Origin of the sequence: Streptomyces tyrfis (assembly GCF_037034285.1) — a bacterium.
Classification (GTDB): Bacteria; Actinomycetota; Actinomycetes; order Streptomycetales; family Streptomycetaceae; genus Streptomyces.
The window spans coordinates 1-57,214 of the sequence record NZ_JBAGJZ010000052.1; the positions used below are offsets into that span (position 1 = coordinate 1).

Annotated in this window: 46 protein-coding genes and 8 pseudogenes (1 of these 54 cut by a window edge); 36 read left to right on the forward strand and 18 right to left on the reverse strand. The window is 71.7% G+C overall.

Annotated features, from left to right (window positions below; translation table 11 throughout):
• Both WA762_RS29690 and WA762_RS29695 read right to left on the reverse strand, forming a co-directional pair.
• The coding region (locus WA762_RS29690) for a hypothetical protein (protein ID WP_335939747.1) at window positions 1–411 on the reverse strand (411 nt) is incomplete at its 3' end.
• A 565-nt stretch (window positions 412–976) separates the two neighbouring features.
• Entirely contained in the window at window positions 977–1,927 is a 951-nt protein-coding gene (locus WA762_RS29695) for an SDR family NAD(P)-dependent oxidoreductase (RefSeq protein ID WP_335939748.1), read from the reverse strand.
• Between the two features lie 295 nt (window positions 1,928–2,222).
• Between WA762_RS29695 and WA762_RS35790 the strand changes: the two are divergent.
• Window positions 2,223–2,912 (forward strand): annotated as a pseudogene (locus WA762_RS35790) (transposase); the annotation flags it as partial.
• Between the two features lie 256 nt (window positions 2,913–3,168).
• Here WA762_RS35790 and WA762_RS29700 read toward each other — a convergent pair.
• Window positions 3,169–5,163 (reverse strand): heavy metal translocating P-type ATPase, encoded by a 1,995-nt coding sequence (locus WA762_RS29700; protein WP_335939749.1) that lies wholly within the window; start codon window positions 5,161–5,163, stop codon window positions 3,169–3,171.
• Window positions 5,164–5,260: 97 nt separating this feature from the next.
• Here WA762_RS29700 and WA762_RS29705 point away from each other — a divergent pair, with 97 nt between their 5' ends.
• Complete coding sequence (locus tag WA762_RS29705) at window positions 5,261–5,644, forward strand: ArsR/SmtB family transcription factor (protein WP_335939751.1); 384 nt, start codon at window positions 5,261–5,263, stop codon at window positions 5,642–5,644.
• 382 nt (window positions 5,645–6,026) lie between these two features.
• Here the strand turns inward: WA762_RS29705 and WA762_RS29710 are convergent, their stop codons facing one another.
• Window positions 6,027–6,980 (reverse strand): cation diffusion facilitator family transporter, encoded by a 954-nt coding sequence (locus WA762_RS29710; protein ID WP_443080714.1) that lies wholly within the window; start codon window positions 6,978–6,980, stop codon window positions 6,027–6,029.
• 208 nt (window positions 6,981–7,188) lie between these two features.
• On the opposite strand from WA762_RS29710, the gene WA762_RS29715 reads away from it, so the two are divergent.
• Together WA762_RS29715 and WA762_RS29720 are read left to right on the forward strand one after the other, a co-directional pair.
• Window positions 7,189–7,545, forward strand: a complete 357-nt coding sequence (locus WA762_RS29715; protein ID WP_335939755.1) for a metalloregulator ArsR/SmtB family transcription factor — start codon at window positions 7,189–7,191, stop codon at window positions 7,543–7,545.
• 253 nt (window positions 7,546–7,798) lie between these two features.
• Window positions 7,799–8,311, forward strand: a pseudogene (locus WA762_RS29720) (GNAT family N-acetyltransferase); the annotation flags it as partial.
• A gap of 291 nt (window positions 8,312–8,602) precedes the next feature.
• Here WA762_RS29720 and WA762_RS29725 read toward each other — a convergent pair.
• A complete protein-coding gene (locus WA762_RS29725; RefSeq protein WP_335939757.1) occupies window positions 8,603–10,300 on the reverse strand; it encodes a hypothetical protein in 1,698 nt (565 codons plus the stop codon).
• A gap of 161 nt (window positions 10,301–10,461) precedes the next feature.
• Between WA762_RS29725 and WA762_RS29730 the strand changes: the two are divergent.
• The 7 genes and pseudogenes from WA762_RS29730 to WA762_RS29760 all read left to right on the forward strand — a co-directional run.
• Window positions 10,462–10,545 (forward strand): annotated as a pseudogene (locus WA762_RS29730) (AraC family transcriptional regulator); the annotation flags it as partial.
• A gap of 169 nt (window positions 10,546–10,714) precedes the next feature.
• On the forward strand, window positions 10,715–11,200 hold the full coding sequence (locus WA762_RS29735) for an iron chaperone (RefSeq protein WP_335939759.1): 486 nt from the start codon (window positions 10,715–10,717) through the stop codon (window positions 11,198–11,200).
• 674 nt (window positions 11,201–11,874) lie between these two features.
• Window positions 11,875–12,981 (forward strand): NAD(P)-dependent alcohol dehydrogenase, encoded by a 1,107-nt coding sequence (locus WA762_RS29740; RefSeq protein ID WP_335939761.1) that lies wholly within the window; start codon window positions 11,875–11,877, stop codon window positions 12,979–12,981.
• Window positions 12,982–13,169: 188 nt separating this feature from the next.
• Complete coding sequence (locus tag WA762_RS29745; RefSeq protein WP_335939762.1) at window positions 13,170–14,174, forward strand: MBL fold metallo-hydrolase; 1,005 nt, start codon at window positions 13,170–13,172, stop codon at window positions 14,172–14,174.
• Between the two features lie 120 nt (window positions 14,175–14,294).
• Window positions 14,295–15,236 carry a quinone oxidoreductase family protein gene (locus WA762_RS29750; protein ID WP_335939764.1) on the forward strand — a complete coding sequence of 314 codons (942 nt, stop codon included), beginning with the start codon at window positions 14,295–14,297 and terminating at the stop codon, window positions 15,234–15,236.
• Window positions 15,237–15,673: 437 nt separating this feature from the next.
• On the forward strand, window positions 15,674–16,318 hold the full coding sequence (locus WA762_RS29755) for a hydrolase (protein WP_335939766.1): 645 nt from the start codon (window positions 15,674–15,676) through the stop codon (window positions 16,316–16,318).
• A 125-nt stretch (window positions 16,319–16,443) separates the two neighbouring features.
• Window positions 16,444–16,944, forward strand: a complete 501-nt coding sequence (locus WA762_RS29760; RefSeq protein ID WP_335939768.1) for a MarR family winged helix-turn-helix transcriptional regulator — start codon at window positions 16,444–16,446, stop codon at window positions 16,942–16,944.
• A 112-nt stretch (window positions 16,945–17,056) separates the two neighbouring features.
• Here the strand turns inward: WA762_RS29760 and WA762_RS29765 are convergent, their stop codons facing one another.
• On the reverse strand, window positions 17,057–17,407 hold the full coding sequence (locus WA762_RS29765; protein ID WP_335939770.1) for a DoxX family protein: 351 nt from the start codon (window positions 17,405–17,407) through the stop codon (window positions 17,057–17,059).
• Between the two features lie 282 nt (window positions 17,408–17,689).
• Between WA762_RS29765 and WA762_RS29770 the strand changes: the two genes are divergently transcribed.
• Window positions 17,690–18,766 (forward strand): alkene reductase, encoded by a 1,077-nt coding sequence (locus WA762_RS29770; RefSeq protein ID WP_335939772.1) that lies wholly within the window; start codon window positions 17,690–17,692, stop codon window positions 18,764–18,766.
• Between the two features lie 108 nt (window positions 18,767–18,874).
• Entirely contained in the window at window positions 18,875–20,389 is a 1,515-nt protein-coding gene (locus tag WA762_RS29775; RefSeq protein ID WP_335939774.1) for an MFS transporter, read from the forward strand.
• A 331-nt stretch (window positions 20,390–20,720) separates the two neighbouring features.
• Here WA762_RS29775 and WA762_RS29780 read toward each other — a convergent pair whose 3' ends face one another.
• Window positions 20,721–23,411: a M4 family metallopeptidase gene (locus WA762_RS29780; protein ID WP_335939775.1), complete on the reverse strand. Its 2,691-nt coding sequence runs from the start codon at window positions 23,409–23,411 to the stop codon at window positions 20,721–20,723.
• A 133-nt stretch (window positions 23,412–23,544) separates the two neighbouring features.
• On the reverse strand, window positions 23,545–24,234 hold the full coding sequence (locus WA762_RS29785) for a helix-turn-helix transcriptional regulator (RefSeq protein WP_335939776.1): 690 nt from the start codon (window positions 24,232–24,234) through the stop codon (window positions 23,545–23,547).
• Between the two features lie 131 nt (window positions 24,235–24,365).
• Between WA762_RS29785 and WA762_RS29790 the strand changes: the two are divergent.
• A pseudogene (locus WA762_RS29790) lies at window positions 24,366–24,530 on the forward strand (transposase); the annotation flags it as partial.
• Here WA762_RS29790 and WA762_RS29795 read toward each other — a convergent pair.
• Entirely contained in the window at window positions 24,524–25,324 is an 801-nt protein-coding gene (locus WA762_RS29795) for an alpha/beta fold hydrolase (protein ID WP_335939777.1), read from the reverse strand. The pseudogene WA762_RS29790 and the gene WA762_RS29795 sit on opposite strands and share 7 nt — an antisense overlap.
• Before the next feature lie 71 nt (window positions 25,325–25,395).
• Window positions 25,396–25,758: a MerR family transcriptional regulator gene (locus tag WA762_RS29800; RefSeq protein ID WP_335939779.1), complete on the reverse strand. Its 363-nt coding sequence runs from the start codon at window positions 25,756–25,758 to the stop codon at window positions 25,396–25,398.
• A 75-nt stretch (window positions 25,759–25,833) separates the two neighbouring features.
• Here WA762_RS29800 and WA762_RS29805 point away from each other — a divergent pair, with 75 nt between their 5' ends.
• Window positions 25,834–27,048, forward strand: coding sequence for an MFS transporter (locus WA762_RS29805; RefSeq protein WP_335939782.1), 1,215 nt, complete (start codon window positions 25,834–25,836; stop codon window positions 27,046–27,048).
• A gap of 128 nt (window positions 27,049–27,176) precedes the next feature.
• Here WA762_RS29805 and WA762_RS29810 read toward each other — a convergent pair.
• Together WA762_RS29810 and WA762_RS29815 are read right to left on the reverse strand one after the other, a co-directional pair.
• A pseudogene (locus WA762_RS29810) lies at window positions 27,177–27,477 on the reverse strand (NAD(P)/FAD-dependent oxidoreductase); the annotation flags it as partial.
• Window positions 27,478–27,493: 16 nt separating this feature from the next.
• On the reverse strand, window positions 27,494–27,916 hold the full coding sequence (locus WA762_RS29815; protein WP_335939784.1) for an arsenate reductase ArsC: 423 nt from the start codon (window positions 27,914–27,916) through the stop codon (window positions 27,494–27,496).
• Window positions 27,917–28,011: 95 nt separating this feature from the next.
• On the opposite strand from WA762_RS29815, the gene WA762_RS29820 reads away from it, so the two are divergent.
• A complete protein-coding gene (locus tag WA762_RS29820) occupies window positions 28,012–28,320 on the forward strand; it encodes an ArsR/SmtB family transcription factor (RefSeq protein ID WP_335939786.1) in 309 nt (102 codons plus the stop codon).
• The gene (gene arsB / locus WA762_RS29825) at window positions 28,317–29,441 is read left to right on the forward strand and encodes an ACR3 family arsenite efflux transporter (RefSeq protein ID WP_335939787.1); all 1,125 of its coding nucleotides are present in this window, start codon (window positions 28,317–28,319) and stop codon (window positions 29,439–29,441) included. The genes WA762_RS29820 and arsB overlap by 4 nt, the downstream gene beginning before the upstream one ends.
• A gap of 611 nt (window positions 29,442–30,052) precedes the next feature.
• Here arsB and WA762_RS29830 read toward each other — a convergent pair.
• Window positions 30,053–30,187, reverse strand: a pseudogene (locus tag WA762_RS29830) (ArsR/SmtB family transcription factor); the annotation flags it as partial.
• 93 nt (window positions 30,188–30,280) lie between these two features.
• Between WA762_RS29830 and WA762_RS29835 the strand changes: the two are divergent.
• The 3 genes and pseudogenes from WA762_RS29835 to WA762_RS29845 all read left to right on the forward strand — a co-directional run bounded on the left by WA762_RS29835 (window position 30,281) and on the right by WA762_RS29845 (window position 33,529).
• Window positions 30,281–31,673, forward strand: a pseudogene (locus tag WA762_RS29835) (FAD-dependent oxidoreductase).
• A gap of 66 nt (window positions 31,674–31,739) precedes the next feature.
• Window positions 31,740–32,021, forward strand: a pseudogene (locus WA762_RS29840) (glyoxalase/bleomycin resistance/dioxygenase family protein); the annotation flags it as partial.
• A 500-nt stretch (window positions 32,022–32,521) separates the two neighbouring features.
• Window positions 32,522–33,529 carry a methyltransferase gene (locus WA762_RS29845; protein WP_335939788.1) on the forward strand — a complete coding sequence of 336 codons (1,008 nt, stop codon included), beginning with the start codon at window positions 32,522–32,524 and terminating at the stop codon, window positions 33,527–33,529.
• A 206-nt stretch (window positions 33,530–33,735) separates the two neighbouring features.
• On the opposite strand, the gene WA762_RS29850 is transcribed toward WA762_RS29845, so the two are convergent.
• Window positions 33,736–34,404, reverse strand: coding sequence for a TetR/AcrR family transcriptional regulator (locus WA762_RS29850; protein ID WP_335939790.1), 669 nt, complete (start codon window positions 34,402–34,404; stop codon window positions 33,736–33,738).
• Between the two features lie 89 nt (window positions 34,405–34,493).
• Between WA762_RS29850 and WA762_RS29855 the strand changes: the two genes are divergently transcribed.
• From WA762_RS29855 to WA762_RS29875, 5 genes are all read left to right on the forward strand, one after another.
• Window positions 34,494–36,119 (forward strand): amidohydrolase, encoded by a 1,626-nt coding sequence (locus tag WA762_RS29855; RefSeq protein ID WP_335939792.1) that lies wholly within the window; start codon window positions 34,494–34,496, stop codon window positions 36,117–36,119.
• A gap of 68 nt (window positions 36,120–36,187) precedes the next feature.
• Window positions 36,188–37,612: an APC family permease gene (locus WA762_RS29860; protein ID WP_335939794.1), complete on the forward strand. Its 1,425-nt coding sequence runs from the start codon at window positions 36,188–36,190 to the stop codon at window positions 37,610–37,612.
• A gap of 171 nt (window positions 37,613–37,783) precedes the next feature.
• Window positions 37,784–38,224 carry an Lrp/AsnC family transcriptional regulator gene (locus tag WA762_RS29865; RefSeq protein ID WP_335939796.1) on the forward strand — a complete coding sequence of 147 codons (441 nt, stop codon included), beginning with the start codon at window positions 37,784–37,786 and terminating at the stop codon, window positions 38,222–38,224.
• A 57-nt stretch (window positions 38,225–38,281) separates the two neighbouring features.
• Complete coding sequence (locus WA762_RS29870; RefSeq protein WP_335939798.1) at window positions 38,282–41,239, forward strand: aminotransferase; 2,958 nt, start codon at window positions 38,282–38,284, stop codon at window positions 41,237–41,239.
• A 472-nt stretch (window positions 41,240–41,711) separates the two neighbouring features.
• Window positions 41,712–42,158, forward strand: coding sequence for a hypothetical protein (locus WA762_RS29875; RefSeq protein ID WP_335939800.1), 447 nt, complete (start codon window positions 41,712–41,714; stop codon window positions 42,156–42,158).
• Between the two features lie 175 nt (window positions 42,159–42,333).
• Here WA762_RS29875 and WA762_RS29880 read toward each other — a convergent pair whose 3' ends face one another.
• Window positions 42,334–43,800: an ATP-binding SpoIIE family protein phosphatase gene (locus WA762_RS29880; RefSeq protein WP_335939802.1), complete on the reverse strand. Its 1,467-nt coding sequence runs from the start codon at window positions 43,798–43,800 to the stop codon at window positions 42,334–42,336.
• 325 nt (window positions 43,801–44,125) lie between these two features.
• On the opposite strand from WA762_RS29880, the gene WA762_RS29885 reads away from it, so the two are divergent.
• From WA762_RS29885 to WA762_RS29910, 6 genes are all read left to right on the forward strand, one after another.
• Complete coding sequence (locus WA762_RS29885) at window positions 44,126–44,716, forward strand: MarR family winged helix-turn-helix transcriptional regulator (protein WP_335939804.1); 591 nt, start codon at window positions 44,126–44,128, stop codon at window positions 44,714–44,716.
• Between the two features lie 623 nt (window positions 44,717–45,339).
• Entirely contained in the window at window positions 45,340–45,744 is a 405-nt protein-coding gene (locus tag WA762_RS29890) for a hypothetical protein (RefSeq protein ID WP_335939805.1), read from the forward strand.
• Between the two features lie 219 nt (window positions 45,745–45,963).
• On the forward strand, window positions 45,964–46,710 hold the full coding sequence (locus WA762_RS29895) for a phosphotransferase family protein (protein WP_335939807.1): 747 nt from the start codon (window positions 45,964–45,966) through the stop codon (window positions 46,708–46,710).
• A gap of 164 nt (window positions 46,711–46,874) precedes the next feature.
• Window positions 46,875–47,132 (forward strand): hypothetical protein, encoded by a 258-nt coding sequence (locus WA762_RS29900; RefSeq protein ID WP_335939809.1) that lies wholly within the window; start codon window positions 46,875–46,877, stop codon window positions 47,130–47,132.
• Window positions 47,129–47,509, forward strand: coding sequence for a PIN domain-containing protein (locus WA762_RS29905; protein ID WP_335939810.1), 381 nt, complete (start codon window positions 47,129–47,131; stop codon window positions 47,507–47,509). Before WA762_RS29900 ends, WA762_RS29905 begins: the two co-directional genes overlap by 4 nt.
• Window positions 47,510–47,791: 282 nt before the next feature.
• Window positions 47,792–48,883: a GMC family oxidoreductase gene (locus WA762_RS29910; RefSeq protein ID WP_335939812.1), complete on the forward strand. Its 1,092-nt coding sequence runs from the start codon at window positions 47,792–47,794 to the stop codon at window positions 48,881–48,883.
• 23 nt (window positions 48,884–48,906) lie between these two features.
• Here the strand turns inward: WA762_RS29910 and WA762_RS29915 are convergent, their stop codons facing one another.
• Window positions 48,907–49,227, reverse strand: coding sequence for a hypothetical protein (locus WA762_RS29915; RefSeq protein WP_335939814.1), 321 nt, complete (start codon window positions 49,225–49,227; stop codon window positions 48,907–48,909).
• Between the two features lie 260 nt (window positions 49,228–49,487).
• Between WA762_RS29915 and WA762_RS29920 the strand changes: the two genes are divergently transcribed.
• Complete coding sequence (locus WA762_RS29920) at window positions 49,488–49,724, forward strand: hypothetical protein (protein WP_335939815.1); 237 nt, start codon at window positions 49,488–49,490, stop codon at window positions 49,722–49,724.
• 352 nt (window positions 49,725–50,076) lie between these two features.
• A complete protein-coding gene (locus tag WA762_RS29925; protein ID WP_335939817.1) occupies window positions 50,077–50,787 on the forward strand; it encodes a DUF4232 domain-containing protein in 711 nt (236 codons plus the stop codon).
• 89 nt (window positions 50,788–50,876) lie between these two features.
• Here the strand turns inward: WA762_RS29925 and WA762_RS29930 are convergent, their stop codons facing one another.
• Both WA762_RS29930 and WA762_RS29935 read right to left on the reverse strand, forming a co-directional pair.
• Window positions 50,877–51,323: a tetratricopeptide repeat protein gene (locus WA762_RS29930; RefSeq protein ID WP_335939819.1), complete on the reverse strand. Its 447-nt coding sequence runs from the start codon at window positions 51,321–51,323 to the stop codon at window positions 50,877–50,879.
• 165 nt (window positions 51,324–51,488) lie between these two features.
• Entirely contained in the window at window positions 51,489–51,821 is a 333-nt protein-coding gene (locus tag WA762_RS29935) for a hypothetical protein (protein WP_443080715.1), read from the reverse strand.
• A gap of 473 nt (window positions 51,822–52,294) precedes the next feature.
• Here WA762_RS29935 and WA762_RS29940 point away from each other — a divergent pair, with 473 nt between their 5' ends.
• From WA762_RS29940 to WA762_RS29950, 3 genes are all read left to right on the forward strand, one after another.
• Window positions 52,295–55,588, forward strand: coding sequence for an amino acid adenylation domain-containing protein (locus WA762_RS29940; protein WP_335939821.1), 3,294 nt, complete (start codon window positions 52,295–52,297; stop codon window positions 55,586–55,588).
• 158 nt (window positions 55,589–55,746) lie between these two features.
• Window positions 55,747–57,060 (forward strand): diaminobutyrate--2-oxoglutarate transaminase, encoded by a 1,314-nt coding sequence (locus WA762_RS29945; protein WP_335939823.1) that lies wholly within the window; start codon window positions 55,747–55,749, stop codon window positions 57,058–57,060.
• A gap of 59 nt (window positions 57,061–57,119) precedes the next feature.
• Window positions 57,120–57,214: the 5' end (the start) of an ornithine carbamoyltransferase gene (locus WA762_RS29950; RefSeq protein WP_335939825.1), read on the forward strand. Its footprint extends 850 nt past the window's final position; 95 of the gene's 945 nt are visible here — the first part of the coding sequence; it begins with the start codon at window positions 57,120–57,122; its stop codon lies off the right edge, out of view.

The following is a 57,214-nucleotide window of genomic DNA, read 5'->3' on the forward strand; positions in this document are numbered from 1 at the left end:
CATCGATCCGTCGTGGTGGACGCTCGTGGAACGGCATGCGAAGTCGGAACCGCCGGCCCCATCGCGTAGGCAGACCTTCAGCGTGTAGGTACCGTCCGGCGGTTGAGGCAGCCATCCGTACTCCACATTGCATTTACCGGATCCGCTGGCTGCGTGCGAGGTGACGTGGTAGCTGCCCCGGATCAGGTGGGCGACAGCACGGTATCCGTCCGGTGGGCCGTAGTCGCAGGCGCGCAGCGAGAAACCATCTGTTGACAGCAGTGTCGATGCCGCGCCCCAGCCACCTTTGGCTGAGGTGTTGGAGGTGATGCTGCCCTCTGAGTAGGCATGCGCCGTTCCGGTGCTGAGTACGGCCATTGCTGCGGCTGCCGCCGTGGTGCCGGTCGCGCAGATCAGCGTTCTGAGCCTCATGGGCTGTGTCCCTCTCTGTTGAGCGGAAGGTGGGGCAGTCGGCCAGGGAGCTTCCTGGCCGAAATAGTTCTTGTTCGGCGTGCCCTGGATTTGTGTGCGCCGAATTGATGCAGCTATCCCCTTTTGGCCGGTAGGGGCGATTACGGAGAGGTGCGGAGCCCGTGCGGGAGCTGCCTGGGCGGGCACCGTCATGAGGCCCAGTCCGACGGCGGTTCCGAGAGCGGGTCCTGCGATGATCTCGGCGCGTATCAGCAACTCTTCTTCCAGCAATGGTCGTGTTCAGAAGGCCTGGTTCTCCGTACCTGTTCGACAGGCGCCACCTTGCTCGCGCGACCTTCGCGAAACCTTGGAGGAAGCTTGAATGGGCTGATCAGAGCCCTTGGCCTATTTGAGTCGGAGCACAGGATCAGACGGAGGCCATGCTCACGTCCCCGCAATCCTCGTCCCGCAATCCTCGTACGGGCGGTCACGTTCGGGGCGTCGCTTTCGAGGCCAGGGGTGTACTCGAGCGCCACAGGCGGGCCAACCCGAGCACGCTTGTTCGCAAGCGCGTGTGCGCCTGGGGCTATCGGGGGATGGCACCGGGGTCGACGCCGGTCAGGTCACAGCTCGCGTCCCACAACCGCGCCGCGGCGGAGGTGTCGGCGAGGTGGTTCCACATCGGTTCACGTCGGGGCTTGCCGCGCAGGCCGAAGACGCGTGGTCCCCACAGTTGGCCTCCATGCACGGTCGGATCGAGCACCGCCCGGACCGCGGACCATGCGCCGGCATGCTTGCCCTGGACGAGGAGAGCCGCAGGCGCCGCGATCAGCCGTGCGCCGGTGGTTCTCACATGAACCGGAGGTCGCGACGGGGTGAGGGAGTCCAGCGCGCCGCCGGGATGGACCACCGCGCTCGTCACCCTGCTGCCGCCGGCGCGCAGTCGGCGGTCGAGTTCGAGGCCAAAATACATCTGCGCCAACTTGGAACGTCCGTAGGTGCGCTTGGGCTGGAAGTCGTTCCGGGACTGCAGGTCGTCCAGATCGAGCCGCTCCGACTTCGCCGCGAAACTGCCCATGGTCACGACGCGAGCTGCCGGCGCAGCCGACAGCAGCGGCATCAGCCACTGGGTCAACGCGAAGTGCCCGAGGTGGTTCGTGCCGAACATGAGCTCGTGACCGTCCTCGGTCTCCCTGCGCGGCGGGTCGTCAAGCGCGACGCCGGCGTTGTGGACCACCGCGTCGAGACGTTCAACCTCCAGTGAAATCACCGCCGTTTGCAGCGAACCGAGGTTGGCGAGGTCCAGCCGTACGGACCGCACCCGCGCACCAGCAACGCGCGAACGGATCGAGGCCGCGGCGGCCTCGGCCTTCGTAGCGTTCCGGCTGCCGAGTACGACGGTCGCTCCGGCTCCCGACAACTGCTCCGCGACGAAGTACCCGATGCCGGCGTTGCCGCCGGTGACCAGGAAGATGCTGCCGTCGGCACGCGGCAGCCGTTGGACATTCCAGGGCGGGGTGGAGGATGCGGACCACATGGCGACGGGACTCCCTTGCTGGTGAAGGCGGCTGCGGCTGCTCTGCCGGCGACGCGGCACCCACGGTTTCAGCGGCCACCGACACATCGCCTATGGATCAACGACAGTGCCGCCAGGCGGCCGATATTCCACCGACACATGTGCCGGCACGCACCGTGCCGGTGAACGTCACGCTCGCCGATCGGAGCGCTCGAAGGCCCACCGGGGGTGCTCAGCCACCAGAGTTGAAAGACTCGCTGTGCCTGCTTCTGAACCCGTGTCGTCTTGAAAAGGAGCCCGGGCGGCCTGCGGAGGCTACTTTCACCTGGCCGACGGCGAGGTGGCTCGCCGGGCCCGAAAGACCGTCCGCCGGGCGCCACACGCCTGACCACCCCGTATGATCCCGAGGCCCGCAACGGCGGGAAGAAGGACGTGTCCCGGGACGGCTGCAAGGTCCACCCGACCGAGACCTGCGAGCCGGATACCGTCCACTTGATCACCAACGTCGCCACCACGACCCGCGAGGTCGGCGATGACCACATGACAGCTGTCGTCCACCCCGCCCTCGCCGGACGGAACCTGTTACCCGGCGAACACCGGGCGGACACCCGTCATCCGTGTTCGGTTCTCCCCACGTGACTGCGCTCCCCGGCAACGGCCCGACCGCATCGAATCGAAGCCTGGCAGCCGAAGACTCATCCGGCGCGAACTCACTCTGCGACCCCGCGGCGAGTACGACACCATCCACCAGGCCAGGGCTCTCCGGCAGACCGAAGACTGGAAGGCCCGCTACAAGATCCGCGCTGGGGTCGAGGGCACCACCTCCCAAGGAGTCCTCGCCCACGGCCGGCGCAGATCCCGCTACCAGGGCCTGAGCAAGGCCGGCCTTCAACACCAGCTCACCGGAGCAGCGATCAACCTCGCCCGTATCGAAGCCCCTCTCACCGGGACACCACACGCCCGCACGCGCACCAGCCACCTGGCAGCACTTCGCCCCACCGAATGACATCGATGGGGCGAAGGTCATGCGCCTTTGCGCCCACAGCGTCCCACCCCGGCTCGGGGCCGCCGCCGTCAGCGCCGGGCAGCGCCCGGGCCGGGAACGGCGCAATCACCGCGCGGACGACCTGGGCCAGGGGTGGGGGTGAGTGAAGGCGGAACGGAGAACCGGACTCGGGGGCGCCGCAGTGGCAGCCGCGGCAGTCCGTGACGGTGCGGCGGGCCCGCCCCCGAGGAGGGGGGCGGCCCGGCGGGGCGCCGGCTCAGTTGCCGCCCCCGGCGCCGGCGCGCTTCCAGGCGGCCTCGCGCAGCAGGCGCAGGCCGTTGAGACCGACGATGACCGTGGAGCCCTCGTGCCCGAGGACGCCGAGCGGCAGCGGAAGGGTCCACGCGAGGTCCCAGATGACCAGCCCGGTGATGAAGACCGAGGCGATGACCAGGTTCTGGACGACGAAGCGGCGGGCGCGGCGGGAGAGGGCGACGACGGTGGGGACGGTGGCGAGTTCGTCGCGCACGATCACCGCGTCCGCGGTCTCCAGTGCGAGGTCGGAGCCGGCCCGGCCCATGGCGATGCCGGTGTGGGCGGCGGCCAGGGCGGGGGCGTCGTTGACGCCGTCGCCGATCACCAGGACCTTGCGGCCGCGGGCCTCCACGCGGCGGACGGCCTCGACCTTGTCCCGGGGCAGCAGCCCCGCGTGGACGTCGGCGGCGGCGATGCCGGCCTCCGCGGCCAGGCGGGCGGCGGCGCGCGGGTTGTCGCCGGTGACCAGTATCGGCGCGTTGCCGGTCAGCGTGGCCAGCGCGCCGACGGTCGCGGCGGCGTCCGGCCGCAGCCGGTCCGCGATGCCCAGGACCCCCACCGGCATGCCCTCGACCTCGACGAGCACGGCGGTGCGACCGCCGTCCTCCAGCTCGCCCACGACGGTGGCCGCAGGGGCGGAGAATGTGCCCTCGGCGCCGTCCAGCAGCCGGGCAGGGGCGCCGACGGCGACCACGTCGCCGTTCACGGTGGCGGTCACGCCGATGCCCGGGGCGGAGCCGAAGTCCTCGGCGACGGGGATCTCCAGGCCCCGGGCACGGGCGGCGTCCACGACGGCGCGGGCCAGCGGGTGCTCGCTGGGGTGCTCGGCCGACGCCGCGAGCGTCAGCAGCTGATCCTCGTTCAGACCGGAGCCGGCCAGCGGGCGGATGTCGGTGACGCGCGGAGTGCCCTCGGTCAGCGTGCCGGTCTTGTCCAGCGCGACCGTGTCGACCTGGCCCAGGCGCTCCATCACCACGGCGGACTTCACCAGCACGCCGTGCCGTCCGGCGTTGGAGATGGCGGACAGCAGCGGCGGCATGGTGGCCAGCACCACGGCGCATGGCGAGGCGACGATCATGAAGGTCATCGCCCTCAGCAGCGAGTCGGTCAGCGCGGCGCCGAAGGCCGGCGGGATCAGGAAGACCGCGAGGGTGGCGACGACCATGCCGGCCGAGTAGCGCTGTTCGACCTTCTCGATGAACAACTGCGTGGGGGCCTTGGTCCCGGATGCCTCCTCGACCATCTTCACGATCCGGGCGATCACCGAGTCGGAGGCGTCGCGCTCGACCTCGACCCGCAGAGCGCCGGCGCCGTTGAGGGTGCCGGCGAAGACCTCGTCGCCGGTCTCCTTGACCACGGGCAGCGGCTCGCCGGTGATGGTGGCCTGGTCGACCTCGCTGACCCCGTCCAGCACGCGCCCGTCGGCGCCGACCCGCTCGCCGGGCCGGATCAGGATGACATCACCCACGGCAAGGGCCTCGGTCGCCACGCTCTCCTCGGCGCCGTCGTCCAGCAGCCGGGTGGCAGTGGCGGGGGCGAGGTCGAGCAGGCCGCGGACGGAGTCAGCGGTCCGGGCGGTGGCCAGCGCCTCCAGCGCGCCGGAGGTGGCGAAGATGACGATCAACAGCGCGCCGTCCATCACCTGCCCGATCGAAGCCGCACCGATCGCCGCGACGATCATCAGCAGGTCGACGTCGAGGGTCTTCTCCTTCAGCGCCATGAGGCCCGCCCAACCGGGCTCCCACCCGCCGGTGGCGTAGGCGAGCGCGTACAGCGGGCCCCAGAACCAGGCGCTCACGCCGGTCAGCTGCAGCGGCAGCGCGAGCAGGAACAGGGCCGTGGCGGCCGCGGCCCAGCGGGCCTCGGGCAACGAGAACACGCGCGTGTGCCGCCCGGGCGCGACGGTCGGGCGCGCGGCCGCGGTGGGCGCGGCGCGCTCGGTCAGGGTGGAGGACATGGCAGGCGGAATCCTTCGCGCAGGGCAGGACTGACGACCCATCCACCATACAGGAATGCATGAACATGTCTTCATTAGTCGTCGGTATGATGGACGCATGGGTCATGGAGCCGTCACCGCAGCCGAGAACGCCGTCCCGCGTGCGCGCCTGGACGCGGCCAACGCCGCGAAGGTCGCCACCACGCTCCAGGCCCTGGCCACCCCGTCCCGCCTGCTGATCCTCGCCCGCCTGCGCGAAGGCCCCTGCGCCGCCACCGAACTCGCGAACGAGGTCGGGATGGAGCAGTCCGCCTGTTCCCACCAGCTGCGGCTGCTGCGCAACCTGGGACTGGTGGTCGGCCGGCGTCACGGCCGCTCCGTCGTCTACGCGCTGTACGACAACCACGTCGCGGAACTCCTCGACCAGGCCGTCTACCACATCGACCACCTGCGCCTGGGGGTGAGCGACGCGGCCGACGCCGAGGACGTCACCGCACGCTGAGCCGCCCGCCGGGGAAGCCGCGGCCCGATCCGCGGTCGCTGCCGGAGCGCGGGCCGCGGCGACGCCCGCCCGGTCCTTCCCGGCGAGAAGTGCCTCGACCGGGCCCTTGACGACCCTGCGGCCAAGGGCGTCGAGTTCCGCCCGCCTCGTCCGCGACGAGGCCGTCCGCCTCGTTCGTGACGAGATCACGAGATGAAATGACGTGACGAGATGACGAGATGAAATGACGGGACAGGGTGGCGAGGTCAGGGTCCGCATCGAAGTCCTGGGCGCCGGAATCGACGGACCGCGCAAGGAGTGAGTCCCGCGCCCGGTCCCACCACCGGCCGGGCTCACCCGGTGACGCGCCCCGAACGACGGCGGCGCGTACGAGGCCCGGCTGTCAGCGGCGCGCGTGGTGACGCAGGACCGCGTGCGCGTCGTCAGCGCCGGGGCGGGGGTCGGTGTGGACGGTGGCGGCGGTCAGGCGGGGAAGGGCGTGGATGAGGGCGTGCTCGGCCTCGGCGGCGACGGCGTGCGCCGCCGTCACGGTCAGGGCCGGATCGACGACGATGTCGGTCTCGGCCTGCAGCGCGTGGCCGATCCACCGCATGCGGACCCGGCCCACCCCCTCCACGCCCGGAACGGCGCGCAGCGCGGTCTCGGCCGCGTCGACCAGCTCCGGGTCGACGGAGTCCATCAGGCGGCGGCAGACCTCGCGGGCGGCGTCCTTGAGGACCAGCAGGATGGCGAGGGTGATCAGCAGGCCGACGACGGGGTCGGCCCAACGCCAGCCGATCGCGGCGCCGCCGGCGCCCAGGAGCACGGCGAGGGAGGTGAAGCCGTCGGTGCGGGCGTGCAGGCCGTCGGCGACCAGGGCCGCCGAGCCGATGCGGCGGCCGGTGCGGATGCGGTAGCGGGCCACCCACTCGTTGCCGACGAACCCGACGACGGCGGCGACGGCCACCGCCCACAGCCCGGTGATGTCCCGCGGGTGCGCGAGCCGGTCGACGGCTTCGTAGGCGGCCACGACGGAGGAGGCGGCGATGGTCAGCACGATGGCGATGCCGGCCAGGTCCTCGGCGCGGCCGTAGCCGTAGGTGTAGCGGCGGTTCGCCGCCCGCCGGCCCAGCACGAAGGCGATGCCGAGCGGGACGGCGGTCAGGGCGTCGGCGGCGTTGTGGATGGTGTCGCCCAGCAACGCCACCGAACCGGAGACGGCCACGACCACGGCCTGGAGGAGGGTGGTCAGCCCGAGGGCGGCCAGCGAGAGCCACAGGGCGCGCATGCCCTCGCGGGAGGTCTCCATGGCGGAGTCGACCCTGTCCATGGCCTCGTGACCGTGCGGCGTGAGCACGTGCCCGAGCCGATGCCGAAGCCCGGCCCACCGGCCGCCCCCGCCACCGTGCGCGTGCCCCTGACCGTGCGCTTGCGCGTGACCGTGCGCGTCGTGGCCGTGGTGATGGCCGGCGTCGTCGTGGTGGTGCGGTTGCTCGCTCACACTCGGGAACCCTTTCGCGGCCGTCGGACTGGACGGAGGGGGTGCCACGACCCATTATGTGCGTATGAGCGCACGCATGCATCTATCAGATGCGCACGATACGCAACAGCACGAGGACGGCGAGCGTCTGGCGGTCGCCGTGGACGTCCTCGCCCTGCTCGCGGACCGCACCCGCCTGGCCCTGCTGCGGCGGCTCGGTGAGGGCGAGGCCGACGTCACGACGCTGACGGAGGCGACCGCCGCCACCCGCACGTCGGTCAGCCAGCACTTGGCCCGGCTGCGCCTGGCCGGCCTCGTCGCCACCCGCAAGGAGGGACGCCGCGTGGTCTATGCCCTGCGCCACGGGCACCTGCGTCAGCTCGTCGACGAGGCGTTGAACGTCGCCGACCACCAGATCGGCCGGCTTCCGCCCCACGACTGACCGGCCTCGGCCTCCGCGTCTGCCCCCGAGCCGCCGCTCGCCCTCGCACGCCGGGCCCCGGCCGCTCCCTCACCGACGGGTGATGTCGACGATTTTCAGGAGGCGCCGGGGGTCTTGCCGGGGAGCACCGGGGCGCCCTCGGTGAAGGCGCCGGCCGTGCCGCTGACGAAGGTGAGGCCGTACGCGGTGGCCCGGGGTGACCATCGTGGCGGCATGCCGATACGGGGGCGGTCGCCCGTGCGAAGATCGCACCGTGGACGATCTGTGCTTCCGCCTTGCGCACGAGGCCGATCTCGCCGCTGTCGTGCGCCTGCGCGACGACGCTGCCCGGTGGATGCTGGCCCGGGGCGTCACCGGTCAGTGGCGTCCCGGCGAGCTGGGCGGGGACCACTTCCGCCGCGTCGTGCGGAGCGGGGAGCTGTGGCTCGCGGAGGCCGCCGATCGTGTGGTCGGAGCCTGGGAGCTGTGGTGGGAGGACGAGGACGCCTGGGGGCCGCAGCCGCCGACGGCCGGCTATGTGCACCGGCTGATGATCGACCACGGCAGTGTCCCGCCCGGAACGGGGCGGGAGCTTCTGCGAGTCGCGGAACGCCGTGTGGCCGAGGCGGGCAGATCGTTGGTACGCCTGGACTGCCTGGCCGGCAATGCGCGCCTGAACGCGTACTACCTCGACGCCGGCTATCAGGTCGTCGGGCACAAGGAGGGCAAGCCGCAGCCAGGCGGCACGCCGAAGTCGTTCTCGCTCCTCGAAAAGTCCGTACGGGACGGAGAGGAATGGAAAACGCCCGCTCCGTCGCCGGCGGCGAGGCGGACGCGGGCGAGGTGCTCTTCGAGGTCCGCGGACCACCCGCGCGTGACGAGTGGTTCCGACCGTTCCCAGGTTCTTTCCGGCCCCGGTCGTGACGCTTCCGGCCGTGAGCGCGCCGGTCGTGACGTCCCCGGTCGTGACGGCCCGTCGTGAGCGCGCCGGTCGTGAGGGCGCCGGTCGTGAGGGCGCCGGTCGTGAGGGCGCCGCACCGGACGGGAGTCCGGCGCGGCGCCCACGCTCGGCCCGGGGCTACTTCAACGTGTAGGCCCGGTCGATGGTTTCGACGGTGCGGCTGCCCGCGTCGTCCCAGAGTTCGGCCCTGACGGCCACGTCTCCGCCGGTCGCGGAGAGCTTCGGCTGCCGGTAGGAGACGCGGAAGGAGTTCGCGTCCGCCCGTTCGACCGTGGCCGGGCGCCAGGTCCTGCCGCCGTCGTAGCTCACCGAGACCTTCGCCCCGGCGACCTTCGTCGACCCCTTCCAGCCGGTGGCCCGGTAGCCCTCCAGCGTGAAGGAGTACGGGGTGCCCGCGCGGACCCGGTTGAGCGAGTCGGTGGGCATCCGGTAGTTCGTGGTGATCAACGGCAGGGGCTCACAGGCGGAGACCAGGTCCATGAAGTCCTTGCAGGCCTCCTCGGACATCCCCTGCGGGGCGTCCGCGGTGAACGAGTACTGCGCGTGCGTGGCCTTGGAGCCCCCGTAGTACTTCTCGGCCGAGGAGTCGTACAGGAAGCCGATGTCCAGCCGGTAGGCGGTCTTGTCCTTGATGATCCACTGGCTCTGGTCCTCGATCGGCTTCCCGTCACGCCGGAACGCCATCGTGGCGTCGGCGCCCCAGTCCGAGTAGTGATCGGGGTCGGAGTCCCCCGCGACCCCGGGGAAGGGGACGATGCCGAGGTCGGTGCTGCAGAAGTTGCAGGACGTGAAACTGCCCGAAGGAGACGCGTGCAGGGCGGGCCCGAACCAGTCCTCGGTCGTGGAGCCGGCGGGACGCGGGGTCTCGAACCTGCCGTGCATACTCGGCCCGAAGAGCTGGAACCCGACGTGCTGCTGGTAGGTGAGGCCGCCCTTCGCATAGACGAAGTCGTCGCGCTGCCGTCCCCGCAGGACGACCTCCGGCGTCCGCTCCGACACGGTGTTCGTTCCCTCGGGGCCCCACACGTCCTGCACGTACGCGGCCTGCTGTTCCTGCCCGTAGCCGTGGAAGACGTTGGTGACCTTGGCGAAGTCCTTGCGCCGGACCGTGGTGCCGAGGTCGGCGGGAATGCCGTCGCGGAAGGTCCACTGCCCGGAGTAGGCGTAGCCCGACTCCTCCCGGCCGTGCAGTGCGACGGTGGCCGGCCTGTTCCTGTCGGCTGCCGCGATGCGTGCGGCCAGTGCCTTACCGTCCTGCCGGCTGATCGCCATGACCGGGAAGTCCATCTTGACGTTCATGTCGGCGTAGACGCTGCGGTCGGTCTCCCGGGCGACCAGGACGGCGGCGGCGCCGGCCTTCCCCAGCTGAAGCATCAGACCCGTGGCGTCGACCGGATAGTCGTCGTGCACGAGCACGGCCCTGCCCTTGACGGCCTTGCCCTTCAGCTCCTCGGGACTGCCGCCGCCGACGTCCACGAGCCCGAGCTTCTTCGTGCCGTCGAAACGCGCGAACTGACTGGGGGTCCGCAGCGTCAGGGGGAAGCCCTTGGGGCCGGTGGCCTCACCGGTGACCAGCGGCTGCCGCTCACGCTGGTAGAAGGTCGCGGACAGCGTGCCCTTGCGGGGCTTCGCGGTGGGGACCGCGCCGAAGTGCCCGGTCGTGGGGGAGGCGTCGCCGGTCATGGCGACGCCCGCGGTGCGGCCGCCGGGGGCGGTGCGGCTCAACTGGTAGGTGAACGTGGACGCCTGGCGGGGACGCTCGTCACCCGTGACGTCCAGCCGGAAGTCGGTCGCCCGGGTGGCGTCCGCCAGCACGGCGACGGCCTTGTCGCCGACCGTGACCTCCGGGAGGCTGAACAGGTCTCCGCGTGCCGACGAACGCCGCCCGGTTCCGACACGTACGGCCGGCAGGTCGACGGATGCATGTGGGCGCAGCCCACGATGATGGCTTCGAGGGCTTTTCGACCACGGCAGAGGGGATGCCGGCGTGTGTGGCGAAGCGGGTGACGAGACCGGTCAGGAATCGAGAAGCCCCGGTCGCCGAGCAGCCCCTAGCGTGATGGCCATGGCAATCACCACTTCCACTCGCCCGGGAGGCCGCCGGTCGCTCGCCCCCGCGCCGTCCACGGCGCCTGCACCGTCCTGACCTCAGCCCCGCACTCCCGCCCCGACCCGGTCCCCGCACTCCCGCCCCGACCCGCCTCACCCCCGTACGAGAGGAAGCCCGCCATGCGGTCCACGAAGTCGTCCGCCGACAACTCCGGCACGTCCGCCGAGCAGTACAACGGATTCACCGCCGAGGAGCGGGAAGCGATGAAGGAGCACGCGCGGGAGCAGAAGAAGGCGGCAGCGCGGCGCGGTTCGTCCCGCACGGAGAAGGAAGCGGCGGCGGAGCGGGACGTGCTCGCGAAGATCGCCGAGATGCCGGAGGCGGACCGGGTCCTTGCCGAGCGGATCCACGACATCATCAAGACCGCCGCTCCGGACCTCACCCCCAAGCTCTGGTACGGGATGCCCGCCTACGCCAGAGACGGCAAGGTTCTCTGCCACTTCCAGAGCGCGCAGAAGTTCAAGTCGAGGTATGCCACCCTCGGCTTCAGCGACCAGGCGGCACTCGACGACGGCGCCATGTGGCCGACCGCCTACGCCCTGAAGGAGCTGACCACGGCCGACGAGCAGCGCATCAGCGCGCTGATCGAGAAGGCGGTGGGCTGAGGCCGGCCGGGGCAGAACCAGCGGCGAACGTGAGCGAGCCGTGCGGGACGGGGCGCGTCCCGGAGTCGGTGTCGTAGGCCGACGGCCATGCGATGGGCGGTGGTTCGTCCGGTGGTGCGGGTGGCGCGACAGACCTGTCGACCGCCAACTGGCGCCGACCAGCCGACGGTGAAGCACTGCCCGCGCCCGGGCGCCGCCTCCAGGAAGGAGGCGGCGTCGGCCGATGCCCGCACTCGCAAGGCCGTGAGGGCGCGCGGAGCTTCCCCTACCGAGAACGCAGCGATCAGGACCTGTCCGACCGGCCATGTGAGCGCTCAGCGGGCTGGTCGTTGTGGCAAGCCGCAAAGACTCTTTCCACCGTGAAAGGTGCCGCTGTCGCGGAAGACGTCCGCCGCCGTCGGCCTGGCCGCGGCGCCGGAGCCGGGCCGCGAGCCGCAGGTTTCCGCCCACATTGGACACCCCTGAGCAGGCAGTGATAATTGACCATAGATGTCTGGTTCTCCCGCCTATGTAGTTTTGGCCGCACGGCCTGTTGATCAGGCGTACCCGATCGGTCAAGGGCCGCCGCCGCGGCGGCGGCCCACGGAACGGAGCTGGTGCCGCTCCGGGCCGGGCAGGGGGAGGCACCGGCCCATCGGGCCGGGCGGAACCGCTTACGGCATACGGAGGTCTCCATGCGGGTTCAGGCCGCTGTGGCGGAGAGCAGAGGTGCGCCGTTGGTCGTCCAGGACCTGGAGCTCGACGGCGAGCTCCGGGAGCGGGAGATCCTGGTGCGCGTCGTCGCGTGTGCGGTGTGCCGGGCCGACATTCTGGCGCGCGATCAGGCGATTCCGTTTCCGCTGCCGGGCGTGCTCGGTCATGAGGGGACGGGGGTCGTGGAGCGCGTGGGGCCCCGGGTGGCCGCGGTGAGGGCCGGAGACCACGTCATCATGTCCTTCCCCAGCGACGGGACCTGCCCCAATTGTCTCCGGGGGCGGCCTCGCTGGTGCGAGTCGGGTGAGCGGCTGATGTGGTCGGGCCGCCGGCTGGACGGTTCCGGGTCGGCGCTGCGGCGCGACGGGACGGAGGTGGGCGGCCACCTGTTCCAGCAGTCCGCTTTCGCCAGCCATGTCATCGCCACCGAGATGAACGTGGTGATGGTGCCCGAACATCTGCCGCTGGACCGGTTCGTCCTGGGATGCGGCATCATGACCGGCGCGGGCGGCGTGCTGAACTCCCTGCGCCCGGGCCCCGGCGACTCGATAGTGGTCTTCGGCGCCGGCGGCGTCGGAACCTCCGCGGTCATGGCCGCGAAACTGGCGAACTGCCGGCACGTCATCGCCGTCGAGCCGCATCCGAGCCGGTGTGAGATCGCTCGGTCGCTCGGCGCGACGCACACGCTCGACCCGCAGAACGACGACGTGCCGGAGCGCGTTCGTCGGATCACCGGTCACGGCGCGGAATTCTCCCTCATCTGCACCAGCGACAAAGCCGTCCTCCCCGAGGCGCTCGCGGTGCTCGGGGCCGGCGGAACCTGCGGGGTGATCGGCGACCCGGGCGCCGATGTCGACGTCAGTTTCGAAATCGCCTCGATCATCGGATCGGGCAAGACCATCCACGGCATCAACGGCGGAGAGGCGGTCGCCCAGACGTTCCTGCCGTGGCTGATCGAGGCGCACGAGCGCGGGGTCTTCCCCTTCGAGAGGATCATCGAGCGCTACGACTTCGGCGACATCGACACCGCGCTGCGCGACTCCGACGCCGGAACCACCGTCAAACCGGTGCTGATCATGCCCGGATGAAGTGAGGCCGGGCGGGAGGCCGGGCCCTCGCAGGCTCCGGACGCCGGTTCCGCCAGGCACCCGAATGGTGCGCGACAAGGAACCGTCTTCCTGCCAAGTCCCTTGGCGGGAAAGGAGGATGAGGCAGCCGACCGCATCAGAGGCCAAACCTGCTTCCGCCGCATTGCGAGAGCCTGGAGGGAAGAAAGATGGCAGGGAACCGGGATCACGTGTGGGTGCGAGAGGCGCCGTCGACGGTCGACGCGGAGTACGTGCAGGAGTCGGCCACCGTGCCGCTGAGGCCGGGCCAGAAGATCGCGCACCTGTTCAACCTCAACGAAAGCCAGGAGTACGTGCTTCAGCGGGTGACCGAACGGACCTACTGGTTCCAGCGGGATCACTACGCCTGCACTTTCTACGTGGGCGAGGACGGCGTTCTGCTGTTCGACCCACTCCACGAACGCGGACAGTACGTTCTCGAAGCGATCAAGCGGGTGACCGACCGTCCGGTCACGGCGATCGTGCTCTCCCACGACCACTACGACCACATCGGCGACGCGGACGTGGTGCTGCGGGCGATGGGCGAGATCGGCGTCCACCCACGGGTCATCGCCTCCGAGGCGACGGCGCAGAAGCAGCTGTTCCGGGGCAGTTCCCAGTCCCGCGCCACCGAGGTGGTGTCCTGGCCGCACAGCCGGTTCCAGTTCGAGGACCTGCACGTGGAGTTCCACGGGTTCGCCCGGGCGGCGCACACAGACGACCACTCCGCACAGCTCCTGGTCGAGGAGAAGGTCCTGCACGCGGCCGATCACACCAACCCGGACGAGCCTCCCTTCTGGAAGTTCTCCGCCAATGAGAACTTCCTGTACTTCGAGCCCAACCTCAGGGAGACCGAGGAACTGGACTGGGTGTACGAGAACGGGGGACACGGCAACGTCGGCTCTCATGCGGACCGGGACTTCTACCACCAATACATCGCCGACATGGTCGAAGCCGTGCGCCGCGCCATGGACCATATCGGCTTCCGCGACGGCGTGAAGGGTGTCGAAGGCATCAATTCGCACACCGCCTACCACACGACCTGGACCGATCTGGTCGCACGAACGGCGGTGGACGCGCTGCGGCCCAAGTACGGCAAGTACTACGGCTTCGAGTACGGGACCTGGAGCAACGCGGAGCAGGTGGTGTGGGCGCGGTTCGCCTACCCCAGGTGAAATCAGGAGCCCGGACCCGTGGCGGGCCCCGCGACCTCTGCGGCGCATCCCGGGTGCGCGCGGCCGGGCTCCGCACCAGGCCCGTAGACGGTCCAGCGGGACGAGCCGAGGGAGCTGATCATGCGAGCGGCAGTACTGCACGCACCGGGCGGGACCCCGGTGGTAGAGGCTTTCGCCGATCCCGAGGCGGCTCGGGAGCGCCCGGTCGCACGGGTGCTGGCGGCGGGCCTGAACCCGGTCGACCTCGCCATCGCGGGCGGGAACATGCCATTTCGGCGGGTGACCTTTCCGGCGGTCGCCGGCTACGAGGGAGTGGGCGAGACGGACGACGGCCGCCGATGGTACGTAGCCGGTCCGGCGACGCCCTTCGGGACCCTCGCGGAGCTGATGCCCGTCCCCGTCGCGGAAGCGCTGCCCGTCCCCGAAGGGGTGGACTCCGGGCTCGCCGCGTCTCTCGGAGTCGCGGGCATGGCGGCCTGGCTGGCCCTCGAGTACCGAGCGCACCTGGCCCCGGGCGAGACGGTGCTCGTGCTGGGCGCCGGCGGCACCGTCGGCCAGATCGCCGTACAGGCGGCCCTCGCGCTGGGGGCCGGGCGCGTGGTGGGCGCCGCGCGCGGTCCGCGGTCGCTGGAGCGCGTTCGGTCCCTCGGCGCCCATGCGGTGGCCGGGCTGCGGGACGACGCGGAGGCGTCGGTGCGGGAACTGCGCGACGCGGCACCCGACGGATACGACGTGATCCTCGATCTCCTGTGGGGCGAGCCGGTGACGCACGCCATCGAGGCGGCAGGCCGCGGCGCCCGACTGATCCAGGTGGGAAACTCGGCGGCTCCCACCGTCTCCCTGTCGGCCCCGAACTTCCGGAACAAACTGGTCGCCATCATCGGGCACACCAACTTCCTCACCCCCCTCGAAGCCCGGCGCGGCGCCTACCAGCACCTGATGGAGCACGCCGCGGCAGGCCGGATCCGGCTCGAATTCGAGCGGCTGCCCCTCACCGATGCGACCCGGGCATGGGAGCGTCTGCGGGAAGGACACTCCGGCAAGCTCGTGGTCGTTCCTTGACGGCCTCGGCCGTCGGAAGGGTGCGTGCCGCCGACCCGTATGCCCTGTCCGCATTGCGGAGCGGGTCGGAGGATGGTCGAATCGTCGTGCAGCAACGATGGCGAAGGCCGCCCGCCAGGGCATGAGCAGGAGCCCGACCCGCTTTCCCTCCTCCCGGCCCCGCTTCCCCTGCTGTGTGAGCCGCGTGCCGCGAGAGGCACGGGAACACGACGTCGGCGCGCGTACCCGACGCATTCCGCCGCCCGGACGAACCGGCGGAACACGAGGCCTCGAAAGGCCGCGAGAACTGTTCCCCGGCCCGGCGCCCCGACGATCAGGACCACGGAAGCGTTCGGAGAACGCTGAACGTCCCGCGCCCGGAGCACCGTCCCGCGCCCGGAGCACCGTCCCGCGCCCGGAGCACCGTCCCGCGCCCGGAGCACCAAGGAGCTCGAAGGATGACCAGCAAACCAATCCGTGACCAGGAAACCGACGGGCTGCTGACGCCGAAGAACGCGGCGCTCGTCATCATCGACTACCAGCCGGTCCAAGTGAACTCGATCGACTCCATGGATCGGCAACTGCTGGTCGACAACGTCGTGGGGCTGGCGAAGATCGGCCGGACCTACGGCTTGCCGATCATTCACTCGACCGTCAACGTCGAGACCGGGCTCAACAAACCGGCGATTCCACAACTGCGCGAGGTCCTCGCCGGCCTGCCGACGTACGACCGCACGTCGATCAACGCGTGGGAGGACCAGGAGTTCGTCGACGCGGTCCAGGCCACGGGCCGTCGAAAGCTGATCATGGCGGCACTCTGGACGGAGGCCTGTCTGACGTTCCCCACCTACGACGCCCTGCACGAGGGCTACGAGGTGTACCCCGTGGTGGACGCGGTCGGCGGCACGTCGCTCACGGCCCACGAAACCGCACTGCGCCGCATGGAACAGGCGGGCGCCCAACTGATCACATGGGCCCAGCTCCTGTGCGAACTCCAACGTGACTGGTCCCGCAAGGAAACCGCCGACCAGTTCGTGAAGTTGTTCATCGAGACCGGGGGCACGGCCGGGCTGCAGTTCGCCAACGACCGCGACCAGGCCTGAACGGCCGAGCGCCGGCCGGCCCCGCTGCCGGAGCGGGGCGCCGGGACCGGATGGCGGCACGCGGTGCGGTGATCACGTGCTGACGGAACTGCCGACCGTCGGTGCACGCACAGTAAAGTGAGCACATGGCCACGAACGCGCTCACACCTCCCGAGAAGGGCGCCGCCGCTCCTGGGGATCTCGTCCGGCATCTGGGGGTCATCCTTCGGGGGTTCCAGACCCGTTTCGAGACCGCGATGGACGGGTTGCCGGCGGGCGTGCGCGGATACCACATACTGTCGACCGTCGTGTACGGGAATCCGCCCAATCAGCAGGCGATCGGCGCTCACCTGGGGATCGACCGCACGGTTCTGACCTACCTGATCGACACGCTCGTCGACGCCGGTCTCGTCGAGCGCGTCCCCGACCCGGTGGACCGCCGCGCACGAAAGATCGTGGCCACCGCCCATGGTGTCGAGACGCTGACCCGTTACGAGGAGCGCGTCGCCGCCGCGGAGGCCGATCTGCTGTCGGTCCTGTCCCCGCAGGAGGCCGCGGCGCTGACGGCGCTGACGGGGCGTCTATCCATGCACATCCACCGCGCGCACCCGGGCGTCAACCCCTGCGAGGCGATGGACCACCTCTGACGCGGCCCCGGGGCGGGGAGCGCGAGAGCGCGGGCAACACGGAGCGGGCCGCCGGCATGGCGGCCCGCTCCAGCGCTTCACGGGGGCGCCGGCCGAGCGGCGCCCCCGTCGCTCACATGCCGGCGACGGCGAGCACGAGCTCGGCCGCCGAGACGAGGAGGAGAACGCCGGCGCCGGGCGTTCCCTTGACGTCCTTGACCCGGAGGTGGGCGATCACGGCCCCCAGGAAGTACAGGACCACGCCCACGGCCGCCGCGACGCCGAGCGGACGGTAGCCGATGCCGACGAGCAGGCCGGCCGCCCCGGCGAACTCCAGAACGGCCAGCACCGGCACCATGCCGGGCGAGACCCCCACGGCGGTCATGACCGGCATGATCTTCGGGTCCTTGACGAGCTTGCCCCGCCCCGAGACGACCAGCATCAGCGACAGCAGGACAGCGAGAACGGTATAGGCGATAAACATGGATTCTCCGGTGTGACGGGCGGGCCGGGCAGGCCCCGAGGCTAAAGTGTGGTCGACCAAACATCTATCTGGCAACTTATCTGTCGGACAGACTATATGCTGGCGAAGTCGGGCCGGCCGTCCTCCGCGGAAGGGCATGGGCGGGATGCCGCGACGTCTTCACGTGTTTCGCTCGCACTCACACTTGGCCGACCAAGTATGTGCCTGCCGGGTCCCTCGGCTGCTGTCGAGCCTGGTCAGGCCTCGGTGCGCTCACCACTCAGTACCAAGGAGAAGTTCCGCATGTCCCTGTTCGACTCCGTACGCCATGGCCGCCTGGAGCTGCCCAACCGCATGGTGATGGCCCCGATGACCCGCAGCCGCGCCCATGGGGACGGCGTTCCCACGCCGAGCATGGCCACCTACTACGCCCAGCGCGCCTCGGCGGGCCTGATCCTGACCGAGGGCACCCAGCCGTCGCCGCAGGGGCAGGGCTACCCGATGACCCCCGGAATCCACACCGATGAGCAGGTGGCCGGGTGGCGTGCGGTGACCGACGCCGTGCACGAGGCCGGCGGGCGCATCCTCCTCCAGCTCCAGCACTCGGGACGGGTGGGCCACCCCGGCGTCCACGGCCTCACCCCGGTCGCGCCGTCCGCCGTCCGTGCCGAGGGGCAGATCTTCACCCCGGAGGGCCCCAAGGACTACGTCGAACCGCGCGCCCTGACCATCGCTGAGGCCGAGGGCATCGTGACGGAGTTCGCGCATGCCGCCGAGCGGGCGGTCGAGGCCGGTTTCGACGGCGTCGAGGTGCACGGCGCCATGGGGTACTTGCTCCACCAGTTCCTCTCGGACAACGCGAACCTGCGCACCGACGTCTACGGCGGCTCCCTGCAGAACCGCATCCGCTTCGTCGTCGAAGTGGTCGAGGCCGTGGCCGGCGCGATCGGCGCCGACCGGGTGGGGCTGCGGATCTCACCCGCCAAGGCGCTCAACGACATCACCGAGGGCGACAGCGCGGCGCTGTACACCGCGCTGCTCGGTGAGCTGGCGCCGCTGGGCCTGGCTCACCTGCACCTGGTCGCCGCGGAGGACGAGGACGTCAACGACAAGATCCGCGCCGCCTGGCCGGGCCTTCTCATGGTCAACCCGCTCAACTCCTTCCCGCAGCCCCCCGAGGACGGCGGCCGCGAGAACGCGGAACAGTGGCTGCGCCGGGGCGCGGACCTGATCTCGTTCGGACGGGGATTCCTCGCCAACCCGGACCTGGTCGCGCGCTTCCGTGCCGGCGCACCGCTCAACGCCCTTGTTCCCGAGGGCTTGTACGGCGGCGGTGACGGCGGGTACATCGACTACCCGGTTCTGGGCTCCAAGGCCTGACGCGCCCCGGGGCCCGCAAGGATCGCGGTGCCTGGCGCACCGCGCGGGCACCCGGTCGCGGCCCGCTCGTCCTTTCCCCCGCTCGAATCACGTGAGGTGAGCTCTGCCATGCCCTTGCCCGTTTCTCAGCCTGTATCCGGGCGGTGGAAGGCGCTGTTGTTCATCGGCATCGCCCAGCTGATGGTGGTGCTGGACGGCACCATCGTCAACATCGCCCTGCCCGCGGCCCAGCGTGACCTGGGCTTCTCCGACGGCGACCGGCAGTGGGTGGTGACCGCCTACGCGCTGGCGTTCGGCGGTCTGCTCCTCTTCGGCGGCCGGATAGCGGACTTGTGGGGCCGCAAGCGCGCCTTCACCGTCGGTGTCATCGGCTTCGCGGTCGCCTCCGCGCTCGGCGGGGCGGCCGTCGACACGGGCATGCTGCTGGGGGCACGTGCCCTGCAGGGCGCCTTCGGCGCGTTGCTGGCACCGGCCGCGCTGTCGCTGATCACGGTGATGTTCACCGAGCCGAAGGAGCGTGCGAAGGCACTCGGTGTCTACGGGGCGATCGCCGGCGCCGGCGGCGCGGTCGGCCTGCTCCTGGGCGGAGTGCTGACCGAGTACGCCAACTGGCGCTGGACGCTGTTCGTCAACGTCTTCTTCGCCGTCGTCGCCGCTGCCGGCGCCATCCTGCTGATCCACGACCCGGCGAGCGACCGCAAGGGCGGCAGCCGCCTCGACATCCCTGGAGTGCTGCTCGCCTGCACCGGACTGGTGTCCCTGGTCTACGGGTTCACCCGGGTCGAGACCGACGGCTGGCACGCCCCGGTCACCATCGGCCTGCTCATCGCCGCGGTCGTGCTGCTGGCCGCGTTCGTCGCGACGGAGAGCCGGGTCAAGGCCCCGCTGCTGCCGCTGCGAGTGGTCGGCGACCGCAGCCGGGGCGGCGCCTACGCGGCGGTCGCCGTCTCGACGATCGGCATGTTCGGCCTGTTCTTGTTCCTGACCTTCTACCTGCAAGTAGTGCTCGGTTACAGCCCCGTCGTCACCGGTGTGGCGTTCCTGCCGATGGTGGCCGGCATGATGATCGGCTCCACCCAGATCGGTGCGCGGCTCACCCCCCGGATGGCTCCCCGTCTCCTGATGGCGCCGGGCTACCTCCTGGCCGCAGCCGGTCTGGCCATCCTCGCGCAGATCAAGGTCGACAGTTCCTACATCTCCGTGGTCCTTCCGGGCATGGTGCTGATGGGCCTGGGGCTGGGCACGGCGATGATGCCCGCGATGAACCTGGCCACCCACGGGGTCCAGCCGCAGGACGCGGGCGTCGCCTCCGCCATGGTCAACACCTCTCAGCAGGTCGGCGGCGCGATCGGTGTCGCTCTGCTCAACACCGTCGCCACCAGCAGCACCGCCGCCTACACCAGGGACCACCTCCACGCCGCCGCCTCCCCGAAGGCTGCCGGCATCCTGGAACTGCAGGCCATGGTCCACGGCTATGCCACCGCCATCCGGTGGTCCGCCGGCTTCCTGGTCCTGGCCGCGCTGGTGACCCTCGCCCTCATCGACCACCGCCACCCCGAAGCCACCGGTGACCCGGTGGCGGCGCAGCCCGCGGTCGAGGACGAGCCGGTGACCGCCCCCTGACGGCCGCTGGCCGGCCGGCTTCCCGCCGGCGCCTGGGACCGGTCCGCCGCGCGGGCCGGCCCCGCCCCGAAGCGTGACCCGCGCACGGGCCGCTTCCGCATCGTCCGGCGACGGCACCGTCACCCCGGGCAGGTGCTGCTCATGACCGAGGTCGAAGCGGCCGACCGGGGCGCCGCCCCGACGGGCGGGGAGGTCCGCCCCGGAGCCGGCTGCGCCACGGGCCCCGAAGAGAAAGCCCTCACTGTCCTCCCTCCGCGGCCGGCCGTCAGGGCCGGTCGCGGAGGGGATACCGGACGGACGCCCCTGCCTTCGGTGCGGTGGTGCGGGACCGCTACTCGCAGTTCCCGGCGAACGTCTCGCGGGTCACCACGTCGGTGGCGGCCGCGGTGGTGTCCAGCCAGGCGATGCGCCGGCCGTCACCGAGCGACGGGGCCAGCTGGGCGCCGGAGGAGCAGGAGACCCGGGTGAAGGCGTCGAGGCCGGCGAGCACGTCGGCGGTCTTGGCGACCTTCACCTTGCCCGGCCCGTTCCAGGCGCCGAGCGCGCCCCAGAGGTCGAACGTGGAGTAGGCGAAGTACTCGTCGGTGACCGAGAACTGGGCGAGGTAGACGCTCGACGGGTAACGCAGCTTGGCGGCCTTGGACAGGTCGTCGAGCGGGGCCGACAGGAATCCGGTGGTCGGGATCAGGAAGCCGCCCGTCTCGCGCCAGAAGACCCGGTCCGAGGTGAGCTGGATGTCCGAGACGTAGTCGAAGAGGAACCCGGTGATGCGCTTGGTCTGCGTGGTGCCCGTCGCGATGTCGTAGACGTACACGTACGTGCCGTCACCGCCGGCCCAGGCGATCCGCCCGTTCCTCATCGCGAGGTGGCTCGCCTTGGAGCCCGCCTCGGGGGTCACGTTGACCGTGGTGCCGTCGGCCTTGCGGAGCATGACGTCCTGCTCGCCGTCGGCGGTGGTGCTGATGTAGGCGAGCGCGCCGTTGTCGGTCACCGGCTCGGTCTCGTCGGCGTCGGGGCGGTCCACGACCTTCTTGATCGCGCCCTGGCCCTTGGGACCGGTCTGGTAGACACCGATGCCGTCACCGGCGATCCGGGTGAAGACGATGCGGTCGTCGTCCATCGAGGGGTCGAGCAGGTAGGCGTCCTTCTGGGCCAGTTCGTGCGTCGGCTTCTTGCCGAAGCGGCCCACGGTGATGCCGAAGGCGGCGCTGCCCCGGCCCCAGGCGACGGCGTCGCCGTGGCTGATCGCGTAGACGTCGCCGTTGATCTGCGCGGCCTGCTCGTCGACCCCGCTGTAGACCTCGTACGCGGGCAGGATGTCGGCGCCGATGGTGGTGCCGTCGTGCGTGCCGCCCTTCCGCTCCCAGCCGGCCTCGATGCCGTGGCCGTCGAAGGCCTTGCCGATGGCGGCGAGGTCGGCCTTGGAGACGTTCAGCGACTTGGCGGCCAGCGTGACCGCGTTGCGCATGTCGGTGAAGCCGGACAGCGGGGTGAGGTAGTTCTGCGCGGACCGGTAGATGATCCGGTCGGCGAGCTTGCTGTCGATGCTCTTGCGCATGTCCCACAGCGCGCCGCCGACGATGGTGGAGTTGTAGTGCACCCCGCCGTTGTCGATGTCGAGCGGGATGGGCTCGTAGTCCTTCTGCGCGCTGCGCCCGTCGTTGAGGTCGCGCAGGGCGCACTCCTCCAGCGGCTTGGCGCCGTTGCAGAGGTACTCGCCGATGAGACCGGACGTCGGGTCGCTCATCGCGACGCCCTTGTCGGCGGTCTCCATGGCGTTGCCGAAGTAGTCGGATATCGCCTCGTTGAGCGCGCCGGACTGGTTGAGGTAGATGAGACCGGCGGAGTGCTCGGTGACACCGTGCGTCATCTCGTGGCCGACGACGTCCAGGCCGACGGAGAGCGGTACGCCGTCCATGTGGCCGTAGACCATCTTGGAGCCGTCCCAGAAGGCGTTGGCGTAGTCCTTGCCGTTGGAGGCGACGTTGACGACGGAGTAGATCGTTCCGCCCTTGCCGTCGACGCCGTCGCGGCCGATCTGGTCCTTGTAGTACTCGTAGACCTTCGCCGCGTTCAGGTGGGCGTCGACCGCGCCGGAGGAGGTGTTCGCTCCGTCGAAGCGGTCGCTCGCCGAGGTGGCCAGCGGGATGTCGTCGGCGACCGGGCCGCCCGCGACGAGCGTGTACTGCTTGCGCTGCGCGTCGTAGGTGCGGATCTGGCCGCCGGTCTTCGGATACATCGCGCGCGTGGAGTCGACGAGGGTGTACGAGCCGTCCGTCCCCCTGTCGACGTCCAGCTTCGCCTCGGTGCCGTCGACGCGGACGCCCGTGCCCTGCGCGGGCGAGGCGTCGGCCGCGTCGATGTTGTTGTACGAGAGGGCGATGCCGCCGACCCGCGCGTCGACGTACACCTCCTGGCGGACCGGGGCGCCGTTCGGCTTGCCGCCGGTGACGGTGAAGTGCCAGGCCAGTCGGCCGCCCTGGGCGTCGGGCAGCACGGACAGGCCGTGCGCCTCGGTCTTCGCGCCCTGCACGCCGGACAGGCCGCGGTCCAGGCCGAACATCCGCCGCTTCGCGGTGGCCTCGCTCACCGTGGGCGTGGTGGAGACCGTGAGGTCCGTGTAGAGGGTGCCGGTCGCGGAGGTGACCTGCTGGCCGCCGTCGGCCGCCCGGGTCTGCACCGCGTACTCGGCGCCGAAGACCGGGACGCCGTGGTGCCGCTGCTGGAAGCGCACCGAGGACTGGTTGCCGTCCTTCGTCGTCCTGACCGTGCTCAGGTCGGAGACGGGAACCTTGTACGTGCCCTGGTGGGCCTTGATGTGGGCGCGGGCGGCCTCGGCCGGAGTGCCCTCGCGGGCGGCCTTGTCCAGGCCCTGCGTCATCGCCGGCGCCACTCGTACCGGGTCCGGCGTCGGCTCCGGGGCGGTGTCGTCCGCCCAGGCCGGCGCGACCATCAGCGAGGCGCCGGTCGCGGCGGCGACCACCCCGGTCGCCAGCAGCCGCAGCACGTTCGTTCGTCTCACAGGACCTCCCCATCGCACACCTGCGCCTGAGCCGCACGAGGCATCGGGCGCTTGACGTGCTGATCGTTCGCCATGCCGGCGCGGGTGAACAGGGGATGGTGCTGGCGTGAAAGCGCCGTGGCGTAATTACGCCTCAGGTGCCGTGAAACGCCGCGGGGTTGTCAGCCGCGTCCGGGAGCCAGCCGGCGCGCGCCGCGTACCAGCCGAGCTGGAAGCGGGTCGCCGCGCCCACCTCGTCCATCAGCGCGTGCAGCCGGCGCTGGACGGTGCGGTGGCCCATGCCGAGCTGGCGGGCTATGGCCGCGTCGGTCAGTCCGACGTGGAGGAGGGCCACGATCTGCCGGTCGACGGCGGCGATCCGGGCGCCCCGTTCCTCCTGGGCGCCGGAGGCGCTCAGCCGCCAGTCCTTGCCGAAGTGCTCCTCGAAGAGCGAGACGAGCGCCGTGATCAGGCCGGTACGGTGCACGACGAGTGCCACCGGCTCCGTCTCGCGCTCCGGGTCCAGGGGGAGCAGGGCGATCCGGCGGTCCACGATGGCGAGCTTGATCGGCAGCTTGTCCGTGACGGAGATGTGCTGGCCCTGGGCGACGCAGGAAGAGAGCAGGGCGGCGGTCCGCGGGTGCTCCAGCCATTCGCGTTCGACGACGCTGCGCACGCTGACCCCGCGGCGCGTCATCTCGGCGTCCACCTCCTGGTGGTTGTCCTCGAAGCTGAGCACCGCGGGCACCCGCCGGGTCGGCACCAGGGTGCAGACCTCGCTCCTGGCCTGTCTCTGCATGCTCAGCAGCCGCCGGATGGCGGCCGGGCCGGACAGCACCTCCACGGGTGCTCCCGAGGCGTGCGTCTGGGCGGAGCGGTGGCGCTCGGCGAGGTCGCCGACGAGCGATTCGACTCGGTGCAGCGCGGAGCGGCGGGATTCGAGCAGGATGCCGACGGAGTGACCGCCGCCTTCACCCGGTCCGGTGGGTCGTCGAGCGCGCGTTCGCCTGACTGCACCAGTTCAAGCGACTCCGCACCCGCTACGAACGACGCGCCGACCTTCACCAGGGCCTGCTCGAACTCGCCTGCAGCATCATCTGCCTCCGGCGACTCCGGACGGCATGCCGAAACGATCAGTAAGGGCGCGCGAGCCCGTCGAGCCAGTGCCCGACCAGGCCCCGTACGATCTCGGCGCATTCCACCTGCGGGTTGTGCCCGGCGGCATCGAGCACCGTCGCCGCCATCCGGGGGTAGTGGTCGAGCAGGGCCAGCTGGTCGCGCCAGCCCACCAGGGCGTCCTGCCGGGTGGTGACCAGCAGATGGCGCCCGCGGTGCACGGGGGCCTGGCGCTCCGGCCAGTGCGGCAGCAGAAAGTCGGTCTCCAGCTCGGCGGCGGCCGTCTCGTCGTGGGCCCGCCAGCCGGGCAGCACGTATCGCTCGAAGAGCTCCCACCTGGGCTTGTCCAGGCGGGCCATGACGTAGCCGAAGAGGTCGCGGTCGGCGGCCGGGAGGCGGTCGAGCAGTTCCTCGTCGCGCTCCAGTACCGTTTCCCCGGGCAAGGACCGGTCGTCGCCCCAGCGCACCACCGGCACCAGCAGCGCCGAGCCGAGCGCCTGCTCGCCGTACCGTGCCGTCACCGCCCGGGCCAGCTGACCGCCGAAGGACTGCCCGACCACCGCGAACGGCCGGTCGCCCAGCTCGGCGTCGATCCATTCGAAGACGGCTTCGGCCAGGGCGGTCGCCGAGGTCCGGCCCGGCAGCCGGGGGCTGGCTCCGTGGCCGGGGAGGTCGAGGTAGAGGCGCCGCCAGCCGGGGCGGTCGGCGAAGGCGGGTTCGAGCGGGAGCAGGACGTGGTGGTCGACGGTGTAGCCGTGGATCAGGACGAGCGGCGTGCCGTCACCGAATGCGGTGTGCCGGATGGCGGAATCGGTCATGACCACAGCCTCTGACCTTGACACTCGTGTCAAGGTCAAGCGGGCAGTTTCGAGTCGGCCCCGACCGGGGGTCAGGCGAGCTCTCTGACCACCGAGAGGTACTCCATGATCGCGTCCCGGTTACGGGTCAGGCACTGGATCCGGCGGGTCATCCGCTCCGTCTCGCACTCCAGGGTGTCGAGCATCTCCGGGGTGGCGTCCGCGAAGTGGATCGTCCGCGGGGTGTCCAGACAGGGCAGGATCTGCTTGATGATCCGGGTCGGCAGCCCCGCGTCCAGCAGCCCCCGGATCTGCAGCACCCGGTCCACCAGGTAGTCGTCGTAGTCCCGGTAGCCATTCGCCTCGCGGCGAGGGGTGATCAGGCCCTGCTTCTCGTAATAGCGCAGCAGGCGCGGAGTGCTCTCCGTCAGCCGAGCCAGTTCGCCAATTCGCATGTGACCGCCCTCACGCCCTTGCCCAGCCGTCCCGGCTGGACCCTGACATCCGTGTCAACGATAGACGATCGGCCCATGTCGACGAACGAACTCCGTTCCCCCACCTGTCCGACGGCACCGCCCGCAGGCTCGCCCCGACTGCCCTGGCCGGCGCTGCTGGCCCTCAGCACCGCCGGATTCGTCACCCTGATGACCGAGGCCCTGCCAGCCGGTGTCCTGCCCGCGATGAGCACGGACCTCGGCGTCAGCCAGTCAGGCGCCGGACAGGCCGTCACGCTCTACGCGGTCGGCTCCATCGCGGCCGCCATCCCGCTGACCGCCGCCACGGCCGGCTGGCCGCGCAAGCGATTGCTGCTCCTGGCTGTCGGCGGCTTCGCGGCGGCCAACGCGGTGACCGCCGTCTCCGGCAACTACCCGCTCACCATGGCCGCGCGCTTCGCGGCGGGCCTGGTCGCCGGGCTGCTCTGGGCTCTCTTGGCCGGTTACGCCCGCAGCATCGTGGCGCCGGAGCAGCGCGGACGGGCGATGGCGGTAGCGATGAGCGGCTCGACCGTCGCCCTCTCGGTGGGGGTGCCGGCCGGCACCCTGCTCGCCGGTGCTGCCGGGTGGCGGGTCGCCTTCGGGCTGATGAGCGTGATCGCGCTGGCCCTGGTCGGCTGGATCGCCGCCACCGTCCCGGCCGTTCCCGGCCGCGACGAGCACGACCGGCTGCCACTGCGGAAGGTGCTGCGGACCCCCGGCGTGGCAGCCGTCCTGGGCGTCACCGCCGCCTTCGTCCTTGCCCACAACCTGCTTTACACCTACGTCGCCGCACTGCTCGAACCGCTGAACCTCGAAGGGCGAACCGACACCGTGCTGCTGGTTCTCGGCCTGTCCTCGCTGGTCAGCATCCTCAGCACCGGGGCGCTGATCGACCGGCACCTGCGCACCCTGACCCTCGCCGCCTGCGGGCTCCTCGCATTCGCCACCCTCCTCGTCGCCGCTGCCCTGCTCACCTCGGCGTCCTGGCCCGTCTACGGCGCCGCCACGCTCTGGGGCTTCGGCTTCGGCGGCGCCGCCACCCTGCTGCAGACCGCCGTCGCCGACGCCGCGGGCACGGCCGCCGATCTCGCCCAGTCCCTACTGGTTACCTGCTGGAACCTCGGCATCGCCGCCGCCGCATTCGCCGGCGGCCTCCTCCTCGACCACGTCGGCCCGCACTCGCTGCCCTGGTCGGCCCTGGCGCTGCTGGCCCTCGCCCTGACAGTCACGGCCACTGCCCGTCACCACGGCTTCCCGACCCGTCGATGACCTCGTTCGCGTGACGACCGCGGGGCGGGCAGGTTACCGGCGCGACGGGTGCTGCAGCATCATCTGCCTCCGGCGATACCGGACGGCATTTTGAAACGATCAGTTATTAGTCATTGGTACTTCCCTCAAGCCCGGAGGCGGACGACGATGACGGGGCGGGCGAAGCGGGTGAGGAAGCCGGTTTCCTCCATGGCGGTGTCGCCGCCGCCGACCGCGGCGATGTCGGGTCTCGCGGTCGTGGAAGAAGAATCCGTCGCAGGTGGCGGACCAGGGCACGCCCCGGTCGGACGGTTCGTCCTGCCTTGGGCGGGCCGAGTCTGCGGTAGCCGGAGCCGGTCGCGACGATCACGTCCTCGCGCGGTGGACGGTCCCGGCGCAGTCGGTGAGCGGTTCGACGGGGCCGGTGAGGTCGACGGCGGTGATGTCGTCGTCGTGTATATGGCGCTTACGCCGTGGCCTCCGGAGCGATCTCGGCGATCAGGCCCTGGACGAAGGTCTTGATCTCGTCGCGGATGGGGCGGACGGCTTCGACGCCCTGTCCGGCCGGGTCGTCGAGCTTCCAGTCGAGGGAGCGCTTGCCGGGCAGGACGGGGCAGGTGTCGCCGCAGCCCATGGTGATGCAGACGTCGGACTCGCGGACGGCGTCGATGGTGAGAATCTTCGGGGTTTCGGCGGAGATGTCGATGCCGACCTCGGCCATCGCCTCGACGGCGGCGGGGTTCACGGTCTCCCCGGGGTCGGAGCCCGCGGAGCGGACCTCGACGCGGTCTCCGGCCAGGTGGGTCAGCCAGGCGGCGGCCATCTGGGATCGGCCGGCGTTGTGGACGCAGACGAACAGGACGGACGGCTTGCCGGAGGACTCGGCCATGTTGATCGTTCTCTCCCGTCGCGTGGCGGAACCCGGCCGCCAATGGCTTCAGCCCTCGCTGATATCAGTGAGTGATGATGTGAGAGTATCAGTGCATGCTGACTTCAGTCGATCCTGATGTGATCCGGGCACTGGGCGATCCGCTCCGCCTGGAGATCGTGACCCTGCTGGCGCGCGAGACGCTCTGTACGACGCATCTGGTCGAGGAGACCGGGGCCAGGCAGACCAACCTCTCCAACCACCTGAAGGTGCTGCGCGAGGCCGGGCTGGTGGAGACCGAGCCATGCGGCCGCTTCACCTACTACAAGCTCAAGCCCGAGGTCCTGGCCGGTCTGTCCGAGCAGTTCGCCGCGCTGGCCGAGTCCGCCCGCAGCGCGGCCGGGAACAAGAGGGCCTGCCCGTGACCACCGAGCGCACCACGAAGGCCGCTGCCGACCGGGCCGGGAGAGGGGACGACTCGATCGTCGGGAAGCTCTCCACGCTCGACCGCTATCTCGCGGTGTGGATCCTGCTCGCCATGGCGATCGGCCTGGGCCTGGGCCGTCTCGTCCCGGGCATGAACGACGCGCTCGCGAAGATCGAGATCGGCGGGATCTCGCTGCCGATCGCGCTCGGTCTGCTCGTCATGATGTACCCGGTCCTCGCCAAGGTCCGCTACGACCGGCTCGACACCGTCACCGGCGATCGCAAGCTGATGGTGTCCTCGCTGGTCATCAACTGGATCGTCGGCCCGGCGGTCATGTTCGCGCTGGCGTGGATCTTCCTGCCGGATCTGCCCGAGTACCGCACCGGCCTGATCGTCGTCGGCCTCGCGCGCTGCATCGCCATGGTCATCATCTGGAACGACCTGGCGTGCGGTGACCGGGAGGCCGCAGCCGTTCTGGTCGCCCTGAACTCGGTGTTCCAGGTCTTCGCGTTCGGCGTGCTGGGCTGGTTCTACCTCGACCTGCTGCCCAGGTGGCTGAACCTCGGCGACGGCCAGGGCCTGGACGTCTCGGTGTGGCGGATCGCCCTCAACGTGATCGTGTTCCTCGGCATCCCGCTGCTGGCCGGCTTCCTCACCCGCCGCATCGGCGAGCAGAAGACGGGCCGCGAGAACTACGAGGCGAAGTTCCTGCCGAGGATCGGCCCCTGGGCGCTGTACGGGCTGCTGGTCACGATCGTCGTCCTCTTCGCCCTGCAGGGGAAGACGATCACCTCGCAGCCGCTGGACGTGGCGCGGATCGCACTGCCGCTGCTGGTCTACTTCGCGGTCATGTTCTTCGGGACCTTCCTGCTCGGCAAGGCCCTCGGTCTCGCCTACGACCGCACGGCGACGCTGGCGTTCACCGCGGCGGGCAACAACTTCGAGCTCGCGATCGCCGTCGCGATCGCGACCTTCGGGGTCACCTCCGGCCAGGCGCTGTCCGGCGTCGTGGGCCCGCTCATCGAGGTGCCCGTGCTGATCGGACTCGTGTACGTCGCGCTGGCCTGGCGCAAGAGGTTCGGCCCCGCGGCACCGACCACCCCGGGAAGGGACGGCTGACGCACTGCCTCGACTGCCGCACCACGGGAACGGACGGCCCCGCCGCCGGCCTCTGCCGGGGCTGTGGAACCGGAGGCTGCGCGGCGCATGCCCGCATCGGGCCCCGGAGCGAGCGCGGGGGAGCCTGATCGACGCTCCCGGCGAGGAGGACCCACGCCGCACAGGGGCCCGGACGAGAAGCCGCGCTGGAACTCCATCCCGACGAAGCCGAGCCCCCGGCGCCGCCGCGTCGATTCCTCCGCGGTGAACGGGCCGCCCGTCTTCCGTCCGGGGTGCCGCAGAGCGCGGCACCCGGCCGCGGAAGTCCGCCTGCCCGGGAACGTCCGGCACGCAAGGTGTGCCGTAGTCGCCGGTCGCTGCGATGACCGTCCGCGCGGTGAACCCCCGCCCGTCCTCGGCCCGCACGGACCAGGCGCCGTCGTGGCGTGCAACGGGGGTGATGGCAGTCGAGGTGCGGATGCCGACGGGCAGGCGGCGGGCGCAGGGGCGCGCACGGAAGCCGCCGACCGCCTCGGAACACGTGAGACCGCTGCGTCGCGGTGGGCCGCTGCCGCCCGCCCGGCTGTGCCGACTGCCCCGTCGGCGCAAGGCCGTTGACCGTTGGCCGTTGGTCAGGGACGCAGGTCGAGCATGGCGGACATGGCCGCCACGACGGACGGTGCGACCCGGTAATAGACCCAGGTCCCGCGCCGCTCGGAGGTGAGGAGGCCGGCCTCGTGCAGCTTCTTCAGGTGGTGGGAGACGGTTATCGACAGTTATCGAAACAGTGGCCGCGTCGGCCGCCCGCCTCGGAGGACATCACTCCCATGACCACCACTGCAGACCTTTGACCACCACTTGTGACCACCACCGCAGACCTTCCGGTCGTCGTCATCGGCGCCGGCCCCGTCGGCCTGGCCGCCGCCGCGCACCTGGTCGACCGCGGCATCGAGCCTCTGGTGCTGGAAGCCGGCGACGCCGCCGGGACGACGGCGCGCGAGTGGTTGCACGTGCGGCTGTTCTCCACCTGGGGCGAGGTCGTCGACCCGGCGGCCGAGAAGCTTCTCGCCCCGACCGACTGGACCGAGCCGGACGCGGCCGTCAACCCGTCCGGCGGCGACTGGGCCGAGCTCTACCTCCAGCCCCTCGCCGACGTACTCGGCGACCGTGTCCGCACCGGCGTCCGGGTGACCGGCGTCTCCCGTGCCGGCCGTGACCGCATCGTCGACGCCGACCGCGGGACTCAGCCCTTCGTCGTCCACGTCGCCCGTGCCGACGGCCGCGAGGAACGCCTACTCGCCCGCGCCGTGATCGACGCCTCAGGCACCTGGACGACCCCCGGCCTGGCCGGGGCCGACGGCCTTCCCGCCCTCGGCGAGAAGACGGCGGGGGACCGCATCGCCTACCGCGTCCCCGACCTCGCGAACCCCGCGCCCGTTACGCCGGCCGGCGCACCGCCGTGATCGGCTCCGGCGCCTCCGCCTTCACCGCCCTGGCCGCCCTGGCCGACGTCGCTCAGGACGAGCCCGGCACACACGCGGTGTGGATCCTGCGCCGCGGCATCTCCGGATCCACCTTCGGCGGCGGCACCGCCGACCAGCTCCCCGCCCGCGGCGCCCTCGGCCTGGCCGCGAAGGCCGCCGTCGACGACGGCCACGCCGACGCGGTCACCGGCTTCCGCACCGAAGCCATCGAACGCGACACCGACGGCCGCCTGATCCTGGCCGGCGAGGACGGACGCCGCCTCGACCCGGTGGACGAGGTCATCGTGCTGACCGGCTTCCGCCCCGACCTGTCCTTCCTCTCCGAGATCCGCCTCGGTCTCGACGAGCGTCTACAGGCCCCCACCGGGCCCGCCCCGCTCATCGACCCCAACCAGCACTCCTACGGCACCGTCCATCCCCACGGCACTGCGAGCCCTCCCACCCCGAACCCGGCGTCTACCTGGTCGGCATGAAGTCCTACGGCCGCGCCCCCACCTTCCTCACGAGGACTGGCTACGAGCAGGTCCGCTCCGTCGTCGCCGCGCTCGCCGGCAACCTGGAATCCGCCGACGAGGTCGAACTCACCCTTCCCGAAACCGGGGTCTGCGGCGGCTCCGGCAGCTTCGACGACCCGGCGGCCGACCAGACCGACGCCGGAGGCTGCTGCGCCGCTCCGGCACCCGCGCCCGCACGCGTACAGATCGGCGTCGGCGCCTCTCTGCCAGCCGCGGCCGCCGAGGAATCGGCTCCGTCCGGCGGCTGCTGCTGACCCGACCCGGCGCGTCCCTGCCCTCCGACGGCCGGGACGCTTCCGCCCCGCGCCAGGAGGATCGTCATGTCCCGAGTACAGCTCGCCCTGCGCGTCCCCGACCTTCCCGCCTCGATCGCCTCCTCCCACAGCAAGCTCTTCGGCACCGAGCCGGCCAAACTGCGCGGCGGCTACGCCGACTTCGCCATCGCCGACCAGGGTCTGGCGACCGACGTCGAGAACGACACCGCCCGCTGCCACGCCCTCCAGGACAAGGTCTGGGTCCACGGCCCCGGCCAGGAACCCTGGGAGGCGTATGCCGTCGAGGCCGACGCCGACTCGATGGCTAAGGGCTGTCCCGTAATCTGTGGTGGATCAGCGTGCGGCGTCAGATGTGGTGCGTCGCAAGGCGGAGGGGCGCCCGCATACTGGACGTATGCGGGCGTTCCGACAACGCCGCGAGGCGCCGCAGCTGTCATCGCACGCCCGCCAGGGATTACGGGACAGCCCTTAGGTGAAGGGCAGGGCCGAGTGACGTGGGCCTTGCTCACCGGACCATGGATGCGGCGCGCCGGGAGACGGCCGATCGCGGCCGTCTCCGGCAGTACGAGGACCCACGTCCGGGTGAAGACGGCCGGAAGCCCTCTGGCCCCGCCGCGCCCCAGAAGATGCACTGGGACCAGCGGCTACCGAACCCGTCGGGAAGCCGTCCCTGCACCATCCCGTGCGCCATCCTGGCCCCTGATCGGACCCGCCCCCGGATGCTTGAGCCCTCGGAAGCAGCGAGCAAGCCGCGCGACACTGTTCGCGCCCTTTCCCCACCCGGCCCGTTTCTCGTCATTCGGCCCGCCAAGAGAAGGTGACACATCATGAACACGGCACGGCAGTCCGCCGCCCGGCTGATCGATGAAAGCCTGGGGTTCCTGTTTCCCGCGGCGCTGCGCGCCGCAGCCGCCGTGCGGGTGGCCGACCACATGGCGGACGGCGACGAGAGCGTCGAGCGGCTCGCCGAGGCGACCGGCACCGACGTCCGCAACCTCGGTCGAGTCCTGCGGCTGCTCGCCACTCGCGGTGTGGTCGAGGAGACGGGCGAGTCGCGATTCCGACTGACCGTCACCGGCCAGGCCCTGCGCTCGGACGCCCCCCATTCGGCCCGTGCCGCGATCCTCATGCTGACCGACCCCACCATGTGGCGCCCCGCAGGAGAGATGCACCGCTGCCTGACCGACGGAGGCTCTGCCTTCACCGAGATCTTCGGGACACCGTTCTTCGACCACTTCGCGCGTGACGCGGAAACCGCCGCCGTCTTCCACGTCGGCATGGCCGCCATGTCGGATCCCGAGAACGAGCCCATCGCCCAGGCCTACGACTTCCCGCCCACCGGCACCGTCGTCGATGTCGGCGGCGGCCACGGCGGCCTGCTCATCGAGGTGCTGCGCCGGAAGCCCGGCCTCAGCGGGATCCTCCACGACCAGGCACACGTCCTGACCGGCCACCGGCTCGGCGACGAGGACATCGCCGACCGCTGGTCACTGTCCGAGGGCGACTTCTTCTCGTCGGTCCCGGCGGGAGACCTCTACCTCCTCAAGCGCATCCTCCACGACTGGAACGACGAGCAGTCGGCCACGATCCTGCGCAACTGCCGGCAGGCCATGGCGCCCGGCGGCCGCATCCTCGTCATCGACGCCGTCGTGCCGTCCGGCGACCTGCCCCACCAGTCCAAGACCCTGGACCTGATGATGATGGCCTCCCTCGTGGGAAGGGAGCGCACGGAGGAGGACTTCGCGCGGCTCTTCGAGGAGGCCGGGTTGCGCCTGCGACGAATCGTGCCGACGCCGACCGTGCTGTCCGTGGTCGAGGCCGTGCGCGTCGAGTAGGACCGGGAGCGCTTCGGCCGAAGCCTCTCCCGAGGCATCCGTCTCCCGGCCACTCGGCCCCACCCCGGCTCCCGGAGGCCGCGGCGCCGGCGCCCCGTCACGTCGTATGACTGATCGTCAACTTCCCTGCGGCGCAGCGACCGAGGGCGTCGGTGACCACGTGTCAGATCGCGTCTCCCCGCGCGCCGATCGCGGCTCGCCGCCCGTCAGGCGAGTTCCGCGGCGAGCCGGGTGCGCAGGCCGTCGACCAGCGCCGAGAGCGCGACCTCGAAGGCGAGGTCGGCGACCGGGCGTGCCTGCGAGGCGGAGGACTCGTCCCGGGCGCGCACCGCGGCGGTGAACCGGGGCACCTCGGGGGAGTCCGGCCCGGGGTCGAACATCGTGGGCGGCGCCACCAGGTCGAGCGCCGAGCCCAGTATGAACGACTCCACGCCGACCATGACGGGGATGACCGACGCGGTCGGCCAGCCGCCGCGCTCCAGCCCGGCCACCACCGCCTCGTACATCCGCAGGGTGCGGTGCGCCCCGGACACCGGGATGGTCGCCAGCAGCGAGACCGCCTGCGGATGCGCGGCGAAGGCGGCGCGGTACAGTCGCGCCCAGCTGATCAGCGCCTCGTCCCAAGGGTGGTTCTCGAAGACGCCGGCGTCGATCGGCGCGGCCACCAGTTCGCGTACCCCGGCCAGGATGTCCTCCCGGCCCTTCACGTGGTTGTACAGCGACGAGGGCCGCACCCGCAGCCGCCGTGCCAGCAGGGCGATCGAGAACCCCTGGGCGCCCACCTCGTCGATCAGGTCCAGCGCGGCCCGGACGATGGCCTCGCGACCGAGCACGGGGGTCGTCGGGCGACCCGTCCTCCGAGAGCTGACGCTCATTCGGTTTCCACATCCCTCTTCCCAAGCAACGTCGAGCGAGCCTAACCTGCGTCCACTAAAACGAACGGCATTCGCTTTTGGAGTCCCGCATGCCTCGTACCGTCTTCCGCCACGCCACCGTCTGGACCGGCCTTCCCACTCCCCCCGGCACCGCGCAGCCGACCGCGCTGGCCGTGCGGGACGGGCGGATCGAGGCCGTGGGCGCCGCGGCGGAGGAACTCGCCGGGTCGGCCGACGAGGTGCTGGACCTCGGCGGGGGACTGCTGATGCCGGCCTTCGGGGACGGCCACTGCCACCCCGACCAGGCCGGTTACGAAGCGCTCGGCCCGCAGGTCCGGCCCTGTACCAGCGTGGAGGCGGTGGTCGCGGAGGTCCGCCGGTACGCCGACGAGCACCCCGAGGGGGACTGGATCCTCGGCGGCAGCTACGACTCCACGCTCGCCCCCGACGGCGCCTTCGACGCCCGCTGGCTCGACGCGGCCGTCCCCGACCGCCCGGTGGCCCTGCGCGCCTGGGACTACCACACGCTGTGGTGCAACACCGAGGCCATGCGCCGGGCCGGCCTCGACGACTCCGCGCGGGACACCGAGCGCGGCCGGTTCCTGCGCCGCGAGGACGGCAGCCTGGCCGGGACGATGATGGAGTGGGACGCGGTCGACGCCGTCCTCGACGCCGCGCCCGGGCGCGGCCTGGACGTACGGGTACGCGCGCTCGCCATCGCCACCCGGGCGTACGCCGAGGCCGGCGTCACCTGGATCCAGGACGCCTGGGTCGAGCACGAGGCGGTCGACGCCTATCTGGAGGCGGCCCGCCGGGGCGTCCTGGCCACCCGGGTGAACCTCGCGCTGCGGGCCGACCCCACGCGCTGGCGCGAGCAGCTCGCGGTGTTCGCCGCCGACCGCGACCGGGTCGAGGCGGCCGGGCACGACCGGCTGACCGTCCGCACCGTCAAGTTCTTCGTCGACGGGATCATCGAGAACCGCACCGCGGCCCTGCTCGAACCGTACGCCGACGACCCCTGCACCAGGGGCATGCCGGTCTGGTGCGCCGCCGACCTGCGCGAGGCCCTGGTCGAGATCGACCGGCTCGGCCTCCAGCCGCACCTGCACGCGATCGGCGACGCGGGCGTCCGCACGGCCCTGGACGCGATCGCCCACCTCACCGAGGCGCGCGGCCCCAGGGACCGCCGCCCGGTGATCGCCCACGTGCAGATGGTCGACCCGGCCGATCTGACCCGCTTCGCGGAATTGGGCGTCATCGCCAACATCGAGCCGCTGTGGCTGCAGCCCGACCCGGCGATGACCCACCTCACCATGCCCCGCCTGGGCGACGCCCGCTCCCGGCAGCAGTACCCGCTGGGATCGCTGCTGCGCTCGGGCGCCCGGGTCTCGTTCGGCAGCGACTGGCCGGTCACCGACCACCGCCCGCTGACCGGCCTGCCGGTCGCGGTCACCCGGCAGACCCCGCAGCGCCTGCCGGAGGGCGGCTGGCTGCCCGGGGAACGGATCGACATCGAGACCGCGATGGCCTGCTACACGGCGGGCGTCGCCCACCAGGCGATGGCCGACGACCGCGGTGTGCTGGCCCCGGGCATGGTCGCCGACCTGGTATGGCTCGGCCGGGACCCGCGCGACTGCGACCCGCACGACGTGCCGGCCGTCGAGGTCCTCGGCACCTGGCTGGCCGGCGAGCGCACCCACACGGCCGGTTCGTGACCGCAGGGCGGGGCGCACCCCCGGCGTCCCGCCCATCGGCCCCCGCCCCACCCCGGAAGGAACGGCACATGACGGCGACTGACCTCTCCGCGCAACCCAGGCTCAAGCGGGTCCTCGGGCTGCCCGGGCTCACCCTCTTCGGTCTCACCTACCTCGCCCCGGTGGCCGTGTTCACCACCTACGGGGCGGTCGCCGGCGTGACTGAAGGCCACCTCCCGGCGGCCTATCTGATCGCGCTGGTCGTGATGCTCTTCACGGCCTTCAGCTACGCCCGGATGGTCCGCGCCTTTCCGATCGCGGGTTCGGCGTACACCTACACGCAGCAGACCTTCGGCGGGCACGTCGGCTTCATGGTCGGCTGGACGCTGATGCTGGACTACCTCTTCCTGCCGATGATCAACTTCCTGCTCATCGGCATCTACCTGCACAGCCAGTTCCCGTCGGTCCCGGCGCGGGTCTTCGTGCTGGCCGCGCTGCTGCTCTCGCTGCTCCTCAACGTGCTGGGCGTCAACTTCATCAGACGGCTGAGCACACTGGTGGTGGGCATGGCCGGCGTGCTCGTCGTGGTCTTCGTCGCTCTGTCCGTCAAGCACGTGACGAGCAACGGAGCCCCCGACCCGTTCTCGTCCTTCGCGCCCGGCGCCTCCGGAATGTCGGCGGCCTTCTCCGGCGCCGCGATTCTCGCGCTGAGCTTCCTCGGCTTCGACGCCGTCTCCACCATGTCGGAGGAGGCCAAGGAGCCGCGCCGGACCATCCCCCGGGCCATCGTGCTGACGACGGTCATCGGCGGCCTGCTCTTCATCACGGTCGCCTGGATGGGCGCGCTGGTGCACCCGGGCTCGTCCTTCAGCGACCCCGACAGCGCGGGCCTGGACATCATGGCCCAGCTCGGCGGATCGACCCTCACCTCGTTCTTCGTCGCGGTGTACGTGGCCGGCGCCTTCGGCTCCGGCGTCACCACGCAGGCCAGCGTGTCCCGGATCCTCTACTCGATGGGCCGTGACGGGGTCCTGCCGAAGCGGGTGTTCGGCACCCTGCACCCCCGCTTCCGCACCCCGGTCCTCGCGACGTCCCTGGTGTCCGCGGTGGCGCTGGTCGCACTGTTCATCAGCCTGGACAACGCCGTGGTGATGGTCAACTTCGGGGCCCTGATCGCCTTCTCCGCGGTCAACCTGAGCGTGGTCAAGCACTACTTCGTCGACCGGCGCCGCCGCAGCGGGCTCGACCTGCTGTCCTACGGGGTGCTGCCGACCGTCGGCTTCGCCCTCACCCTGTGGCTCTGGACCAGCCTGGAGGGCATCACCTTCGAGGTCGGTCTGTGCTGGATGGCGGTCGGCTTCCTCTACCTGCTGTTCCTGACGCGGATGTTCCGGCGCAGGCCTCCGGTGATGAGCTTCAGCGAGGAAGCGGCCGAGGAACCGGGCGCGGGGGAGGGCCGTGCCAGGGGCCGGAGCGAGGCGGACCCGCTGCCGGACGCCGTCCGGCAGTCCTGAGGGACGGCCGTACGCGTTCCACGGGCTGTCCGGCACGCGCAACCGAGACGATCGATCCGCGCGTCCACGCGCTCGATTCAAGCGAACAGACGGTTGATTCGAGCGCATGAATCGGGCATCGTGCTCTTCACAGCGTTCCGGGCCATCGTTCCGGCAGCAGAGAGGTGTTCCATGGACGACATCGACCGGGCCATCCTGCGGGAGCTGCAGGTGGACGGCCGGATCCCCTACGCCGAGCTGGGGCCGAAGGTGGGCCTGTCGCCGTCGGCCGCGAGACTCCGGCTGCAGCGCCTGACCGACGCCAAGGCGGTGCAGGTGGTGGGGGTGACCGACCCCATGGCCATGGGCCACCGGGCGATGGCCATGCTCGGCCTGCACGTCGACGGCGACCCCCGGGCAGTGGCCGACGCGCTCTCCCGGCACGACGAGGTCGTGTACACGGTCCTGACCGCCGGCACCTTCGACCTGTTCGTCGAGGTCGTCTGCGCCCGGCCGAACGACCTGCTGGACTTCATCAACGACGTCGTGCGGCCCGTCGAGGGCGTCACCGCCGTGGAGAACTTCCCCTACTTCGCGATCCACACCCACCGCTTCCTGTGGCACGTCGGCTGAAGCGCCCGAGCGTCCGCCCCGATCCGCCACCGCCACGCATCGCACCGAGGACCCCCAATGCCGCACACCGAGCACCGCACGATCGACTTCTTCGCCGAGGACGCACTCCCCGCACCGCGCACCACACCGGCCGAGGCCGAGCTCATAGCCGCCCGGCACCTCGGGATCGAGGCGCACGCGGAACCGCTGGGCAGCCAGCAGGACGCCAACTTCCTGCTGCGCGACGGGAACGGGACGACCGCGGCGGTCCTGAAGATCGCCAACCCGGCCTTCGGCCCCATGGAGATCGAGGCGCAGGACGCCGCCGCCGACCTGATCGCCGCCGCGCACCCGGACCTGCGGGTCGCCACCGTCCTGCGGCGTCCCGACGGCTCCGCCCGCCGTGCGACGGTGGAGTCCGGGAGCGGGCCGGCCGTCGCCCGCCTGCTGCGACACCTGCCCGGTGGCGCGCTGTCCGGGCCGCGGTACCTGTCCCCCGGCACGATCGCGGCGATGGGCACGATCGCCGCGAAGGTCAGCGTCGCCCTGCGCGAGTTCCGGCACCCGGGCCTCGACCGTGTCCTCCAGTGGGACCCGCGGCACGCCGACCGTGTCGTCGCCAGACTCGCGGGACACATCGACGAGCCCGAGCGGCGGGCCGCCGTCCAGGACGCCGCCGCCGAGGCCTGGGCCCGCGTCCAGGAGGTCGCCGCGGCGCTGCCGACGCAGGCGGTGCACCTGGACCTCACCGACGACAACCTGGTCCGCCGCCCCGACAGCCGTCCGCCGACGCCCGACGGAGTCATCGACTTCGGCGACCTGACCACGAGTTGGGCGGTCGGCGAACTCGCCGTGGCGCTCTCCTCGATGCTCCACCACGACGGCGTCGAACCCCACCACACGCTGCCCGCCGTCCGCGCCTTCCACGCGGTGCGGCCGCTCTCCGCCGAGGAGGCCGAGGCGCTCTGGCCGCTCGTGGTCCTGCGCGCCGCCGGCCTCGTCGTGAGCGGGCGGCAGCAGGCCGCCGTCGACGCGGACAACGCCTACGCCACGGCCGCGCTCGACCGGGAGTGGCGCGTCTTCGAACAGGCCACCCGCCTGCCGCTGCCGGTGATGGCCAACCTGGTCAAGGACGCGGCGGGCTTCGCCACCGCGCCCGCCCCGGTCGCCCCGCCGGCGCACCGCCTGCTGCGTGACATCACCGCCGACCGCTTCGCCGTGCTCGACCTGTCCACCGACGCCGACTCGATGGACGGCGGGGCCTGGCTCGAAGCCGGGGCCGAGGACCGGCTGGCGGCGGCCGCCCTCGCCCGCGGCGCGGCCGCCGCCCACACCCCGTACGCCCGGGTCCGGCTCTCCCGGGCTCCCGCACTGGCCGCCGCCTCCCCCGCCACCGTGCCCACCGGCGTCGACCTGTGGCCCGGCCGGACCGTCGTGGCGCAGGCGCCCGACGACGGCCGGGTGCTCGCCGCCGAACCCGGCCTGCTGGAGATCACCCATGGCCCCCGGGTCCTGGAGCTGTCCTTCGCCTCCACGATCCGCCCGCTGGTCACCGCCGGCGCGGCGGTCCGCGGAGGCGAGGAGCTCGTCCTCCTCCCGGCCGGCACCGCGGTCCACCTCGCGCTGCGCGACGCCGACGGCCCCGCCGTGCCGCCCCTGGTGCGTCCCGAGTACGCCGTCGGCTGGCTGCCGCTCACCGCCGACCCCGCCCCGCTCCTCGGCCTGGCCGCCGACGACCGCGCGGAGCGAACCGACCTGCTGGAGCGGCGCAGCGCCGTGTTCGCGACGGTGCAGGAGCACTACTACGCCGCACCGCCCCGGATCGAACGGGGGTGGCGCCACCACCTGCTGTCCACCGACGGCCGCTCCTACCTCGACATCGTCAACAACGTCACCCCGCTGGGCCACGCCCACCCCCGCGTGGAGCAGGCGGTCGCACGGCAGTTGCGGCGGCTCAACACCAACTCGCGCTTCCACTACGCCTCGGTGGTGGAGTTCACCGAGCGCCTCGCCGCTCTCCTCCCCGACCCCTTGGACACGGTGTTTCTGGTCAACTCCGGCTCCGAGGCGGTCGATCTGGGCCTGCGGCTGGCCATCGGCGCCTCCGGCCGGCCCGACGTGGTCGCCCTGCGCGAGGCGTACCACGGCTGGACCTACGCCTCCGACGCGGTCTCCACCTCCCTCCAGGACAATCCGAACGCCCTTGCCACCCGGCCGAGTTGGGTCCACACCGTGGACTCGCCCAACTCCTACCGGGGCCGCCACCGCGGGGCCGACGCGGCCCGCTACGCGCCGGAGGCCGTCGCGGCGATCGACGAACTGGCCGCTGCCGGACGCCCGGCCGGGGCGTTCGTCAGCGAGACCTTCTACGGCAACGCCGGCGGGGTCGCCCTGCCCGACGGCTACCTCGCCGCGGTGTACGCGGCGGTCCGCCGACACGGCGGTCTGGCCGTCGCCGACGAGGTCCAGGCCGGATACGGCCGACTCGGCCACTGGTTCTGGGGCTTCGAGCAGCAGCAGGTCGTCCCCGACATCGTCTGCGTCGCCAAGGCCATGGGCAACGGTCACCCCCTCGGCGCCGTCATCACGTCCAGGGAGATCGCCGACCGGTACCGCGAACAGGGCTACTTCTTCTCCTCCACCGGTGGCAGCCCGGTCTCCAGCGTCGTCGGGCTCACCGTCCTGGACGCCCTGCGCGACGAGGACCTCCAGGGCAACGCGGTCCGCGTCGGCGCCCACCTGAAGGGCCGGCTCCAGGCCCTCGCCTCCCGCTGCGGCATCATCGGCGCCGTCCACGGCTCCGGCCTCTACCTCGGCCTCGAACTCGTACGCGACCGCACCACCCTGGAGCCCGCCACCGAGGAGACCGCGGAGCTCTGCGACCGCATGCTCGACCTCGGCGTCGTGGTCCAGCCGACCGGGGACCACCTCAACATCCTGAAGATCAAGCCTCCACTGTGCATCGACACCGCAGCCGCGGACCACTTCGCCGACACGCTCTACCTGGCGCTGTCCCAACTCGGCCACGCCGTCTGACCTCGCACGTCCGCGGGCAGGGGTGCGGCGGCGCTCCCGGGGGCGGACCGGGCCGCCGCACCGATCTCCGACCGGGCGGCGCCTTCCTCACCGGCATCGGCGCGGGCTCCGGTTCCACCGCTCCGGGATGGCCGGGGGAGGGGGCTCCGGGGGAGGCCGGCCGAGCGGGGCGGCACACGGCACGGGCCCGGTTCTCCGGCCGGAGCGGAGGGCCGGGCCCGGCGACACCGCGCGGGAGGCCCGGCGACCCTCCTGCCCGGTGACGCCGCACCACCCAGCAGGCGGCCTGCGGCCGGCGAGCCGCGAAGCGGGGCCACGCCGCCCGCCCCAGCCCGAGGCCGGCCGGGGCGGAGAGCACGGTTCCCCGGCCCCGCAGCCCCAGGTCCGCCCGGTGATCAGGCGGAGCTCCGGTCCGTACGTGTCCCGGCCGACCGGGCCGTGGAGCGACCATCTGGCGCGATAGGTTCTGTTCATGGTTATGCGTGACCTATTGGCTTCCCCCGAGTACGCGGCCTGCAAGGCGGGCTGGGAGGCGCGGGCGGGGGTGACGTTCGCCCCGCGACCAGAACCGTCGGTCGTTGTCGAGTTGCTGGCCGAGGAGTTCGAGTCGAGCGGCATCGGGGTCGGCGAGGTCGCCGAGGTGCTGGGCGACCAGGGCTTCGCCGCGTTCCTGGATCGAAAGGCCGCGCTTGACGAGAGCGAGGGCGATGTTCAGGAATATCCCCCCGGCAAAGAACCTGATCCCGACGATCCCGATGAGGTCGCGGAGGTCCATGGGTATGCGCACTCGGCGATCGCGGGGAATGCGATCTGGTACCTGCTGGCGAAGCAGTCCCAGAAGCGCTTGGCCGACCACCTCGTTCAGCAGCGCGTACCGAAGGCGCGAGCCTACGCGCGCGAGCTGATGAAGCTCATCTGACCCGGTACCGTGACCGACGGTCCGCGATCTCGCACTCTCGGTGAGTGGGGCGGCTCGGCAACGGCATGGGGGACCTCTGAGGCCGGCGACGTGCCGGGCGGGGTCTTCCGGATCGCGGGCCTCGGTGATACGGCGGCAGGGCAGCGGGTGAGGGGCTTCGGGCAGTCCAGCCCGGTCACACGGCTGATGCCAGGGCGGGGGAGAGGCGAGCTGACGGGGTCGGCTGCTCGGCCCAGACGATCTTCCCGGTAGGGGTGAAGCGGGTTCCCCACCGCTCGGCGAACTGGGCGACGAGGAAGATTCCGCGGCCGCCTTCGTCCATGGCCGTCGCGTAGCGCAGGTGCGGGGAGGTGCTGCTGCTGTCGCTGACCTCCAGCGCCAAGCTGGTATCGAGCAGAAGGCGCAGGTGGACGGGGGGCGCCGCGTGCCGGATGGCGTTGGTGACCAGCTCGCTGAGGATGAGTTCGGTGGTGAATGCCGCCTCCTCCAGGTCCCAGTCGGTCAGCTTCGCGAGCACCTCGGCGCGCAGGGCGGGCACCGCGGCGGGAAGAGCCGGGATGTCCCATTCAGCGATCCGATCACGCGGAAACGCGCGGGTTCGCGCGATCAGGAGGGCGACGTCATCATCCGGATGGGCGGGCAGCACCGCCTCCAGGAGCGTCTCGCACGTCTCTTCCGGGTCCACCCCCGCGTTGGAGAGCGCGTCGCGCAGCAGCTTCAGGCCGGCCCCGATGTCGCGGTGACGGTTCACGATGAGCCCGTTGGTGTAGAGCACGAGCTGTGTGCCCTCCGGCAGTTGCAGGTCGACGGCCTGAAAGCGCAGGCCCCCTACGCCGAGCGGGGGTCCTTCGGGCAGGTCGAGAATCTCGACGCGGCCGTCGGGATAGACGATGGCGGGCGGAAAGTGCCCGGCACTCGCCATTGCGCAGCTGCAGGAGACCGGATCGTAGATCGCGTACAGGCACGTGGTTCCGACGGTCATCCCCTGACTGGCGCCCTCCTCCGCGTCCATCTGAACAACCAGGTCGTCGAGGCGGGCCAGCAGTTCGTCGGGCGGGAGGTCAAGGGTGGAGAAATTACGGACCGCGGTGCGCAGCCGCCCCATGGTGACCGCGGAGTGCAGGCCGTGGCCGGCCACATCACCGACCACGAGGGCGGTGCGAAATCCTGGGAGAGGGATCACGTCGAACCAGTCCCCGCTGACCTCCGCCTCGGCGGGCACATAGCGGAACGCCGTCCGGACGGCGCTGGTGTCCGGCAGCGTGCGGGGCAGCAGGCTGTGCTGCAGCGTGGTGGCGATGGCGTGCTCACGGGTGTAGCGGCGAGCCAGCTGAGCGACCGCGAGGCCGACGGCGAGCAGCAGCCCGATGGTGATGATGTCGTCCGGGTGGCTGAAGCGGGTGAAGCTTGCGTACGGGGTGGTGAAGAAGAAGACGAACCCTGCCGCGGCGGAAAGAGCCGTGAGCGCCGCGGCCCAGCGGTAGCCGAGGGTGGCCACCGCCGCGACGACGAACATCAGGATCAGGGCCACGTTGGTGGAGGACAGGGTGCCTCGGACAGGCAGCAGGAGCGCGCAGATGACCAGCGGAGACGCCAGTGCCGCGATGAGCACGGCCAGCCCCTTGACGAGATCACGAGGCATGCCCTACCTCCCTGCTTTCCGGTGTAGCAGGGCCCAGGTGGCGGGGCCAGTCGATACGGGGCCCGCGAGCAGGGCCACGGCCGCCGCCCTCATCATCGGCTCCTCGGCTCCTCGGCCTCGCGGCACAGCGCCGAGGCGCTCGCGGCGGCGGGAGACGCGATCGGCCGGAGCGGAGCGGAGGCCGTTGCCGAGCGTGTCCGCGACCCGCCGGTCGGTCGCACGAGTCCGTGCCCTGCGGTCAGGCAGTCGCCGGTGCTGTGACCGCGCAGGTTCGCCGCGCCGGCCTGCCTGCGGCCTGTCGCTGTACACAGCGGTGTGCAAGGACATGCCCAACCAGTCTCAGCTGGCCGACTGCCTGGGAATCGACCGCTCGGTGCTGCCGTATGTGATCGACGACCTGGCCGAGGCCGGGCTGGTCGAGCGGCAGTCGGATCCGGCCGACCGGCGGGCACGGAAAGTCGTTGCCACCTCGCTGGGTGTCGAGACCTTCCGGACGCTGGAGAACGAGGTCACCGCGGCCGAAGAAGCGGCCCTGACCGCCCTGGAGCCTGCCGAACGGAAGCAGTTCCGGTCGCTGACATCCCGCCTGGCCCGCCAGGCCGGGGACGGGGTCGGCCGCGGCGGACGGACTGCGCCCGCCGAAGAACTCCGAGCAGGAAGGCCCGTCGTGGTCACCAGGACCAACCGCATTCTGATCATCGTCACCAGCGCCGGCGAATACGAGAAGGTCGGCTACCGCACCGGCTTGTGGCTGGGCGAGTTGACCCACTTCTACGACGTCGCCGAGCAGGCCGGCTTCGAGCTCACGATCGCCGGCGCCAGGGCGGGCATGTTCCGATCGACCCGGAGATCCTGGCCCACGGTGTCCTCGGTGAGCCGGGCACCGACAAGCGTTGCGCTGACCGGGAATTCATGAACAAGCTGGAGAACACCGTCTCCGTGGCCGAGGTAGAGGCCGAGGCCGAGGACTACGACGCCATTCACCTCACCGGCGGGCACGGCGTGATGTTCGACTTCCACCAGAGCCAGGCGCCGGAGACCCTCATCGCCCGGTTCTATGAGACCGACCGGCTTGTCTCTGCGGTCTCGGACCCCGCGGGACCGCGGTCGGAGAGGCGGCGGGGCGACCGTTCGTCGCGACGGGCATCCGGACGGCGGCCGCCTTTCGAGGCCGGCGGCCCGCGCCGAACGCCTCGTGCACCGGCACTGGTGCCGTCCTCGTGCCGGACCCGAGCCGGTCAGGCGCCGCGTGGTGTGCGGCCGAGGAGCCGGTTGCCGACGCCGACGGGGATCTCGCGGACGTCCGGGGCGGGGGGCGGGGGAGAGGGGTGTCGACGGCGGCGATGGCCTGTTCGGCATCCCCGGTTTGGGCGGCATCCAGCCGAGATCGGCGCGCGGGCGTCGACAGGGCTGGGGTCAACACCGGAGGTGCGAGGTCCTCCGTTCGGAGGGCTCGCCTCGGAAGTGTCCGCGAGCGGCTCGCGACCACGAGATAGTTACTCGTTGTAACAATCCCGACTGCAAAGGGTAGTGAAGAAGATGATGCAACCCACGGTCACCAGCCGCGTCCTCGCCCTTGCCCTCGGCGCCGTGACGTCCCTGACCGTCCTGTCCGGCACCGCCGCGGCCGCGGACATCGACGCCCCCTACGCCCGCGCCGCCGCGAAGGTGTCCACCGACGCCAAGCTTCTGGGCGCCAAGAACGTCCAGTCGGTCACCCGGGGCACCGGTGCCGGTGTCTACTGCGTCAAGGTCGCGCCCAACGCCGTCAACGACCTCGCCAACGCGGCGATCGTCGCCACGCTCAACAACTACCGGGGGGAGATCACCGCCATCGGCGCCCCGCACAGCTACTGCGGCAACAACGCCAACACCATCACCGTCGTCACCAGCGACAGCAGCGGAAAGGGAGCGGACCGGCCGTTCACCGTAGCCGTCCTGTAGCGGCTCGCCGATGTCCAGTGGGGCACGGATCACGCCGGGCCCCACTGGTACGTCCCGCGCGGGCGGGGCCTCGGGAGTCCTGACACAAGTGGTGGGCGTGACCTGGTCAACGGCCGATGTCGTGCACGAGGTCACCGGGTAGCGGGACACGGTCAGCCGCCTAATCACACGCGACAAACCCGGCGACATCGGCGATCGTCCCCGGGATACTGGTCGCCCATGGATGAGGTCGAAGTCGTCGTCGCCCATTCCGAGCGCGCGACCCTGCGCGTCGGTGACGTGTTCCTGAAGGTGGACGCCGATCAGGCGCGCATCGACGTCGAGGTCGAGGCGATGTTCCTCGCGCCGGTCCCGACCCCGGAGGTCCTGTGGCGCAAGCCGCCCGTGCTCGCGATCGCCGCGCTCCCGGGGACGACGCTTGGGCGCCTCGGCGGGCCTTCGACCGGGTCGCCGGCGGCGTGGGCCGCGGCGGGCGCCGCCATCCGGAAGCTGCACGACGCGCCCCTGCCGCCCCGGCCCGGCCGGGCCGGGCGGAGCATCGCCGCGCTGGCGGCGGAACTCGACGACGCGTGCGAGTCGCTCGTGACGAACGGCGTCCTGCCCGCCGACCTCGTCGTCCGCAACCGCCAGGTCGCCGAGGCCGCTCTCCGGCCGTGGACTCCGGCGTTCACACACGGCGACCTGCAGATCGCGCACGTCTTCGTCGACGGCGACGAGGTCACCGGCATCATCGACTGGTCCGAGGCGGGCCAGGGTGATGCCCTGTATGACCTCGCCACCTTCACGCTCGGACACGAGGAGCACCTCGACGACGTCATCGCCGGCTACGGCACCGACATCGACCTCGACGTGATCCACGGGTGGTGGTCGGTGCGGAGCCTGCTGGCAGTTCGCTGGCTGATCGAGCACGGCTTCGACCCCTTCGCACCGGGCTGTGAGGTCGACGTGCTGAGATCCCGGATGTGAGGCTGCGCGGGCCGGACCGCTACGACACTTTGTTAGGAGTCGTTATTGCGGCTCCGCGCGCCGCTCCTCCGCCGTCGGGCGCATCGGTGACGGCGCCCGCCCCGCCTGGCGGCGATGGTTACGGGTACGTACCCGTACCCTGGGGGATGGGAAGGAGCACGATGATGGCCGATGCCAATGTCCGCATCCCCGAGGAAGCCAAGGACCGGCTCGCTGCGATCGCGGCGGCGGAGGGCCTGTCGCTGCGCGCGTACCTGGCCCGTCTCGCTCAGACGCTGCTGACTCCGGCCGAGCGCGCCGAGCGCGCGGAGAAGGCCCGCGCGGCGCTGAAGGCGTGGACGGGCTATGCCCCCACCCCCTCCGAGACGGACGACCTGGACAGTGAGCTGGACCGGCGCCTGGCCCGGGTGACCGCCCGGTGAGCGACGCCCTGCACATCGTCCTGGACGACACGGCGATGACCGCGGTCGGCCGGGGCAACGTTCTTGCCTCCCGGCTCATCCACCGGGCCCACGCCGAGGCCGGCTGGTTCCTCTACGCCCCGGCGTGTGCCCTCGTCGAGGCCGACCGGTCCCGGCCCGGCACGGCGGAGCACCTGGCCGCCCTGCCCGGCATCACGGTCCTGGACCTGGACCTGCCGGCCGCCTTGGCGGTGGCCCGGCAGGAGACGTGGGCGGCGGCGCACAGCCGGTACGCGGCTCAGCCCACCCCGGACCGCCCCGACGGGGCCATCGTCGCCACCACCGCCCCGGATCGGTGGGAGGGCGAACCGGTCCGTGTCCTCGATCTCAATGCCTGAACCCGCGTCCGGGGCCGTGCTCGCCGATGGCCGCTGCCCGGCCTCGGCGCCCGGTGCCCAGGACATCGTGCGGCTTTCGACGTCCGTGTCCGGCGGGAGTGTGCCGCGTGCCCGAGGACCCCGGCTCACTGGTCGATCAACAGCTCATCAAGGCGCCCGACGGTTCTGACGCCCCGGCCGGGATGTGCGCCGCGCACCAGTCGGCGAGCAGTCGACGCCAGGGGCCGACGAAGACCCCGGTGGTGCCGTCGTCCGAGGTGTGCGCGGATCGACAGCGGCCCGATGCGCCCGGCACCGGCTCAGGACGGCAACCCGCTCTCCCAGGTCTTCGTCGACGCCGCGGCGGCGGCCGGGGACCCCGTGACGGATGACTTCAACGGAGCGGGGCAGGAGGGCGCGGGCTGGCACGTTCTGAACATCACTGAGGGCGGCCGGCAGAGCACGGCCAAGGCCTATCTGGATCCGCTGCGCGGCCGCCGGCCGAACCTCACCGTTCTCACCGACGCCCGCACGCGCCGCCTGCTCTTCGACGGCGAGCGGTGTACGGGCGTGGAATACCGGCGCCAGGACGAGACAGCGGCCGCGTACGCGACCGGTGAGGTGATCGTCAGCTGCGGAGCGGTCGACTCCCCCCGGCTCCTCCTGCTGTCGGGCATCGGCCCCGCCGACGAACTCCGCCGCATCGCCATCGAGGTCCGTCACCACCTGCCCGGCGTCGGGCGCAACCTGCACGACCATCCGACGTGCGGACTCGTCTACGAAGCGAGCCGACCGATTCCCGCAGGGCGAGCCAACCTGGCGGAGACCTCACTGCTCTGGCGAAGCGACACGTCATTGCGCGGCCCCGACATGCAGCTGGTGTTCATTCATGTGCCTTACCATCCGCCGACGATGCGGGCCCCCGCGAACAGCTTCACCGACGGGGTCGTGACGGTGCCCCAGAGCCGGGGCTCGGTGCGCCTGGCCGACGCCGATCCGGACACCCCGCCGCTGATCGACCCGAACTACCTCGGTGAGGAATCGGACATCCGCCGCATGCTGCACGGCATTCAGGTCGCACGCGACATCGCGGCGGCGAGCCCCTTCACACCATGGCGACCGCGCGAGGTGCTCCCCGGGGACGGCGCCACCGACGAGGCGGCACTGCGCACATTCCTGGCGCGCGCCACCGGACCGTACTTCCACCTCGTGGGCAGCTGCGCGATGGGGACCGGCGACCAGGCGGTGGTCGCGCCGGACCTGAAGGCGCACGGCATCCGGGGGCTGCGGGTCGCGGACGCGTCGGTGATGCCCACGATCGTCTCCGTCAACACCAACGCCGCGACGATCATGATCGCAGAGAAGGCCGCCGATCTGATCCGCCAGGACACGTAGTCCGCGCACGCCCTTCCCCGCCGTCAGCGGTTCCACCAGCACCTTCTCCCGGGCGCTGAGAGGTCGGGAGCGGCCGGCTCCGCGTCGAAGGCCACACGCCAGGCGTCCACCAGTTCGGGCGGGAGCAGCCGCCGGCCGCCCGGGCCCGGCAGGGCAAGCTCATCGATGTCGAACAGATCCATCTCCCTGGCCTCGACCGCGCCGAGCATGCTGCATTCGCCCGTCGTCAGATCGACCCGGACGGGGCCGGAGCCTGGCACGGAGCCTGCTGCTGGGAGCCCGTACACGCCGAACTCGACGCCGCCGGTCGGCCGGTCGCACGCCGTGGGCCTGCCCAGCGCCAACGCTCCGGCCGGTCGTACGGCTGCGCCCGTAGAGCGTCCCGTCCTTCACGGAGCGGGCGACCGCGGCTTCCACCGGCTGCCGAGCGGTCACTCGCCGTTCCTCTCCATGCCCGGGCGACTCGCCGCTCTCCTGGGCCGGATCACCACCTCTGCCTCGCGATGACACCCCCCTCGCACCTCGGACGCCGTCGTACGACCAGGCCGAGGCCCTGCCGGACCTGGGCGCCATCGAGGACCTGAGCCCAGGAGACCTCGCGGACATGCGGACGACGGCACCGGGCGAGTTCGTGGCGGGCGATCACGAAGCAGGAGGCCGTGCCCAGGACTGCCGGTCACCGCGCGTCTTCATCGCAGGCGGCAGAAGAACCTGGGCGTCCTTCGGATACCACCAAAAGCCCTCGGCCATCTGCCTGGCCTGCGCCATCCGGCTGAACGCCAAGAGCGTCGAAATCCAGGAGGCCTACGCACCGAGTGCCGCCGCGAAGCAGAAAAGCTGACGCTTCGACACTCTCCTGACCCTATTCCCCGTGGCACGGGCAATCGATGGGCAGACGCGCCCTGACGGCCCCGCGGTGCGAGACTCGCCCTGCCGCCTTCGTACCACGGGCATGTGAATCGATCCGCGTCGAGCGCGCCGCTCCCGCGGAGGCACTGCGCCGCTGACGGGCACGGCGTGAACACCGGTGCGCATGCGCCCAGTTGCCTTGTTACCGAACGCGGACAGACCCGAGTGAACGGCGCCCGCGCCGACGTCATCTCATGGGGTGCAGCAAACAGCCGATGCGGCCGGTCGCCCTGCGGGAACAGGGGAGGCGTCGTGTTCCGACAGACCATGGGGGAACTTTCATCATGACCACGCACTATGCCCGCCGTACTGCCCGTTCCGCCGCTCTGGCCGCCGTCACCGCCGCGCTGGCGCTGGGTCTGACTGCCTGCGGCGGCGCCGACGAGGGCTCGAAGGCGGCGGGCGGCGACCACACCGCTGGTACCGCGCAGAGCCGGTCCGCGTCTGACGGGGCCGGCAAGGCCGGCGCGGAACAGGCCAACAGCGGAGGTGGCACCAAGGAGGGGGTGCGCTCGGTGACCGCCTCGGACAGGACGGACGAGGCCGCGAGCAAGGGCACAACAGCCGGCGTCCAGCGGTGCCGCGGAGACGAGATGCTGGTCACCGCGGTACACCGGTTCGCCGGTCAGCAGGGCGACCACCTGCTGGTCACCGCGTCGAACGAGGGCGCCCAGCCGTGCTGGGTCACCTCGTACCCGGCCGTGAAGCTCGGCGGGGACGTCGACGACGCCGCACTGCCGCACTCGAAGAAGGACAACCCGGGCGGCGCCAAGCACATCACGCTCCGGCCCGGAGACAAGGCATACAGCGCGGTGAACCTCTTCGACTACGGATCGAAGAACCACACGGCGCAGTCGTTCGCCATCGCGCTGCGCGGCGCGGACGGTCGCAGCGGTCCCTTCTACTCCGTCGACGTCAAGGGCGAGAAGCCGCAGTTCAGCTGGAACGAGGCCGACGTTCTGAACTGGAACACCGAGAAGCCGTACGACTTCTGACGACCCGTCGGTCAGCGACGCGTCGCCGCCTTGCCCGACAGCTCGGTCACCTTCCGTGGCAGGGGCTACCGAGCGGCTACGCCGGGGGATCACGATCGTGGCGCTTCCGCGTCACCAACCGCGCCGGGGCCGGCCTGGCCGATCAGCAGGGCGACGCGGTCGAGTGCGGCCTGGGTGGATTCGATCAGCTCGGGGTCGCCCTTGGCCATCCGCAGTCGCAGCGCTTCCTCCAGGCGGGCGCGCGCCACCACAAGGTCGCCTTGCTCCATGAGGTGCTTGCCGAAGTGCTGGAGGGCGAAGTCGACGAGTTCCGGGCGCCGGATCCGGGCGGCGTCCAGGGCCCCGCGGTAGAGCGCGTCCGCGGTCTCCGTGTCGCCGCCGTAGCGGTAGGCGTCGCCGAGGTTGAGCTGGGTGGCGATGACGGCCCGGCTGTCGCCGCAGGTCGTGGCCAGGCCGAGTGCCTGCCGCAGGAACGCCTGGGCGTCGTGGTGATCGCCCAGGCTCACCAGGCCGATGCCGATCCACCGGGCCGTCATCCGCGTCCGGCGGGTCCGCATCTGCGGGCAGCGCCCGCAGTTCCTCGCGCGGCCCTTCGACGGCGGTGGTCAACTGATCGCGGTCGGCGGGGACCATGCGCAGGTCTTCGTCTTGTGTGATGAGGTGCTGGAGCACTCGCCCTCCCCGGTCGGTCGCTGCTCCGGTCAACTACGGCCGGCCAGCCCGGTGGCGCAGGTCGGCCGGCAGGGTCTGGCCGTGCGCGGAAATGCGCTCGCCCATGCCAGTGCGGGAATGTCCGAGGGCGGACGCCGACGGGGCAGCGTGGCGCGGAACTCCTCGATCACGGAACTCACCTGCCGCATCAGCGACGTCCGTTCCAGCAGGTCGGGGTAGAGACTGCGGCGGGCCAGTCCAGGCAGGTCCACACAGAAGTACAGCGCCATCAGCGGGTTGACGAACAACTCCATGCCCTTGGTCCTTTCCGTGAACCGGACGTCGCCGAAGTCACCGTGCACGGCGGCGACGGATCCGTTCACGATGCTCGGGCGGCCCGCCGGCGCGCAGGACGCTGGAGCCGTGGGCGAGCACGGCAAGGACCGGGAGCACGGAGCCGGACCGGCGCGGCCGCTGCTCACCACGGCCCGCGCCCGGCGATGACGGCCGGGCTGCGTGCGGCGTCTGGTACGCGGGGCACGCACCCGGCCGTGGTCGCGCCCGACTGCGGTCCGACTGGTCCGGGCGCCGTCCTCGCTCGTGGCCGAGAGTCCGTCCCCCGCCTCGGGCCTCGTGCGGCCGGCCGAGCCGATCGATGGGCTCGGTCGGCTCGTTCGCGGACGCCGTCCGGCCGGGCCGACGGCCGCCGGAGGCGGGCAAGGGAGTCATGGGCAGGAGTGGGCCGCCGACGCGGCTGCCGGAAGTTCTCTGGGCGGGAAGCCGGGCGGCGCGGAGACTCGCAGATGTCCGGAGCCGTGCCAGGCCCCGGACTCGTCCGCATCCATGGAGGTGACCGGTGGACAGCGCTGATGCCCAGGAGGCGGGTGCCGGCCGGCCGATGTCGTTCGCACAGCGGCGGTTGTGGTTTCTGGACAGCCTGCGCCCCGGTACGCCGGACGATCTGCTGCCCCTGGCGCTGCGCATCCGCGGCGACCTCGACGAGAAGGCGCTGACCGGCGCGTTCGGCGCGGTGCTCGCCCGTCACGAGGTGCTGCGGACCCGGTACCCGGCCGTGGACGGCGAGCCGGTCGCGGTGGTGGAGCCCACCGTGGACGTACCGTGGGACCACCGGGATCTGCGGCACCTGCCGTCCGAGGAGCGCGAGTCGCGGCTCGCGGAGTTCGTCGCCGCCGAACTCGTCCGGCCCCTGCCGCTGGAGACCGCGCCACCGCTGCGGCTGACCCTGGTGCGGCTGGCCGAGCAGGAGTACCTGCTGCTGATCGTGGTCCACCACATCGCCTTCGACTTCTTCTCCTGGCCGGTCCTCACCCAGGAACTGGCGGCCGGGTACCGGGCCCGCACCGGCGGCGCCGCGCCGCAGCCCGAACCGGCGCCGCTGCCCCTGCAGTACGCCGATGCCGCCGCCCAGCAGGCCGCACGGCTGGCGGGACCGCGCGGCGAGCGCCAACTCGCCTACTGGCGAGAGCGACTGGCCGGCCTGGAACCCCTGGAGCTGCCCGCCGACCGGCCCCGTCCGGCCGTCTGGGACGGCGCCGCCGACATCGCCCGCTTCACCATCCCGGCCGAGCTGGCCGCAGGGGTGGACCGGGTGGCCCGGGAGCACCGGGCCACCCGGTTCATGGTGCTGCTCGCCGCCTTCCAGGCCACCCTGGGACGGCTGGCCGGCCGGACCGACGTCGCGGTGGGCACCCCGGTCAGCGGCCGGGGCCGGCCCCGGCACGACGAGCTGATCGGGCTGTTCGTGAACTCCGTGGTCCTGCGCGCCCACCTCGGCGGCGCACCGTCCTTCGCCGAGCTGCTGCGGCGGGTGCGGACGGACACGCTGGCCGCGCTCACCCACGCCGAGCTGCCGTTCGAGCGGATCGTCACCGAGCTGGCCCAGCAGCGCGACCTCTCCCGCAACCCCCTCTTCCAGATCTCCTTCCAACTGCTCACCCTGCCCGAGGAACCGGACCATCTGCCCGGTCTGGACACCGAGATGATCTCCACCCCGGCCTCCGGCACCGCCTTCGACCTGGCACTGGACCTCCTCTCCCAGCCGGACGGCCGGATCTCCGGACGGATGCAGTACGCCACCGCGCTCTTCGACCCGGACACCGCCGAACGGATCGGCGCCGCCTTCGTGACCCTGCTGGCCGCCGCCGTGGCCGAACCGGAGGCCCCGGTCGCCCGGCTCGCGGGCGCGCTGGCGGATCTGCCGGGGCGGGAGCGGCGCAGGCTGCTGGCCCAAGGAGACGGTGCCGTGCTGGAGGCGCCGGACGTCCCCTGGACCGAGCTGTTCGCGCGGCAGGCGGCCCGCACCCCCGACGCGGTCGCCGTCAGCGGCCCCGGCGGGGATCTCACATACGGCGAACTGGACGCCCGGGCCAACCAGCTGGCGCACCGGCTGGCCGCGGTGGGCGCCGGCCCGGGCATCCCCGTCGGAGTCTTCCTGGACCGCGGCCACGCGCTGCTGGTGACCCTGCTGGCGGTGCACAGGGCAGGCGCCGTCTACCTGCCGCTCGACCCGGGCTACCCGGCCGGCCGCATCGGCTATCTGCTCCAGGACGCCGGAGCCGAGGTGCTGGTCAGCGAACGGGAGCTCGCCGGGCGGCTGGACGGTACGGGAGCCGGGCCCCGGCCGGGCGAGGAGCGCACCCTGCTGCTCGACGACCCCGCCGAGGCGGCCAGGGCGGCCGCCGCCCCGCGCTCGGCTCCGCCGCGCCGCCCCGGTCCGGACGAACTGGCGTACATGTTCTACACCTCCGGCTCCACCGGACATCCCAAGGGCGTGCTGGTCGAGCACCGTTCGCTGACGCACTTCCTGGCGGCGATGGCCGCCCGGCTGCCGCTGCGTCCCGGCGGCACCTTCCTGGGCATCACCTCGGTCTCCTTCGACCCCTCGCTGATGGAGCTGTGCCTTCCGCTGCTGACCGGGGCCCGGCTGCTGCTCGCCGACCGTGAACAGGCCCGCGACCCGGAGCGGCTGGCCGCGCTGATCGACACCGCCGGGACCGCCCTGGTCCAGGCCACCCCGGTGACCCTGCGGATGCTGCTGGACACCGGCTGGCGGCCGGGCGCCGGACTCACCCTCCTCAGCGGCGGCGAGAAGCTGCACACCGACCTCGCGGTCCGGCTGGCCGCCGACGGAGCCCGGGTCTGGGATCTGTACGGCCCCACCGAGACCACCGTCTGGTCCACCACCGCCCGCCTCGACGCCCACGGGCGGACCGTGGACTGGGAGCTCCGCGGCAACACCCGGCTCCATCTGCTCGACGCGCGCATGGAGCCGGTGGCCGAAGGCGCGGTCGGGGAGATGTACATCGGCGGCAGCGGACTGGGCTGGGGCTACCACGGCCGCCCCGCCCAGACGGCCGGGGCCTTCGTCCCCGATCCGTTCGCCGGCCGGCCCGGGGCACGCCTGTACCGTACCGGCGACCTGGCGCGCCGACGCCCCGACGGCTCCCTGGACATCCTGGGCCGCGCCGACCACCAGGTGAAGATCCGCGGCCACCGGATCGAGCCGGGCGAGATCGAGTCCGCGCTGCTCGCCCTCGGCCCCTTCCGGGCCGCGGTGGTCCTCGCCGTACCGCAGCCGGACGGCGACCAGCGACTGGCTGCCTACCTGGTACCGGGGGAGGACGCCGCCGGCGCCCCCGGCCACGAGGAGCTGCGGACGGCCCTGCTGGCCACCCTGCCCGACTACATGGCGCCCGAAGCCTTCGTGACGCTGGACGCCCTGCCGCGCACGCCGAACGGCAAGGTCGACCGCAAGGCGCTGCCGCCGGTGGCGCACTGGCGCCCGACCGGGGACACCACCGCCGGCGCACCGCCGCGCACGGACCGGGAACGCACCGTGGCCGGGATCTGGCAGGAGGTGCTGGGCGTCCAGGACATCGGCGTCGACCACGACTTCTTTCAGCTCGGCGGGCACTCCCTGCTCGCCACCCGGGTCTCGGTACGGCTACGGGCCGCGCTCGGCATCGACGTCCCGGTCCGGGCGCTCTTCGAGCACCCCACCGTGGCCGCGCTCTGCGCCGCGCTCCCCGGCTACCCGGCCGTCGCCGCCGGACCGTCCGCACCGGTCCTGGGCGCCCGGCGCCGACCACGCCGCCCCGCCACCGCCCAGCTCGCGAACGGCGGCCGGTAGCGAGGAAGCCCGGCACGGCGGCGTGCCGCCACGGCGCCGCCACACCACCGACAGTCACCGCATGCCATCACCCCGCGACGGCGCGTCATGCCGGCTCGGGGCCGCCACCCCCGGCCGGCCGGCACGACGGGCGAGAACCGAAAGGACCACCGATCACCATGACCATCGCGTTCACCCCTTCCCCCTCCGCGCCCCCGCCCCCCGCCGCGGCCGAGGCGCCGGACGTCGCCGTCTTCGAGCGGCACGAGTCCCATGTCCGCAGCTACTGCCGCAAGTTCCCGGTGGTCTTCGAGCGCGCCAGGGGCGCACGGCTGTACGCCGAGGACGGCCGCGTCTTCACCGACTTCTTCTGCGGCGCGGGCTCGCTCAACTACGGCCACAACCCCGGCCCGATCAAGGAGCGGATCGCCGACTACCTGGCCTCCGACGGGATGATGCACGGGCTCGACATGTACACCGTGGCCAAGCGGTCCTTCCTGGTCGCGCTCACCGAGCACATCCTGCGCCCCCGCGGCCTGGAGTACACCGCCCAGTTCGCCGGGCCCACCGGCGCCGACGCGGTCGAGGCCGCGCTGAAGCTGGCCCGCAAGGCCACCGGACGCCGGGGAATCTTCGCCTTCAGCGGCGGCTACCACGGGATGACCCGGGGCTCGCTGGCCGTCACCGGCAACGGCCGGGCCCGCCGCGCCGGCGGGGTGCACGGGCAGGACGAGGTCACCTTCATCCCCTACGAGAACGGACCGCAGGGCCCCTTCGACTCCGTCGCGTTCATCGAACGACTGCTGGCCGACTCCTCCTCCGGAGTCGAGGCGCCCGCAGCGGTGATCGTCGAGCCGCTGCAGATGGAGGGCGGCGTCTACCCGGCGTCCCCGGACTGGCTGCGCCGACTGCGCGCCGTCACCGAACGCCACGGCATCCTGCTCATCTGCGACGAGATCCAGTCCGGGTGCGGCCGCACCGGCACGTTCTTCGCCTTCGAGGAGTCCGGCATCGTCCCGGACGTCGTCACCGTCTCCAAGTCCATCAGCGGCTACGGCCTGCCGCTGGCCCTCACCCTCTTCCGCCCCGAACTGGACGTCTGGGAGCCGGGCGAGCACACCGGCACCTTCCGCGGCAACCAGCTCGCCTTCGTCGCCGCGACCGCCGCTGCCGAGCTGTGGAGCAGCCCGGACTTCCTCGACCGGCTGCCCGTGCCCGCCCGTCGGCTGGCCGCGTTCGGAGCCGAACTGGCGGCCGCCGAACCGGAGATCGCCATCCGGGGCCGCGGCATGGTGCTCGGCGTCGACCTGGGCCGCTGCGGCGGCGGCAAGCGCGCCGAAGAGGTGCAGCGCTACGCCTTCGACCACGGGCTGATCGTCGAACTCTCCGGCCGGGACGACGAGGTGATCAAGGTGCTGCCGCCGCTGACCATCACCCCCGAGGAGCTCGACCACGGCATCGGCGTACTGCGCGCCGCCCTGCTCGCCCGCTGACCCCCGAGCCCGCCCCGCCGAAGCCGCCGCCCGAACCGCTCCACCCAGGAGGAAGCACCATGCCCCAGGCCGAACGCCGCCATCTGATTTCCATCGACGACCTCTCCGACGAGGAGCTGCGGCACATCGCCCGGCGCGGCGCCGAGTTCTCCGC

Coding starts and splice junctions, on each gene's coding strand:
- WA762_RS29890 (WP_335939805.1), top strand. CDS start 45,340: ATGATGCAACCCACGGTCACCAGCCGCGTCCTCGCCCTTGCCCTCGGC.
- WA762_RS29820 (WP_335939786.1), top strand. CDS start 28,012: ATGCTGACTTCAGTCGATCCTGATGTGATCCGGGCACTGGGCGATCCG.
- WA762_RS29750 (WP_335939764.1), top strand. CDS start 14,295: ATGCGAGCGGCAGTACTGCACGCACCGGGCGGGACCCCGGTGGTAGAG.
- WA762_RS29865 (WP_335939796.1), top strand. CDS start 37,784: ATGGACGACATCGACCGGGCCATCCTGCGGGAGCTGCAGGTGGACGGC.
- WA762_RS29920 (WP_335939815.1), top strand. CDS start 49,488: ATGCGGACGACGGCACCGGGCGAGTTCGTGGCGGGCGATCACGAAGCA.
- WA762_RS29850 (WP_335939790.1), bottom strand. CDS start 34,404: ATGAGCGTCAGCTCTCGGAGGACGGGTCGCCCGACGACCCCCGTGCTC.
- WA762_RS29705 (WP_335939751.1), top strand. CDS start 5,261: ATGGGTCATGGAGCCGTCACCGCAGCCGAGAACGCCGTCCCGCGTGCG.
- WA762_RS29925 (WP_335939817.1), top strand. CDS start 50,077: ATGACCACGCACTATGCCCGCCGTACTGCCCGTTCCGCCGCTCTGGCC.
- WA762_RS29700 (WP_335939749.1), bottom strand. CDS start 5,163: ATGTCCTCCACCCTGACCGAGCGCGCCGCGCCCACCGCGGCCGCGCGC.
- WA762_RS29930 (WP_335939819.1), bottom strand. CDS start 51,323: ATGACGGCCCGGTGGATCGGCATCGGCCTGGTGAGCCTGGGCGATCAC.
- WA762_RS29895 (WP_335939807.1), top strand. CDS start 45,964: ATGGATGAGGTCGAAGTCGTCGTCGCCCATTCCGAGCGCGCGACCCTG.
- WA762_RS29765 (WP_335939770.1), bottom strand. CDS start 17,407: ATGTTTATCGCCTATACCGTTCTCGCTGTCCTGCTGTCGCTGATGCTG.
- WA762_RS29770 (WP_335939772.1), top strand. CDS start 17,690: ATGTCCCTGTTCGACTCCGTACGCCATGGCCGCCTGGAGCTGCCCAAC.
- WA762_RS29870 (WP_335939798.1), top strand. CDS start 38,282: ATGCCGCACACCGAGCACCGCACGATCGACTTCTTCGCCGAGGACGCA.
- WA762_RS29880 (WP_335939802.1), bottom strand. CDS start 43,800: ATGCCTCGTGATCTCGTCAAGGGGCTGGCCGTGCTCATCGCGGCACTG.
- WA762_RS29885 (WP_335939804.1), top strand. CDS start 44,126: ATGCCCAACCAGTCTCAGCTGGCCGACTGCCTGGGAATCGACCGCTCG.
- WA762_RS29805 (WP_335939782.1), top strand. CDS start 25,834: ATGTCGACGAACGAACTCCGTTCCCCCACCTGTCCGACGGCACCGCCC.
- WA762_RS29875 (WP_335939800.1), top strand. CDS start 41,712: ATGGTTATGCGTGACCTATTGGCTTCCCCCGAGTACGCGGCCTGCAAG.
- WA762_RS29740 (WP_335939761.1), top strand. CDS start 11,875: ATGCGGGTTCAGGCCGCTGTGGCGGAGAGCAGAGGTGCGCCGTTGGTC.
- WA762_RS29745 (WP_335939762.1), top strand. CDS start 13,170: ATGGCAGGGAACCGGGATCACGTGTGGGTGCGAGAGGCGCCGTCGACG.
- WA762_RS29795 (WP_335939777.1), bottom strand. CDS start 25,324: ATGACCGATTCCGCCATCCGGCACACCGCATTCGGTGACGGCACGCCG.
- WA762_RS29855 (WP_335939792.1), top strand. CDS start 34,494: ATGCCTCGTACCGTCTTCCGCCACGCCACCGTCTGGACCGGCCTTCCC.
- WA762_RS29900 (WP_335939809.1), top strand. CDS start 46,875: ATGGCCGATGCCAATGTCCGCATCCCCGAGGAAGCCAAGGACCGGCTC.
- WA762_RS29845 (WP_335939788.1), top strand. CDS start 32,522: ATGAACACGGCACGGCAGTCCGCCGCCCGGCTGATCGATGAAAGCCTG.
- WA762_RS29755 (WP_335939766.1), top strand. CDS start 15,674: ATGACCAGCAAACCAATCCGTGACCAGGAAACCGACGGGCTGCTGACG.
- WA762_RS29760 (WP_335939768.1), top strand. CDS start 16,444: ATGGCCACGAACGCGCTCACACCTCCCGAGAAGGGCGCCGCCGCTCCT.
- WA762_RS29695 (WP_335939748.1), bottom strand. CDS start 1,927: ATGTGGTCCGCATCCTCCACCCCGCCCTGGAATGTCCAACGGCTGCCG.
- WA762_RS29735 (WP_335939759.1), top strand. CDS start 10,715: ATGCGGTCCACGAAGTCGTCCGCCGACAACTCCGGCACGTCCGCCGAG.
- WA762_RS29815 (WP_335939784.1), bottom strand. CDS start 27,916: ATGGCCGAGTCCTCCGGCAAGCCGTCCGTCCTGTTCGTCTGCGTCCAC.
- WA762_RS29800 (WP_335939779.1), bottom strand. CDS start 25,758: ATGCGAATTGGCGAACTGGCTCGGCTGACGGAGAGCACTCCGCGCCTG.
- WA762_RS29945 (WP_335939823.1), top strand. CDS start 55,747: ATGACCATCGCGTTCACCCCTTCCCCCTCCGCGCCCCCGCCCCCCGCC.
- WA762_RS29910 (WP_335939812.1), top strand. CDS start 47,792: ATGCGCCCGGCACCGGCTCAGGACGGCAACCCGCTCTCCCAGGTCTTC.
- WA762_RS29715 (WP_335939755.1), top strand. CDS start 7,189: ATGAGCGCACGCATGCATCTATCAGATGCGCACGATACGCAACAGCAC.
- WA762_RS29775 (WP_335939774.1), top strand. CDS start 18,875: ATGCCCTTGCCCGTTTCTCAGCCTGTATCCGGGCGGTGGAAGGCGCTG.
- WA762_RS29860 (WP_335939794.1), top strand. CDS start 36,188: ATGACGGCGACTGACCTCTCCGCGCAACCCAGGCTCAAGCGGGTCCTC.